31 protein-coding genes are annotated in these 46530 nt (G+C 48.0%); 14 read left to right on the top strand and 17 right to left on the bottom strand.

What is annotated here, in order from left to right; translation table 11 throughout:
- Positions 1-114: 114 nt before the first annotated feature.
- The 7 genes from Q4A89_RS03830 to Q4A89_RS03800 form a co-directional block, all read right to left on the bottom strand.
- Positions 115-1875 (bottom strand): RagB/SusD family nutrient uptake outer membrane protein, encoded by a 1761-nt coding sequence (locus Q4A89_RS03830; protein WP_303183913.1) that lies wholly within the window; start codon positions 1873-1875, stop codon positions 115-117.
- 12 nt (positions 1876-1887) lie between these two features.
- Positions 1888-5196 carry a TonB-dependent receptor gene (locus Q4A89_RS03825; protein WP_303183912.1) on the bottom strand — a complete coding sequence of 1103 codons (3309 nt, stop codon included), beginning with the start codon at positions 5194-5196 and terminating at the stop codon, positions 1888-1890.
- Positions 5197-5610: 414 nt separating this feature from the next.
- On the bottom strand, positions 5611-6249 hold the full coding sequence (locus Q4A89_RS03820) for a TatD family hydrolase (protein ID WP_303183910.1): 639 nt from the start codon (positions 6247-6249) through the stop codon (positions 5611-5613).
- A 19-nt stretch (positions 6250-6268) separates the two neighbouring features.
- Positions 6269-6490 (bottom strand): membrane protein insertion efficiency factor YidD, encoded by a 222-nt coding sequence (gene yidD / locus Q4A89_RS03815; protein WP_303183919.1) that lies wholly within the window; start codon positions 6488-6490, stop codon positions 6269-6271.
- The gene (rnpA, locus tag Q4A89_RS03810; protein WP_303183908.1) at positions 6490-6888 is read right to left on the bottom strand and encodes a ribonuclease P protein component; all 399 of its coding nucleotides are present in this window, start codon (positions 6886-6888) and stop codon (positions 6490-6492) included. The genes yidD and rnpA overlap by 1 nt, the downstream gene beginning before the upstream one ends.
- Positions 6875-7645, bottom strand: coding sequence for a uroporphyrinogen-III synthase (locus Q4A89_RS03805; protein ID WP_303183917.1), 771 nt, complete (start codon positions 7643-7645; stop codon positions 6875-6877). The genes rnpA and Q4A89_RS03805 overlap by 14 nt, the downstream gene beginning before the upstream one ends.
- A complete protein-coding gene (locus tag Q4A89_RS03800; protein WP_303183906.1) occupies positions 7642-8373 on the bottom strand; it encodes a DUF4271 domain-containing protein in 732 nt (243 codons plus the stop codon). The genes Q4A89_RS03805 and Q4A89_RS03800 overlap by 4 nt, the downstream gene beginning before the upstream one ends.
- Before the next feature lie 218 nt (positions 8374-8591).
- Here Q4A89_RS03800 and nadB point away from each other — a divergent pair, with 218 nt between their 5' ends.
- The 7 genes from nadB (at position 8592) to Q4A89_RS11695 (ending at position 19279) form a co-directional block, all read left to right on the top strand.
- A complete protein-coding gene (gene nadB / locus Q4A89_RS03795; protein ID WP_303183915.1) occupies positions 8592-10160 on the top strand; it encodes an L-aspartate oxidase in 1569 nt (522 codons plus the stop codon).
- A 28-nt stretch (positions 10161-10188) separates the two neighbouring features.
- Positions 10189-10782, top strand: coding sequence for an RNA polymerase sigma-70 factor (locus tag Q4A89_RS03790; RefSeq protein ID WP_303183904.1), 594 nt, complete (start codon positions 10189-10191; stop codon positions 10780-10782).
- Positions 10783-10854: 72 nt separating this feature from the next.
- Entirely contained in the window at positions 10855-11853 is a 999-nt protein-coding gene (locus Q4A89_RS03785; protein WP_303183903.1) for a FecR family protein, read from the top strand.
- Between the two features lie 197 nt (positions 11854-12050).
- On the top strand, positions 12051-15371 hold the full coding sequence (locus Q4A89_RS03780; RefSeq protein ID WP_303183901.1) for a TonB-dependent receptor: 3321 nt from the start codon (positions 12051-12053) through the stop codon (positions 15369-15371).
- 25 nt (positions 15372-15396) lie between these two features.
- Entirely contained in the window at positions 15397-17109 is a 1713-nt protein-coding gene (locus Q4A89_RS03775; RefSeq protein ID WP_303183899.1) for a RagB/SusD family nutrient uptake outer membrane protein, read from the top strand.
- Positions 17110-17189: 80 nt separating this feature from the next.
- Positions 17190-18905 carry an FAD-dependent oxidoreductase gene (locus tag Q4A89_RS03770; protein ID WP_303183898.1) on the top strand — a complete coding sequence of 572 codons (1716 nt, stop codon included), beginning with the start codon at positions 17190-17192 and terminating at the stop codon, positions 18903-18905.
- Positions 18902-19279, top strand: coding sequence for an FAD-dependent oxidoreductase (locus Q4A89_RS11695; RefSeq protein WP_368389493.1), 378 nt, complete (start codon positions 18902-18904; stop codon positions 19277-19279). The genes Q4A89_RS03770 and Q4A89_RS11695 overlap by 4 nt, the downstream gene beginning before the upstream one ends.
- Positions 19280-19489: 210 nt before the next feature.
- Here Q4A89_RS11695 and Q4A89_RS03765 read toward each other — a convergent pair whose 3' ends face one another.
- Complete coding sequence (locus Q4A89_RS03765) at positions 19490-21121, bottom strand: RagB/SusD family nutrient uptake outer membrane protein (protein WP_303183896.1); 1632 nt, start codon at positions 21119-21121, stop codon at positions 19490-19492.
- A gap of 41 nt (positions 21122-21162) precedes the next feature.
- Entirely contained in the window at positions 21163-23805 is a 2643-nt protein-coding gene (locus Q4A89_RS03760; RefSeq protein ID WP_303183895.1) for a SusC/RagA family TonB-linked outer membrane protein, read from the bottom strand.
- A gap of 314 nt (positions 23806-24119) precedes the next feature.
- On the opposite strand from Q4A89_RS03760, the gene Q4A89_RS03755 reads away from it, so the two are divergent.
- From Q4A89_RS03755 to Q4A89_RS03745, 3 genes are all read left to right on the top strand, one after another.
- Entirely contained in the window at positions 24120-25820 is a 1701-nt protein-coding gene (locus tag Q4A89_RS03755) for a SulP family inorganic anion transporter (protein ID WP_303183893.1), read from the top strand.
- 94 nt (positions 25821-25914) lie between these two features.
- Positions 25915-27034 (top strand): peptide chain release factor 2 gene (gene prfB / locus Q4A89_RS03750; RefSeq protein WP_303183892.1). Its coding sequence is split into 2 segments (ribosomal slippage): positions 25915-25977 and positions 25979-27034, totalling 1119 coding nucleotides; the frame shifts between segments, so codons are not numbered across the junction.
- Between the two features lie 26 nt (positions 27035-27060).
- Positions 27061-28161 (top strand): glycosyltransferase family protein, encoded by a 1101-nt coding sequence (locus Q4A89_RS03745; protein WP_303183890.1) that lies wholly within the window; start codon positions 27061-27063, stop codon positions 28159-28161.
- Here the strand turns inward: Q4A89_RS03745 and Q4A89_RS03740 are convergent, their stop codons facing one another.
- Positions 28162-30495, bottom strand: a complete 2334-nt coding sequence (locus Q4A89_RS03740) for a TonB-dependent receptor (RefSeq protein ID WP_303183889.1) — start codon at positions 30493-30495, stop codon at positions 28162-28164. It lies immediately after the preceding gene.
- 261 nt (positions 30496-30756) lie between these two features.
- Positions 30757-31995 carry a pitrilysin family protein gene (locus Q4A89_RS03735; protein WP_303183888.1) on the bottom strand — a complete coding sequence of 413 codons (1239 nt, stop codon included), beginning with the start codon at positions 31993-31995 and terminating at the stop codon, positions 30757-30759.
- Positions 31996-32118: 123 nt separating this feature from the next.
- Between Q4A89_RS03735 and Q4A89_RS03730 the strand changes: the two genes are divergently transcribed.
- Positions 32119-32862, top strand: a complete 744-nt coding sequence (locus Q4A89_RS03730) for a NigD-like protein (protein WP_303183886.1) — start codon at positions 32119-32121, stop codon at positions 32860-32862.
- Between the two features lie 100 nt (positions 32863-32962).
- On the opposite strand, the gene Q4A89_RS03725 is transcribed toward Q4A89_RS03730, so the two are convergent.
- The 6 genes from Q4A89_RS03725 to Q4A89_RS03700 form a co-directional block, all read right to left on the bottom strand.
- Complete coding sequence (locus Q4A89_RS03725; protein ID WP_303183884.1) at positions 32963-33844, bottom strand: DUF1080 domain-containing protein; 882 nt, start codon at positions 33842-33844, stop codon at positions 32963-32965.
- Between the two features lie 117 nt (positions 33845-33961).
- Positions 33962-35443, bottom strand: a complete 1482-nt coding sequence (locus Q4A89_RS03720) for a Gfo/Idh/MocA family protein (protein WP_303183883.1) — start codon at positions 35441-35443, stop codon at positions 33962-33964.
- A gap of 157 nt (positions 35444-35600) precedes the next feature.
- A complete protein-coding gene (locus tag Q4A89_RS03715) occupies positions 35601-37496 on the bottom strand; it encodes a RagB/SusD family nutrient uptake outer membrane protein (RefSeq protein WP_303183882.1) in 1896 nt (631 codons plus the stop codon).
- 17 nt (positions 37497-37513) lie between these two features.
- On the bottom strand, positions 37514-41053 hold the full coding sequence (locus Q4A89_RS03710) for a TonB-dependent receptor (RefSeq protein ID WP_303183880.1): 3540 nt from the start codon (positions 41051-41053) through the stop codon (positions 37514-37516).
- 16 nt (positions 41054-41069) lie between these two features.
- Entirely contained in the window at positions 41070-42191 is a 1122-nt protein-coding gene (locus tag Q4A89_RS03705) for a FecR family protein (protein WP_303183878.1), read from the bottom strand.
- Between the two features lie 172 nt (positions 42192-42363).
- Positions 42364-42954, bottom strand: a complete 591-nt coding sequence (locus Q4A89_RS03700; protein WP_303183876.1) for an RNA polymerase sigma-70 factor — start codon at positions 42952-42954, stop codon at positions 42364-42366.
- A gap of 132 nt (positions 42955-43086) precedes the next feature.
- Between Q4A89_RS03700 and Q4A89_RS03695 the strand changes: the two genes are divergently transcribed.
- The 3 genes from Q4A89_RS03695 to Q4A89_RS03685 are packed head-to-tail and all read left to right on the top strand — an operon-like array spanning position 43087 to position 46073.
- Positions 43087-43323 carry a DUF4492 domain-containing protein gene (locus tag Q4A89_RS03695; protein WP_303183875.1) on the top strand — a complete coding sequence of 79 codons (237 nt, stop codon included), beginning with the start codon at positions 43087-43089 and terminating at the stop codon, positions 43321-43323.
- 18 nt (positions 43324-43341) lie between these two features.
- A complete protein-coding gene (locus Q4A89_RS03690; RefSeq protein WP_303183873.1) occupies positions 43342-44892 on the top strand; it encodes a cytochrome ubiquinol oxidase subunit I in 1551 nt (516 codons plus the stop codon).
- Positions 44893-44918: 26 nt separating this feature from the next.
- The gene (locus Q4A89_RS03685) at positions 44919-46073 is read left to right on the top strand and encodes a cytochrome d ubiquinol oxidase subunit II (protein WP_303183872.1); all 1155 of its coding nucleotides are present in this window, start codon (positions 44919-44921) and stop codon (positions 46071-46073) included.
- The last annotated feature ends 457 nt before the right edge of the window (positions 46074-46530 follow it).

Raw genomic sequence — 46530 nt, 5'->3', positions numbered from 1 at the left:
AAAAACAGCTGTTTGAATGCCGGATACTCAGTTTCCAGGGCAAAAACAGCTGTTTGAACGCCGGATACTCAGTTTCCGCCCTTTGCACCCATCGCGGGTGGGGGCCGGGAAAGATTACCAGCCCGGGTTCTGCTTCAGGTTCGGATTCATCACCAGATCGTTGGCAGGGATGGGATAGAAATAGAGTTTATCGTTCCATGTGCGTTTCTGATCTTTCATGAAGACGAGCGTATGTCCGTCGTCGGCAAGCTGCGTGTTGTTGTTGGCTCCGTTTTCGAGCGTTTTCCCGACGTAGAGGTAATATACGCCGGGCACTTTCTGGGGCTTGCGGTCGAGCGTGAAGCATACGTCGAGTTTGCCGTCGCCATTCATGTCGTAAGGCACATCGAGCTCCGGGATATAAATGCCGTCCCACACTTTCGTGGCGGCCTCGCCGGCCTTCCAGCGGCAAATGTCGGCCCACGAGAAGCCTTCGAACGAAAGCTCGATGGCGCGTTCGCGGCGTATCTCGAGTATCTCCGGATTCGAGACGGAGGGAAAGAAGCGACTTTGCAGGTACGGATCGGGCACGGTCGGTTTCTTGTCGAGTCCTCCGGTGATACCGGCACGGGCGCGCAACGCCCCGACGGTCGTTTTCCAATCCTCGTCAGTGAGCGTTCCCAGCTCGGCTTTGGCTTCGGCATAGTTGAGCAATACCTCGGCATAGCGGAACAGGGGCACGTTGTTGTCGCAGATATCGACATTGTCGTACTGCGTATCGTCGAGCGTAAACTTGCACGTATGGTATCCGGTGATGGCATAGGCATAGTCGGGCGCGGTCGGCACCGCCTCGCCTCCGCTGATGCGCGTGAACCCGGGCGTGCGAATCGTCTGTGCCAAACGGGTATCGCGATCCTTACACTCTTCGACGAAAGACGTCGTTCGGTAATCGGCTCTGGCCGTGAAAGGCGTCCCGTCGCGCATCAGATACGTGTGGACGAAAGCGCGCGTCAGGCTGGGGCATACGCCGAAGGTCACCGACGTCCAAACACGGTTGCCGGAATGTGCGACACCCAGTTTACCATCGAAGGTAACGGCATAGAGCACCTCGTCGGACACGGGTTTTTGCGTCACAAAGAGCTTGCGGTAGGAGCGCTCTACGCCGTCGGCCGTATAGACACGATACCCGGCCTTCATCACGAGGCGCGCCGCTTCTTCGGCTTCCTTGAGCCACGCCCCGGCCGATGCCGTCAAACCCGCCTCGGTATGATACTTGCGGAAGGTACCCTCCCACAGACAGACGCGCGACTTGAACGCCGCGGCGACCGTTCGCGTGATGGTGGAACACGTCTCGTCACGCTCCTTGAGGATGTGGGCGATAGCAAAATCGAGATCGGCCTTGATGGAGTCGACTATCAGCGTACGGCTGTCGCGGCCGGCGTATAAACGCTCGTCGTTCACTTCGAGCGGCCGGTTGATCCACGGCAGATCGCCGAAGCGCTGCATCATTCCGAAGTAGAAATATGCCCGGAAGAAACGCGCGATGCCGAGGTAATGATTGCGGGTGCGTACCGGCACAGCGGGACTGTTGCAGTTGACAATAAAGTAGTTGATGTTGCGCAACGTACCCCAATGCCATCCGGAGCTCTCTTCGGCACTAAATCCGTTTTCGGTCAGATATTTGACAACTTCGTTCGTAGCAATGTAGTACGAAGTGGTGTTACGCGCCGTATACGCGGGTAATTCATGATAGAACGAGTTCGTGTACATTTTCAAACCCGTTTCCGTCCGAAACACCGGCTCTTTCGAAACGGTCGCCTTCGGAAGTTCTTCCATATCGCACGCCCACAAGAAGGCGAGCGAACACATGATCGTATATATTGTTATTTTTTTCATCGTTCGTTTATTTTAAAAGGTGACAGATAAACCTACACTTACGCTTTTGAGTACCGGATAGCTGTATGACTTGCCGCCCCCCTGAATGATGGAGTTTGTGCCTCCACCCGTATCGACCATACTCTTTGCCTCGGTATCTTCGCCGTAAATCGTAGCCACGTCGAAGTTTTTCGTGTGTTTGTAAAGGGGCGACCAGGTCCAGAGATTCTCGGCCGAGAGATAAATCCTTGCCTGTTGCATCCTGACTTTCTCGGTCAGACGTTTGGGGAAGTTATATCCCACTTGCACATTCTTCAGGCGCAGATAAGCGACATTCTGCAAATAACGCGTCTGTACGACGGACAACTCACGCGTGCCCTGCAACGCTGTATATCCGCGATAACGCGGGAAATACGTGTTCGGATTCTCTTCGGACCAGATTTCGCCGATCATCGAACGGGGGATGTTGTTGTACGGACGGTTGTATTGTCCCCAGAACAGGGCATTGTCGGTGCCGGGCCACCAGTCCTGCTTGCCTACGCCCTGAAAGAAGGCGGAAACGAAAACTCCGTTCCAGTCGGCACCGAGGTTGATGCTGTACGTATAACGCGGCGTCGTGTTACCGATCACCTTGCGGTCGCCGGGATCATCGACTTTGTTCGTGCCGTAATTAATGACCCCGTCCTCGTTCAAATCCTTAAACTTGATATCACCGGGTAACCATTTCTTCGAGTTCGACGCATAGTAAAGCGACTGGTCGGCATGCGACTTGACATCCGCTTCCGACGTAAAGAACCCTTCCGTGACGTAGCCCCACACCTCGCCGACGGTCATACCTTCATAATAATCCGAAAGATGCTTCTGTTGATTGTTGTACCGGTCGATGGTCGAGGAATAATCGGCGAGCGTCAGACGCACATCGTACGAGAACGGTTTGCCGGCAAGCGTCAGGCGGTCGTTCCAGTTGAGGGTCAGCTCCCATCCACGGGTCGTCATATCGGCGTAGTTGCCTTTCGGCGTAGCGGCGCCGAACACGGCGGGAAGCGTGGTACCGACGGTGTACATATCTTTCGTCTTGCGCACATAGTAATCGCCCGAGAAGCGCATCCGGCCGTCGAGCAGACTGAAGTCCAGCCCGGCGTTGGCCGTCGTAGCCGTTTCCCATGTCAACTCGTTCGGGATGATGGACGGATGCGAAGTGGCCTGATTGAGCTTCCCTTCGATCAGGCGCGACATACGGTAGATATGGAACAGCTCGCGATACGCATACGAGCGGATATTACCGTTGCCCAGCGAGCCGTACGAAACGCGCAGCTTCACATCGGAAAGGGCTTTTTTATTCACCTTCCAGAACGACTCTTCCGAGAGCCTCCACCCGGCCGAGACGGAGGGGAAGAAGCCCCATTGCTGGTCGGTGGGAAACTTCGACGAACCGTCGAGCCGTCCGTTCACCTCGAGGAGGTAACGGTCTCTGAAAGCATAGTTGAAACGGAAGAACCCGCCTGCGATGCGCCATTTCTCGTAGTCGCTGGAGAGTGTGATACCCTCGCCGTTAGCCATGTTCATATTGTCGGCATCTTCGAAGATCAGCCCGTTTCGTCTTGTGTACAATGAATTGTAAACAGATTGCTCGTAATTGTAACCGAGCATGCCTTTCAGGTAATGAACGTCGTACCACTTCTTCTCGTATTCGGCATAAATGTTGGCCGCGAGATACTTCTTCGTCGAATGCACTTTTTGATAGTCGTTCGTCGACGAGCCGAGGTACGAAATAACGCCCTGCTTCGAGCTGTAGGGTACGGGCACACGCTTCGTCTTGCTGGTGTTATCGGTGTTTCGGTACGTCAGATCGCCCTTGACACGTAGCGCGTTATCGAAGAAAGAAGCCGTAAACGAAGTGGTGTTACGCAAGATGCGGTTGTCGTAATCCGTCGCGTTCTTACCGTAATAAAAATCGCCGACGCTATAGGCCGCCGCCATCGTCAGGGTTCCATCCGGATTGAGTAGCGGGCTCATCGGCTCCGCTTCGCTCTCCAGACCGTACCAGACGTTTCCGTCAGCCACCGTCAGCGGATTATGGTACGCCATCTGCGAAAATTCCATGTTGTTCTCGACCTTCAGCCACTTGAATATCTGGGCCGATCCTTTCGCCCGGACGTTCATGATGCTGTAATCGTCGCTGTTGTAACGGAACAGTCCGTCCTGTCCGTAGTAATGCCCCGACACCATAAAATCCGCTTTGTCGTTTCCGCCCTGTACCGTCACGTTGTGATCCTGTGCATAGAACTGCTTTTTATACAAGAGGTCATACCAGTCCGTATTCGCATAGTACAGATAATTCCCGGCAGCATCCGTTTCTACTTCGGGCGCGCCCGATCCGGGACGGCGCTTGGCCATCTCTTTATACCAATCGTCCGTATATTTCACGGCTTTGTGGAATTTCGAAGGCATCCGGGCATAGTCATACCATGCCGAATAGGCTTCGACAAATCGCGTGGCATACTCGTAGGTATCGGTCACCATATCAGGCACCACAGTCGGCGACTTGACGGAGAAGTTGCCCGAATAAGTAACGGATGTACGTTCCCTGTTCGGATTCTTCGTCGTGATAAGCACCACGCCGAAAGCGCCGCGCGCCCCATAAATGGCTGCCGAAGCCGCATCTTTCAAGACGGAAACGCTGGCGATATCGTTCGGATTAAGCATCGCCGGATCGCCCTCAACGCCATCGATCAGCACGAGCGCCGCGCCTCCCTGCCCGATCGAAGTCGTACCGCGCACATTAAAACTCGAGCTACGCATCGGCTTACCGTCGGCCAGCGTGATGTTCAGGTTCGGAACGGCACCCTGCAAGCCTTGCGTCACATTCGTCATCGGACGATTGTCAAAGACTTCGCTTGTCACCTGCTCCACGGCACCGGTAAGGTTGATGCGTCGTTGCGTGCCATAGCCAACCACCACGACTTCTTCCAATCCCTGCGCGTCTTCCTTCAACACGATATTCAGCAAAGTCCGCCCCTTTACGGCAACGGTTTGCGACACATACCCGATAAACGAGACTTCCAACACGGCATCGGAGGGTATCCGGATCGAGAAACGCCCCTCCACATCGGTGCTCGTACCGTTCGTAGTACCCTGTTCCACCACATTAGCCCCGATCACCGGCTCGCCGGTCTCATCACGTACCGTCCCGGAGACCGTTATCGCCGCCTGCTGCATCACCGCCTCATTACTCCGGGAGGATGCAAGAGACGCAGCATAAAAATCAACAGAGGGGATCATCATCGCCCCTGCAATACATAAACTTGAAATAAAATGTTTGTACTTTGTATAATTTTCCATGATACATCATAAAATGATTAATAAAAACGCATTTTTCATGTTGGAGAATCGGTCTCTCCCTGTTTCACTTTTCTTTTTTCATTGGCATTCCATTTTTAAAATTATTCATAAAACACGGCGAAGATATATTTTTTTCATGCAAACCCATCGCATTTCGCATGATTATTTTTATTTTTTATTTGAATAAAAGACATTAAAAACATATCCGATCCTTTTTATTGTTGTTTTCGCACCGCAAAATTGCACGAAGCGTATTATACAAAGATGAAAGGGATGTTACATTCATATGATAACGGGCCAGAGGGAAAGATGCCCCGAACTCGAAACGCTTCGTCAGGCACCTATCCAAATGTATATAAGAAAGATGTAAAATCCGTTATGACACATGGCCATACCTATACAAGCCGACCCATGTTACGGCACTCCGGGGCTTGTCAAAGCACCGAAAAGACCTTCGATCGTTTGAGAAAGCATCTCTTCCGTGATTTCGAGTTCTTCGGCGACGCTCCGGTAGAGGCTGCCGATGTCGATGGGGCTGTCGTCCGTTTCGAGCAGAAGCCGCCGGGCATTCCACGCCGTGTGGAGCGCCTCGGCATTGTAACGCATTCCGAAAGAGAGGTAAAGACCGGCATCCAAGAGCTGTTCGGCTAATTGCTTTCTGCCACGGAACCCATGGATAATCCACGGCATAACAGGACGTGTGATGCGACGGATGCGCAGCAACTCGTCCCATGCCTTGACACAATGAATGATAAGAGGCTTGCCTGCCTCTTCCGCCAATTCTATCTGCCGGACGAAAAGTTCTTCCTGGATATCGGGAGATGTGAGGGTGAGCCGATCTAACCCCGCTTCGCCAACGAGAACAATCCGGGGATGCGCTATCCACTCCTTCAAGACCTCCCACTGCCTGTAATCGGCATACCAGGGATGGATACCGGCTGCGTAGAACCGATCAGGTTGCAGCTCGAATGGAGCCCGTAAATCAAGGCTGACAACAGCCTCCACGCCCGACTCTTGAGCCATTCGATGCGTATGGATGTCGAAATATTTCATCACGAAAATATCTGGGCGACTAAGGTACCGGGTCGTATCCGCTTCCTCCCCAAGGGTGACAACGGGAAATACGCTTCAGTGTCAGCCACAGCCCTTTGAACGGTCCGTATTTTTTAAGCACCTGCACGGCATACTCGGAGCAGGTAGGCGTGTAGCGGCAACTGCTCGGTGTCAGCGGCGAGATGCAATACCGGTAAAAATAGACCGGAAGAAGCAGCAGATGCGTTAACAGGCGTCGGATCACGTTTCTTTTTGACGGAGATGATGGAGCGCTTTCTTTACGCCTTTTTCCACATCCGCATACGTACATACCTCGTTGCCGATATACATAAACGCGACGTGTACGTATTTTCCGGATTGCCTGCAAACGTGAGGAAGATCGCCTTTGTTCAGACGGTATGCTTCGCGTATCAGGCGTTTTATGCGGTTGCGCGCCGTGGCGTGCCGGATGCGCTTTTTAGGCACACCCACCAAAACAGACATGCCGGACACGGCAGCATCCTGCGCTATGCCCGACACGTATACGATCCTCAAGGGATATGCCATAAACGTCTGTCCTTTCTCAAAGAGACGCTCGATGTCGTTTCGCAGCGTCAGACGTTCGTTTTTCAGGAATCGCTTTTTTTCAGCGACTTGCATTCTTCTTGCCGTTACCCAGTTCCTTCTTCAGATATTGTTCGAGTGCGGCAGTCATGGAAGGAGCTTCGGGGGTCGGCGCTTCAACATCGAGTCGAAGTCCGGCATCAACAGCGGCTTTGGCAGTCGTCGGCCCAAAACACCCGATACGGATATTCTTCTGTTTGAACTTCGGGAAATTCTTCATCAGCGACGTAATCCCCGAAGGACTGAAGAACACGAGCATATCGTAATCGAACTTTTCATCTTTGTCGAATTCGTTGCTGACGGTTCGATACATAACAGCCGTTTTATAAGCAATCTTCTTCGTATCGAGCACAGCCGTCAAATCGTCTTTATGAATATCGGAGACGGGCAACAAATATTTTTCTTTGGAGTGCTTGCCGATGATGGTTATTAAATCGTCCATCTTACCGCTTTGGCCATAGAAGACCTTGCGTTTGCGATAAATAATGTATTTTTGCAGATAAACGGCAATCGTTTCGGTCATGCAAAAATATTTCATCGTTTCCGGAACCGTGATTCTCATCTCTTTGCAGAGACGGAAGAAATGATCGATGGCTGTACGTGCCGTAAAAATCACTGCGCTGTAATCGAGTATCGCGACTCGTTGTTGTCTGAACTCTTTTGCTGTCAATGGCTCTACTTTGATAAACGGGCGAAAATCAATGTCGACTCCATATTTTTCAGCAATGTCGAAGTAAGGCGATTTTTCCGACGTGGGTTTAGGTTGCGAGACCAGAAGTTTCTTAATACTCAATGCCATAAAGTACTTGTATCAATATTGTTATGCAAATAATTCAATCCTTCGTAAACGAATAACAAGGGTATAATTTCTTGGGCGCAAAGGTACGAACTTAAAAATAAAAACCCTGTATTTTTATTATAAAAGATACGAATAGTTGTGTAAGCAAAAACAATACGATAGAGGACATAAAGCGCCAGGTAAAGCATCAAAATATAAGGAGTATGTTGCCGGTCAAAGAGCAACCAGAACGTGGGGAAATAAAGCAACGTGCCCCATATATAAGACAGCGAGTGATAGCCGTTTCGCCAAAGACTATACTTCTCTTCTTTGCTAAACACCTGTCCATAGAGCGCATAGATGCCCTGTTTAATCAGGTAGTATGCATAGACCGCCACGAGAAGACTTCCCATCAGCAGGAGGGCCGGTCCGAAATCGTTGAGTTGTACGTACCCGCCCCTCAAAATGAGCAAATAGAAGAAAATCGTGCACAAAAACAACATCTGAAACTTCATGAAAGCCTTGAAAAAAAGATTTTTTTTCATAGAGGTCTCAAACAAGTTCTGCCGTTCTCTGACAGACAGCAGACTCCGGATCATCTTTCGGATAAGCGGATAGAATATGCGAAAAATGACCGAGAAGATCGAAATAAGCACGAGCATCATCACGAATAGGATGTCGTGTATATGTCGGCCATAATCGAAACCTACGCCGATATATCCTTCAAAAAGCTCGTTCTCCATCTGTTTTCACCTTCTTCCTCTTGTCTCTGTGCGGACAAAGGTAGTAATTCCGTTCTTAATAACGTCTCCCTCGCCTGTCCCGAAATCGACACCGCGCTATTTTTAAACACGTCCATCGAAAGAAACCATCTTGAGAAACTTCCCTTGAAAGGATGAAAAACAAACGGTAAAAATCGAAACAGTTTCTTACCTTTGTCGGTCGAAAACCTTATGTAATGATGGTAAAGAAACATGATTTTTTGGTGATCGGCGCCGGAATAGCCGGTATGAGCTTTGCGCTGAAAGTAGCTCCGAGAGGCAAGGTGGCTCTGGTATGTAAGTCCGGTCTGGAAGAGACGAATACGTTTTTCGCTCAGGGCGGGGTGGCGTCGGTGACGAACCTGCTGGTCGATAATTTTGAGAAACACATCGAAGATACGATGATTGCAGGCGATTTCATGAGCGACCGTTCGGCCGTCGAAAAGGTGGTACGTGAGGCGCCCGCACAAATCGAAGAGCTGATCAGTTGGGGTGTGGATTTCGACAAAGATGAAAAAGGAAATTTCGATCTGCACAAAGAGGGAGGCCATTCGGAGTCGCGCATTCTCCACCATAAAGACAGTACCGGAGCGGAGATTCAAGCCAGCCTGATCCGCGCAGTCAAACGTCATCCGAACATTACGGTCTACGAACATCATTTCGCGATCGAGATTCTGACACAGCACCATCTGGGCGCGACGGTGACACGCCAGACGCCGGACATCGCCTGTTACGGCGCCTATATCATGGATATGGCTACGGGACGGATCGACACCTTCCTGTCGAAAGTGACGCTGATGGCTACGGGAGGCATCGGCGCGGTCTATCAGACCACGACGAACCCGCTCGTAGCCACGGGCGACGGCATCGCGATGGTCTACCGTGCGAAAGGCACGGTCAAGGATATGGAGTTCGTACAGTTCCACCCGACGGCCTTCTATCATCCGGGCGATCGCCCGTCATTCCTGATCACGGAGGCCATGCGCGGCTACGGTGCCGTCCTGCGTACCCTCGACGGAAAAGAATTTATGGAACGTTACGACGCGCGTCTGTCGCTCGCCCCGCGCGACATCGTAGCGCGCGCGATCGACAACGAAATGAAAAACCGTGGCGACGAGCATGTCTATCTTGATGTGACCCACAAGGACGCGGAAGCCACGAAAAAGCATTTTCCGAACATCTACGAACGATGTAAAGGACTGGGCATCGACATCACCCAAGAATATATTCCGGTAGCTCCGGCAGCCCATTACCTCTGCGGCGGTATTCAGGTAGATCAGAATGCCTGTTCTTCCATCGCACGGTTGTATGCGGTAGGAGAGTGCGCCTGCACCGGCCTGCACGGAGGCAATCGTCTCGCATCCAACTCTCTGATCGAGGCCGTCGTCTATGCCGACGCGGCGGCGAAACATTCCGTCGAACGGATCGCATCGCTCGATTATCAGGAAAATATCCCGGACTGGAATGACGAGGGCGTCCGCTCGCCTGAAGAGATGGTCTTGATTACACAGAACCTGAAGGAAGTGGGGCAGATCATGTCGACCTATGTCGGGATTGTCCGCTCCAACCTGCGCTTGAAGAGAGCATGGACACGACTCGATATTCTTTACGAAGAGACGGAAAGCCTTTTCAAACGCTCCGTTGCCTCACGCGACATCTGCGAACTGCGAAACATGATCAATGTAGGGTATCTCATTATGCGCCAAGCGATGGAACGCCAGGAGAGCCGGGGGTTACACTACAACATCGACTATCCTCCAAAGAAATAGACCGAAAGATAGGCTTCTATGATATACCATGAAAACACAAAGGCCGAAAATCGATATCGAAAAAGTACGGCAGGGAGACCCCGATGCCTTCCGCGATTTTTTCGCCTTTCTCTACCCGAAACTCAAGGCGCTGGCATGCCGGTTTGTTGACGAAGAAACGGCCGAAGACCTGACACAGGATGTTTTCACTTCGTATTGGGAACGAAAGCATCTGATACAAGCGGACAACATTTATTCATTTCTGTTCAAGTGGTTGCAAAATGACTGTCTGAACTGGCTGCGTCATCAGACGGTCGTCGAAGCATACGAAGAACAGATGCGCTTGGCCGAAGCACGTAAAACCTACTGGGAGCGTCAGCTGGAGACGAATGACCTGCTGCGTCGGTTAATAAACGAGGATTTGCTCGAAACGATTGATCTGGCTGTAAAAAAACTGCCCCCCAAACGCGCCGAAGCTTTTCGGTTATGTTATTACCGAAATATGAGTCATAAAGAAGTAGCTGCCATGATGAAAATCTCTCCACGTACAGTCGAAGGCCATATCCACGCGGCGCTGACTTTTCTCCGTAGCAAACTGCGACATGTACTGACTACACTGTATATGTTTTACAACATGTTTTGATTTTTTTGGCGTTTTGGAGCACGTAGTCCGGAGTCGTTCGATTGTCTTCTTTTTACAAGCCTAAAAAAACAAATGATGAACGAACAACTGTTGGTGCGGTTTCTGATGAAGCAATGCTCGGCCGAAGAGCTCAAGAGCATTGACCGGTGGGTTGCGGCTGATCCCGCTCATGCCGACTGGCTATATGAAATGGAGCACTTGTGGAGTCTGAAGGATGAGCTGCGTTTTTCGGACGAACAGGAGATTAAACGATCGTATCGCCGTTTCCTATCGGGGATAAACCGGAGTCCGTCACCCAACACCAAAGAGAAACGATGGAAGATTTCCACTTTCGTGAGGTATGCAGCCGCGATTCTGCTTGCGGCATTATTGGCCGTAAACGGATATGATTTGTTACGGAGCAGGACGCTCCCCCTCGCTATGAACACCATCGAAGTGCCTGTCGGACAGCGTGTCTCACTACTCCTTTCAGATGGAACAAAAGTCTGGCTGAATGCGGGAAGTACGTTGTCCTACCCGTCGACATTTGGCAAAGAGAGCCGACCGGTATCGCTGATCGGAGAAGCCTTCTTCGAGGTCGCCCATGATGCCGACAAGCCCTTTGTGGTACAATCCGATCGGATGTACGTTGAAGTGAAAGGGACGAAATTCTGTATGAAAACTTATCCGGAAGAGAGGGCCGTAGTTACGCTGGCGGAAGGAAGCGTACAAGTCTCGTCGGTTGAGGCGGACTATCGGGTGATGTTGAAGCCCAACGAGCAAGTCTCGTATTCCGAGCAAGAAGGATGGGTGCTGACCGAACATGTAGATGCGGAACTGACCCGCTCATGGATACACGGCGAACTGTATTTCGTAGAACAACCGCTGTCAGAGATCGCTAAAAGTCTGGAGCGTCGTTTCGGCGTGCGGATACGGATATGCAATCCATTGTCGGCCGATGACACATACACCTGCCATTTCCGTGAAACGGATTCGCTGGAGCGAGTCTTGTCTCTCCTGAAAGAAACGCGACAGTTAGATTACAAGAAACGGAACGATGGAGTCATCGAAATGATAACCATAAAAAAATGAAATGCCTATGAGAAAAACGAAAGCGTAAAAAGAAACCGGAAATGCGGCAACATCTCCGGTTCCGATTCATTCAATAACATTGTTGACAAGCAAAATATTATTCATTAATCAATTACAAATGTATGAACTTTTATACGAAAAACAACACGGGCGATGAACCAATAACAACTTCATGGCCCGGAAAAAGTCTGATAATCATGAGATGTATAGTACTTTTTTGGCTACTCGGCACATTACAGACCATGGCGAATCTTTCGTATTCGCAGTCGGTACGGCTATCGTTAGAGATGAAAGACGCAACCGTACGAGAGGTCCTTTCCGTAATCGAACGGAAAAGCGATTTTTATTTCACGTATAACTCGACCCAGATCGAAGCCGCAAGGAAAATCTCCGTCCATGTCAAAAATCGTCTGATAACCGATGTGCTTGATGAGATGTTTGCCGGACAAAACGTGAATTATACGATTAACGACAAACATATCGTATTGTACAAAGACAACACGCCGCCTTCCGATGCCGTTGCGGCTCCACAACCCGCAAAACGCATCACGGGAAAAGTATCGGACATACAGGGCGAGCCAATTATTGGAGCCAATATCATCGAGAAAGCAAACCCCGCGAACGGCACGATCACCGACGCGGAAGGTAAATTCGCGTTAGAGGTTGCTGAAAAAACCGTATTGGTTGTATCTTTTATCGGCTATCATACGCGCGAAATCCCGATAAACGGTCAGTCGGTGTTTCATATCACCCTTTCGGAAGATATGCAAACCCTCGAAGAAGTCGTGGTGGTAGGATACGGAACACAAAAGAAAGTAAACTTGACCGGAGCCGTATCGAGTGTATCATTAGCAGAAATGGATAAACGTACCGTAGCTCAAACATCTTTGGCCTTACAAGGATTAGTTCCGGGATTAACTGTAATTCAACGCAGCGGGAAGCCTGGGGGAGACGGGGGGATTATCCGCCTTCGTGGTAACACGACTATTGGAAATAATGACCCTTTGGTGCTGATCGACGGTGTAGAATCGAGCATCAACTCTATCAATCCAGAGAGTATCGAGTCGATATCCATTCTTAAAGACGCAGCATCTTCAGCCATTTATGGTAATCGTGCAGCCAATGGCGTCATTCTTATCACAACGAAACGCGCCGAAAAAGGAAAGGTGTATGTTTCTTATAACGGCTATGTAGCCAAAGGTACTCCTACGAATGTGCCCAAATATGTAGGAGCGGTAGATTTTATGAAGTATATCTCTATTGCCAAGCGTGCTGTGGGCATGACTCCGGAGTATTCTGAAGAATACATCAAAGAATACGAAGCAGGAGTTGCCAGACGAGACCCGAATTATCCGGATGTGGATTGGTTCGATGCTACTGCGACCAATAATGGTTTAATGACGAGCCATATCATCACAGTCAGTCTGGGCACCCCGCTTCTCAGATCTCTTACACAAGCCGGTTATTTATCACAGAATGGGATTACGGAGCACACAAACTTCAAACGATATTCGCTGAGGTCGAACAACGACTATCAGATATCACCGAAATTGACCCTCAGTTCTGACATCTCGTTTCTTTATGCAGAGGCAGCTGAGCCATCGAAGCTGAGTTCGGGTTTTAACTTTGTCGGACGAATCCCGGCGAATCAGGCGGCATACTTGGCTGATGGGCGTTATGGTCCCGGATGGTCGGGTATTAATCCGGTTGCTTATTACAAAGATGGAGGAGTCATTTCTCGAACAGACCCATCGGCAGTGATGAACTTTTCCGCACTGTTTAAGCCTTTAGAGAACGTTGAACTGCAAGCACAATATGCACTAAACTACTGGGAAGACCATACCAAAGATTGGAACAAGCGGGTACAATTATATCTCAACGACGGCACTCCGGATCCTCAGAGTCAATCGAAATCTACGCTGACCGAAATCACAGGCCGCAGCCTGCGTAATCTCTTGAGCGGACGTGCCACCTATACGCAAACGTTATTTAATGACCACCATATTAAATTAATGGCCGGATACCAGCAGGAGTCTTTTTGGAATAAATGGCACTCCGGCTACCGAGAAGTATTTCCGTTTCCGGATTATCCGGTCTTAAATGCGGGCGGGGCAGAAAATCAAAAATCGAGAGGCTCGGCTTCCGATTACGCTCTACAGGCTTTCTTCGGAAGAATCAATTACGACTTCAAAGGGAAATATCTGTTTGAAGCTAATTTGCGATATGATGGTTCTTCCCGTTTTGCAGAAGGATACAGGTGGGGTATGTTTCCATCCGTTTCGGGAGGATGGCGGATCAGTGAAGAACGATTTTGGGATAGTCTAAGGGATATTGCCCCCAACGTCAAACTTCGCGCATCTTGGGGACAGCTGGGCAACCAAAATACGCTGAACGGATTCTATCCGGCACAGTCGATTGTCGGCTTAGGAACAAACTATATTTTTGATAAAAACATCGTTTCAGGGGCTTCCATCACGACAATGGCTAATTCTCAAATAAGCTGGGAAACAACGACGATGAGTAATATTGCCGTAGAGTTTAATTTATTTAAAAAATTAGATGTTACGGCAGAGTATTATTACAGGGAAACTAAAGACATCCTGTTAACTCTTGATATTCCGTTAATTATTGGACTATCCGCCCCTTCTCAAAATGCAGGGAGGCTTGAAAATAGAGGATGGGAAATCGGCGCAACTTATAAAGACCATTGGGGGGATTTCCACTTCAGAGCAGCCTTCAATCTTTCAGATGTCAAAAATAAGATTCTTGATTTAAAGGGAATCAATGAAACATGGCTTACCGTGAATCGCGAAGGCTATCCCATGGGATCAATTTACGGATATGAAGCCATCGGTTACATTGTTCCCGAAGACTATGATGCCGCAGGGAAGTATAAAGGAGCAACACAAATGGGCAATTTCGGACCGGGAGATATCAAGTATAAAGATCAATTAACGGTTGATACGAATAACGACGGAGTTCCGGATGCGGCTGACGGAGTGATCAACACCTCAGATCTTGTCATTCTTGGCAGTACGATTCCTCGTTATACGTTCGGCTTGAACTTATACGGAGAGTATAAAGGTATCGATCTTAATATTATGTTTCAAGGTGTTGGCAAAGCCGACGGTTATGTCTGGGGCCATTCGATCGGTTCATTCTACGAAGGGGGATCGATGCCTGAAATCGGTAAAGATTACTGGACACCCGAAAATAGAAATGCCCAATTTCCCAGATTAGCATTCAATAACAGCAACAACCAACAAAATTCTTCTTTTTGGTTGAAAGATGCGTCTTATCTGCGTTTGAAAAATATCCAGTTAGGCTACACAATCCCCAGACAATACGCGTCCAAAATAGGACTATCGGATTTAAGACTTTATATAAGTACCGATAATGTATTTACTATTTCTAAATTCTGGAAATATTTTGATGTCGAATCGCCGATACTGCACGGTTATGGGAACTTCTATCCCATTATGCGTACAACTACATTCGGAATCGATGTAAAGTTTTAAGTTTTAATTTTTAATCATTTATGCAATGAAAAAGATTTTATATTTCATAATAACAATAGGGTTATGTTTGTCGTGCAGTGACTTTCTGGATAAGGCACCGTTAGATTCTCCTTCGGATAAAACCTTTCTGGCAAACAAAAAAGAAATTGAGATGGCCATAGCAGGATGCTATACCAATCTGTGGACAGGATGGGAAGGGATGGCCTTCTTCCTGGCTTTTGAAGAGTTATCAGACAATGGATGGGATCGTAATACAAATGATGTACAGAAGTTATCACAAGGCGCCAACGATGCTCAAAGCTCATTTGTCAGAACAGTATGGAGTACTTGTTATAGTGGGATAAGCCGATGTAATTATCTGATCAATAAAACGAATCAGACCAAAGGAGTGGATCCTGATTTTATCGCGCAGGCACAAGCACAGGCTAAATTTCTGCGAGCTTACTATTATTCTTACTTGATCGATCTTTACGGCGATGTACCGTTAATTCTGGAAACACTCTCACTGAACGAAGCTCAAGTATCCCGTTCACCGAAAGAAGAAGTATTAAATCAAATTTTTAAAGACTTCGACGATGCCGCAGCAATCCTTACAACACGTAATAAACCGACTTCGGGCCGTCCTTCTCGTCAGGCAGCTCTTGCCCTGAAAGCAAGGATCGCCCTTTATAATGGGAAGTGGGATGTAGCCATTGCCGCAGCAGCAGAGGTAATGAAATTAGAAGGAACGGAAGTGATACTTGAGCCGAATTTCCCCAAACTGTTCACTTATGAAGGACAAGATTCGAAAGAAATTCTTTTTTCTATCCAATACCTGGTGGGCTATCAGGTACATCCTATTTTCAGACTTTTCGGCAGCCGAAACGGAGGCGGGCATGCCAATAAAGTCCCTTCATATCAACTCGTAGACTCGTACGAGTGTAGGGATGGACTTCCGATCGATCAGTCTCCGTTGTATAATCCGGCCAAACCTTGGGACAATCGTGACCCGCGTCTGGCATGGACGTTTGCCCTTCCGTCTTCGGGTTATTCGAACTGGAAGAATGAGCCAGGTTGTATTTTCCAAGGTTTTCAATACGAAACGCACCGTGACAGTATTAAATGCTGGAACTACCATACCTCTCCACATTCTTACGTCGATAATCAGGATGCCCTGAATGCCTATGCGTCTTTTACCGGTATCAACTGGCGCAAATACGTGAATGACGCCAACTATGGCGATGTCAACAACTGTGATAATAATGTTATCGTTATTCGCTATGCAGAAGTTTTATTAACGTATGCCGAGGCCAAAGTGAAAGCCGGTCAAGTTGACCCGTCCGTCTACGAAGCGTTGAATAAAATCAGGAAGCGTGTCGGTATGCCGGTTATAACCCAAATGAAAGCCGACGAGCTTTTTTATGCAATCGCAAGAGAACGAAGGCATGAATTAGCCGGCGAAGGACAAAGACTTTCCGACATCAGGCGGTGGAGAATCGCTGAAAACGTAATGAATGGATTCGTATTGGGCAGAATGCAGAAATCTTATCCGCTTAAAGCGCCTGCCATTGATCAGTGGGGAACTCCGAATTATCAGGTAGTCGGAATTCCGATCGCCTCCGATGTAAATCATCCGAACACCTCCATGCGGACCGTTGACAAGCGTGTGTTTAAAGCAGATAAAGATTATCTCTGGCCTATCCCTTATATCGAAAGAAAGACGAATCCGAATCTGACACAAAACCCGAACTGGGAATGATCGTTTTCCATACAGGCACAGGTTGCGAAGAATTCATTTCTCCGTAATCTGCCTGTATGAACCTGATAAAAATAAGCATCATGATATTTAAAGAAAAAATAGCGTATTTACTAGCCTGCCTGACCTTTATAAATCCAAATTTATCATCGATTTCCGGGAAGGACAGAACTTACGATGTAGTTATTTACGGTGGGACCTCTGCCGGGATTGCTTCGGCTATTCAGGTATCGAGAATGGGAAAATCCGTCATACTCATCGAGCCGACACGCCGCATCGGCGGATTAACCACAGGAGGACTGGGACAGACTGATATCGGGAATAAACAAGTAGTAGGAGGCATTGCCCGAGAATTTTACCGAAATATCCGTCAATACTACGATCATCCCGATAACTGGAAATGGCAGAAAAAAGAAGAATATATGGATTCCGGACAAACGAGAACCGAAAGGGATGAAGAGGCCATGTGGACGTTTGAACCTTCCGCAGCACTGAGCGTGTATCAAAAGATGCTGAACGATGAAAAGATAACCCTTGTTCACAGCCAGAGACTGAATCGGAAAACAGGGGTAAAAAAACAGAACGACCGGATTCTTTCGATTGAAATGGAGGACGGGTCAAAATATACCGGCAAAATGTTTATCGATGCTACATACGAAGGGGACTTGATGGCTACTGCCGGAGTTTCTTACAGCATCGGACGGGAAGCGAACGAGACGTACGGAGAAACGCTAAATGGCGTGCAAGCCAACCGGATCAACAACACGTTGAGTTGGACTGTTTCAACAAACGGATATAATCATAACTTTTCCGATGGGGTTGATCCGTATATCGTGAAAGGTGATCCGACCAGCGGCCTGCTCCCGTATATCACCGAAGGAGGGCGTCCGGGAATCGATGGGCACGGCGATCGCAAGATACAAGCGTATTGTTTCCGCATGACACTTACAGACCATCCGGAGAACAAAATTCCTTTTCAAAAACCGGACAACTACAACGAGCTAAATTACGAGCTGTTATTCCGAAATTATGAGGTGGCTGGCGGATCAGAAGCGAATCAGATACCCTGGATTAATTCACCGATGCCGAACAGAAAAACAGACACCAATAACCGGAGAGGTTTTTCAACCGATTTTATCGGACAAAACTATGCTTATCCCAAAGCCGATTATGAGGAGCGCGAAAAGATTATACAAGCTCACCGTGATTACCAGCAGGGATTGATGTGGACATTAGCTTTTCATCCACGCATCCCGCCGCATATAAGGAACGAAGTTTCGAAATGGGGCACCTGCAAAGATGAATACGAGAAAGACAGTAACGGATGGCAGCAACAACTCTATATCAGAGAGGCAAGGCGCATGAAAAGCGATTATGTAATGACGCAGAAAAACTGTGAACGCATCGAAATCGTTGACGACCCGGTCGGGATGGGAGCATACGGGATGGATTCGCATCATGTGCAGCGATATGTGGATGCCAATGGATTCGTGCAGAATGAAGGGAATGTGGAAGCGCCTGTTTCCGCTCCTTATCCGATCAGCTACCGCTCTATTGTGCCTAAACGGAGCGAATGCCGGAATTTACTTGTTCCCGTATGCGTAAGTTCTACACACATTGCGTTTGGTTCGATTCGCATGGAGCCCGTATTCATGGTTCTCGGACAATCGGCTGCAACAGCAGCCTGTCAGGCCATTGATTCGGGAAAAGCTGTTCAGGATATAGATTATGCTTTATTAAGGGAGCAACTGCTGAAAGACAAACAAGTTTTGGAAGTAACCATACAAGAAAAACGGTGAGACAAATCGGAGCTATATGCAGTCTACTGGTGGAGACGGCTTTAGATTTATACGCAGAATCATTAACGCATATAACACATCAGTCCGACGTAATCATTTATGGAGGTACATCGGCTGCTGTAAATGCCGGCGTAGAAGTAGCACGGTCGGGAAAGAAAGCAATCATTGTCTCACCCGACATACATTTGGGAGGACTCTCATCCGGAGGCTTGGGGTTTACCGATCCAATAGATTTAGCGAAAATCTTAAAAAAGCATTTTACAGTTCATCACGCTTACATCATTAATAATATGATAATTCGAGCTATGAATATACTGGATTTGCCCATCAATTCCCCCAATGAAGAGTCCTGTCGAAGAAAAACAAAGAATTAATAGAGCAAATGGGTGTGACTTATTACGACCTCCTATACAAGAAAATATCCGCATTGATGCTTAGCATTTACCTCCTATCCGATTATGGTGCGGCCGAAAGCCCCCAGCGCTTCTCGGTACGATGTCCTAAGTATAGCGCGACTGCAATAGGACGGCGAAAGTATTATTTCTTCCGGTAAAATCTCGAACGACAATCAAAAAATTTGCTTCTCAATATCCCGGATTTTGAAGCAAATTTTTATTGAGTGACCGAATTTTTTCCGGGATTGGAAAGACCGTGGTGTATCCGTTGGCTTCCTTTTCAAGGGGTGGTCGATAGCTATAGGCGCGTGTAAACAGGCCGAAGCGCACCAGATCCTGTCTCCGCCATCCTTCCCACACAAGCTCCAACAACCTCTCATCCAGAATATGTTGCAAGGTTGCCGTCCGATGGGGTGCTTTCACCCGTTCCCGCACCCGATTCAGCTCCGTATCACCGTTTTGTCCGTTGCGAACAAGCGCCTCGCTCTTCATCAGCAAGACATCAGCATACCGAAACAAAACGATATCGTTTTCCATCAGTTTGCCATCCTTAGTTGCAGTCTTATCCACTGCATATTTTTTCATCCGCGCTCCGGCGTTTTTTTCGTAGGGCGTATCGGTTACGTCCAACGCCACCTTATCGGGATAATAGACCAACGTTTCGCCGTTATCGAGACGAACCGGGCGTCCGCTCAAATCATAGACCGTATCCGCATAGAAACAGTAGTCGAAACGAGGATCCGCCTCCGCCGTACCATAACCGAACGTATGGAGTGTTTCGAGCGTGGCGCAGGCACCGTTTTCACCGCCCAATCCGTAGGCGGCCGCATGGTTGTAGTGCCGCGAGCGGAACAGATAGATCATCTGATTAGTATAGAGATATTTGTTCATTGGTATCACAAAAATATTTTCAGAGGAGTTTTCATTGAAAACGGCAAAATTTTCCGCATAATCGTCCGACAAGGTATATCCCATTGCGGTAAGGGAGTCGCACCAGGCAATCGTTGCTTCCCATGCATTCAATTGTTTTCCTCCCCAATTAAAATAGATTGCTTTCCCTTCGGGACGAGTCTTATCCGTCCAATCATCATCGCTATATATCTCCGCGTTGAGTGCCAGTTTGGCCAGCAGAAAAAATACAACAGGACGGGTAATGCGTCCATAATAGGAACCATGTCGGTTGCTGGGAACTTCCGGCAACAGCGGCAGGGCAGAGAGCAACTCATCGACGATAAACGCATAACTCTTACTGCGCGGTTGCTGCACGATCTCTTTCGTTGAGGGAGCGGGAGAAAGTACCAACGGCATACGGCCAAACAGATCCATCAGATGGTAATAGAACAGAGCTCGCAACGCCCTCACTTCGGCGCGATAGGCAGCCAGGTCGGCATCGGGATGCGCTTGTTGAAACGCGTCCATTTTCGCCAGCGAGAGATTGGCCAGGCCGACCACCTTATACAGATATTCCCAGGTTGCCCGGATGGCATCGTTGTCCGTACCCCATTTGTGGAGATACAATCCCTGCCAGAACCCACCATCGAACCAGTCGCCGCCGCGGGTGGGCATCATCGCTTCGTCGGTCGTGAAAGTATTCAAGTCATACACTCCTCGACCGGTACCCTGAAGTCCCTGACTGTCGGAATAACCGCCCATGTAATTATAGAGCGAAGCGACGCCGTTCAGGTAAAGCTCCTGCATATCATTAAACGTTCCGGTATCGGGAAGCCTGTCTTTGGGTTGCTCCTGCAGAAAATCGGCACACGCGGTAAGCAGTAGTATCCCTGCTGAAAATAAAAACCAAGTAATATATTTGCAATTCATCTGTTTAACTTTAATGTTTTACTTTCTATTTTACGAAACCGTTAAAACGTCACGTTGAATCCTACAGAAAAAGTGCGGGCAGGCGGATATCCACGTTTATCATCCAGACCGAGGGTGGATGAAACGACCGAATGATTGATCATTGGCGTCAATCCAGAGTATCCGGTAAAGGTGAAAACATTATCGACCATGACGGAAAGGCGCAATGAGTTCACATAAGTACCGGTAAGAGGCACATTCCATCCGAAAGCAATATAATCCACATTCAGATAATCCCCCCGCTCTAACCAGTAGTCGGTAGCCGTCTGATCTTTGATGCAGCGCGAAGGCGCCTCATTCATCACATTATAACCGGGGAAAGCATTCATATTCATATAAGTCAAGGCTGTTCCGTTATATATCTTGTGTCCGAAAGCACCGTTGAGTTGTATTGAAAGATCGCACCTGCGGAAGCGGAACCCTACATTCGATCCGATCAGTAGCTTGGGCATTGCCTGTCCGGCGATGTAACGGTCTTCTCCATCTTCAAGACTGACCCCGCCACCGTTCAGATCAGCCACACCATATGTATACCCTCCTTTGCCATCCGACACCAGCCCCGTAGATTTGGGCAAGTAAAAAACGCCCAGCGGTTGTCCGACAACCTGATATACCACATGGTTATAACCCCCGTGAAATCCCGCACCGTTCAATGAAGCGATGCTGCGATATTTGGGAGCGGAGATGATCTCGCCGTTGTAATAGCCGCTCAACGACAGCAGCTTGTTCTGCTGAAAGGTAGCATTGAGATTGACGGAGAGTTGCGACTCCGCAGTCCGGAGAGGAATCACTCCGAGCGATATTTCGGTTCCACTGTTGCGCATCGACCCGATATTGGCGAGCAAAGTATGATGGATAAAGGGAGGAACAGCGACATGATACAAATAGAGCATATCTGATATCGTGGACCGGTAATATCCTGCCGAGAAATAGAGGCGGTTTTCGAAGAGGGCAATATCCACTCCGGCATCGAACGTTCGTTTCACCTCCCATTTCAAATCAGGATTGATGTTCTTCATTGTGGAAAGGGTTACCGAAGACAAATCTCCTATAGGAGCGACCCCATCGGGCGACAACATAGTACGGGTAGCATACGAAGAGATACCACTCTGGTTTCCGGCGAGACCATATCCTGCGCGCAGCTTCAAGTCATTGACAACAGGAAAATTCCGCATAAAAGCCTCCTTTCCGGCCATCCATGCTACCGATACCGATGGGAACACTCCCCATCGATGACGTGCACCAAACTTGGAAGATCCATCTGCGCGAATCGTTGCCGTGATGGAATAGCGATGGTCGAAGGCATAGTCCATCTTTCCCATAAACGATGCGAGCGACGGCCGATCGTAAAACGATGTCGTTCCCTCCCACAGTCGCGTAGCTCCTCCTTGTAGGTTGTGGTAACCGAAATCGTTCGTATTGAAATCGGTAACGGTAACCTCATACCCCGATTCCGTCTCCCGTTGCAGCTCGGCAAGTGCCAGCAGATTGACGGAATGTTTCCCTACGCTTTCCTTATAGTTGCAGGTGATATTCCCCACGAGAGCTTCGCTTTTTCGGGTAGAGCGATACGCTTGTCCGTGCGCCCATACATAAGTAGGAAAAAACTGCCCGTGTTCGATCACGTTGTGGGAATAAGAACCGAACATTTTCACCGTAAACCGGTTATCGGGAGTAAACTCCAACAAGGCATGCGTACTGATATGAGAGTTCGACTCATCGTCGTTCACCTCTATCCATGCCAGCGGGTGAGTAATCTGGTTCGCAGTAGTTGTCTGTTCCCACGAACCGGTATTGGGATTGCGATGATTCGGAAAGGTGGGATTAAAAGAGGCTGCAGAGTAGAACAATTTCTGTTCGTCCGGTATCACACTATTATTGCGAATGGAGGCGAACATTCCAAGGTAGGTGATCACCTTGTCGCCGAACACTTTCTGCGACATATTCATATTGGAAAAGAAGTTCTTCAATCGTTCCCCCTTAATCACTCCCTCGCGGTCGATATACCCCAGAGCAATCCGGTAGTTGGAACCGGTTGACCCACCGTTAAAAGCCACATGGTGGTTTTGTCGGAATCCGACTTGTTCGATCTCCTTCTGAAAATCGGTATCGAATCCTTTATCAAGGGCGTCGATACCGAGGGCATTCACCGTTTCCCGATATCGGCCGGCGGAAAGCATTCCGAGCCTCTTATAGGCAAAAGTCATGCCACAACTCCCCGAATAGCTCACGTGCATCTTACTGCCGACACCTTTCTTGGTGGTAATCTGTATCACCCCCGAAGCTCCCCGCGAACCGTACTGTGCCGTTTCAGACGCATCTTTCAAAATGGTGAAGCTCTCAATATCGGAAGGATAGACCGAATTGAGCATCTGCAAATCGCCAAAAACACCATCTACAATAATCAAAGGGTCGTTTCCGGTAATCAGCGAGGTGGTGCCGCGCAATCGTACGGCTTGCAACGAAGCTCGTGCGTTGTCGCCCTTTTGGACGGCCAGACCGGCAACGCGGCCGCTAATGGCCTCAATGGGGTTGGCCATCGGAGTTTTGTTCATATCTTGTTCGGTAATCCGGTCGGTCAAACCGGACAAACGATCTTGTGATTCTGTAGGGGATTCCACTTTCAAGACCGTATCGGGAGGCATCCATCAGGTCTGCCCTTGCGACTGCGCTTTCGCAGAAGATAAGAACAAGCTGAAACAAAGTGATATTACAAATGTTTTTGAGGTACATGGTATCATACGCATTATTTGATGAGGTAGATTCAACTTACATATGCAACTATTTTGCTTGCAAATTTATAAAAAATTTCAATCCATCCTTTTGAAATTTATTTCTTTTTAATCTCCTGCTTAACCCATATCATATCCACCTGATTCCTTTTCGTTTTATTAATTCCGTATATCGGAGATTTATGATACCTTTGTTCCGTTTTTTTTATGGAAAGGAGAAACGAAAAATGAAACTTATGCCCGAGTTCAAACCGAGACTGTTCGATTCACTGAAATCGTACACAAAGCACAAGTTTTTGAACGATCTGATGTCCGGCATCATCGTCGGTATTGTGGCATTGCCGCTGGCTATTGCTTTCGGTATCGCTTCGGGCGTGAGTCCCGAAAAAGGGATTATTACAGCGATTATCGGCGGGTTTGTCGTGTCGTTTCTCGGTGGCAGTTCGGTGCAAATCGGCGGACCGACCGGCGCGTTTATCGTAATCGTCTACGGGATTATTCAGAACTTCGGTATCGAAGGGTTGACCGTCGCCACGCTGCTGGCCGGCATTTTTCTGGTATTGATGGGTGTACTGCGGCTCGGCACCGTCATCAAGTTTATCCCCTATCCGATCATCGTCGGTTTCACGAGCGGCATTGCGCTGACAATCTTCACGACACAGGTAAAAGACCTGTTCGGTATGACGATCGACAAGATGCCGGGCGACTTTCTAAGCAAGTGGGTCGTATACGCCCAACATATCGGCAGTGTGTCGTGGATTTCCCTCCTTGTAGGACTTCTGAGCATCGCAATGATTGTGCTGACACCACGTTTTTCAAAGAAAATACCGGGCTCACTCGTCGCCATTCTGGTGATGACGGTCGCGGCCTATCTGCTACGTGAATATTGCGGCATTACAGGACTCGAAACCATCGGCGACCGCTTCGAAATCAATGCGGCACTTCCGGCTCCGGCTCGCATATCGCTCAATCTGGAAACCGTACATTTGCTGCTGCCTTCGGCCTTTACCATCGCGATGCTCGGCGCCATCGAGTCGTTATTATCGGCTACCGTGGCTGACGGTGTGACAGGTGACAAGCACAACTCAAACACGGAGCTTATAGCACAGGGGGCAGCTAACATCGTCGTTCCCATCTTCGGCGGGATTCCCGTCACCGGCGCCATCGCCCGTACGATGACGAACATCAACAACGGAGGAAGCACGCCTGTGGCCGGACTCATCCATGCCGCCGTGCTCCTGCTTATCCTGCTCTTCCTTGGCCCCCTGACGAAACATATTCCCATGGCTTGTCTGGCCGGCGTACTCGTGGTCGTCGCGTACAACATGAGCGAATGGCGTACCTTCCGTTCCTTGATGAAAAATCCGAGAAGCGATGTGGCTGTGTTACTGGTAACGTTTTTCCTGACGGTGATTTTCGACCTGACCATCGCTATTGAAGTAGGCTTGTTACTGGCCATGGTGCTTTTTATGCGCAGGGCTGCCGAAGTAACACAAATATCCGTTGCCACAGACCGGATAGACTTGTCGGCCGACAGTGAAATCCGCCACGACGACGAAATACTCGAAATCCCCGCCGGCGTCGAAGTATACGAAATCGACGGGCCGTTCTTTTTCGGCGTAGCCAACAAGTTCGACGAATGCATGAAACAGCTTGCCGCCAAGCCTCGCGTACGCATCATTCGCATGCGCAAAGTGCCCTTTATCGACTCCACCGGACTGCACAACCTCGAAAGCCTCTGCCGCCTCTCGCAACGAGAACATATCCACATCATTCTTTCCGGTGTCAACGAGCAGGTGCGCACCATGCTGATGAAAAGCCGGATGGACGAACGCATCGGGCGAGAGAACATTTGCCGCGACATCCACGAGGCGCTGGCGCGTGCCGCCGACACACTTCAACACAGTCAAGATACGGCAGAACGATAAATTTGCGTACCTTTGCCCTCGAAAAGACTGCGGAAGCCCCCGCGTTTTCGCCGTCCGACAATATAAACCAGCAAATAATAAACCGTAAATAAAAATGATAACGACAGACCAACTGAAAGATATGTTGGAACGCGAGCAGGCGTTGAGGAGGTATCTTTGACGTCGATGCAAAGATCGTTCAATTAGAAGAAGAAGAACTGCGCACGCAAGATCCTGCATTTTGGGAAGATGCCAAACGCGCCGAAGCGCAGATGAAGGTTGTCAAAGACCTAAAAAAATGGATCGAACTCTATCGCGAAGTACACGATGCGGCCGAGGAGCTGTCGCTCGCTTTCGAGTACGTAAAAGAAGGCATCACGTCCGAAGAAGAGGTCGATGCGGCCTACAACCGGACAAAGGAGCTGATTGAAAATCTCGAGTTCCGAAATATGCTTCGTGAAGAAGCCGACCAGATGTGCTGCGTACTCAAGATTAACTCGGGCGCGGGCGGTACGGAGAGTCAGGACTGGGCGTCGATGCTGATGCGTATGTATATGCGCTGGGGCGAATCGAACGACTACAAGGTAACCATCAGCAACTTGCAGGATGGCGACGAGGCCGGCATCAAAACCGTTACGATGAATATTGAAGGTGATTACGCCTACGGTTATCTGAAAGGCGAAAACGGGGTGCACCGGCTCGTGCGCGTATCTCCCTACAACGCCCAGGGCAAACGGATGACTTCGTTTGCGTCCGTCTTTGTGACGCCTCTCGTCGACGATACGATCGAAGTGCAGATCGATCCTTCCTGCATCTCGTGGGATACGTTCCGTTCGGGCGGAGCCGGCGGGCAGAATGTGAACAAGGTAGAATCGGGCGTACGCCTGCGCTACCAGTATAAAGACCCGTACACGGGCGAAGAGGAGGAAATCCTGATCGAAAACACCGAGACGCGTGATCAGCCGAAAAACCGCGAAAACGCGATGCGACAGCTCCGTTCCATCCTCTACGACAAGGAGATGCAACGACGCATGGCAGAAAGAGTCAAAGTCGAAGCAGGTAAGAAAAAAATCGAATGGGGTTCGCAAATCCGCAGTTACGTATTCGACGACCGTCGCGTGAAAGATCACCGCACCAACCACCAGACGTCCGACGTGAACGGGGTAATGGACGGAAAAATCGACGACTTTATCAAAGCGTATCTGATGGAGTTTGCGGGTGCGGATTCGGAGTAAAGAAAACGTACAACCGGTTGAGCAAGATGGAGAAGAAGCTGCGGTTCATGTTTATCGTACAGGGCGAAGGGCGAGGGCATCTGACACAGGCCATCTCGCTGGCCGCCATGTTGCGCCGGCACGGTCATGAGGTGGCCGAAACACTTGTCGGGAAAAGTCACGCCCGCGAAGTGCCCGACTTCTTCCGGGCAAAGATCGGCGCGCCGGTGCGCTCTTACGACGCCCCTTCGTTTATTTTCAAGAAAGACCGCAAACGTCTCGACAAGTTCAAGACCGTGCTCTATAACTTCAGTCCGCGTAAACTGAAACGCTATGGCGAAAGCATCGAGACCATTCACCGGCGCATCAAAAAGGTATGTCCCGACGTGATCGTCAACTTCTACGAACTACTGCCCGCGCTTGCGCAGTTACGCTTCCGCATCGATATACCGTTCGTAAATATCGGGCATCAGTACCTCCTGCGCCATCCCGATTACGGGTATGGGAAAGGAGACGCGCAAAGCCTGATGGTGCTGCGCCTGCACACGTTGCTTACCGGCATCGGCGCCTCGAAGCTTCTGGCGCTCTCGTTCTACCCGATGAAGAATTTTCCGCGCGAAAAGATTGTCGTCGTGCCCCCACTCCTGCGGCGCGAAGTGCTCGAACTACAACCCTCGGAAGGCGATTATATCCTGGGTTACATGCTCAATCAGGGTTTTGAGAACGAAGTGCGCCAATGGCACAACGCGCATCCCGAAACGAAGTTGCACTTCTTCTGGGATAAACGCGACGCGCCGGCCGACCTCGTCGTAGACGAACATTTCACGCTCCATCGCATCGACGACGAGAAGTTCCTGCATTACATGGCCGGCTGTCGCGGATACATCACTACCGCCGGATTCGAATCAGTCTGTGAGGCGTTTTATCTGAATAAACCGGTGATGCTTATTCCCGCACACATCGAACAGGAAATCAATGCGGCCGATGCGGCATCGCTCCGGGGCGCCGTCGTAGGGGAGAGCTTCGACCTGAGCAAGCTGCTCGATTATATGAACACCTCGCGGACATTCGACCACGAGGCGTTCAGGCAATGGCTGCTGTCGGCCGAGGAGATTTTTATCCGCGAACTGACCTCGGTTGTCGGATAACTATTTGCCCGTACTCATCACGCCCGAATCCGTATCGCTGTTATTCAGCCGTTTACCAGAAGCGGAATAAGTACGTCCAAATGAAAAATGGTAGCTTACATTGACGGTAAACAAACGCGAACTTTCCTTGATATAAGTCGACCTTTTATACGACGCAAAACGGTTCCGGTTTTCTTTATCCAGTTTAAAATTGTCGATAAACGGATTGAACACGCCGACACCGGCAGACAAATTTTTATGTTTGTAGTCGAGCCGCACCATCTGAATATTTTCTCCTCCGTTCATCGTTTCACCAAAGAAGCGGTTCCAGTTCGTCTTCAACATATACATCAGCTTCCATTTCTTATATGCGGCAGACACTTGAGCTTCGCAAAACCAGTTCGTATAACGGTGCGCATACGTGTTCCCGTTGCTAAGGAAATGGTTCACGCCTCCGGAAAAAGCGAACTGAACGATCTCTTTGATCGGGCCTATGCGCAACGTCAGAATGCTTGTCAGATATTGCCAGTTACGTTGATTGTTCCATGTCTGTACGATTTTTCCGCTCTCCCAGAACTTTTCTTCCATGATGACTTGCGGAGCATACTCGTACGCCCCCCACAAATTACCGTAGAATAACCCTTTCTTCACCTCATACATCAAGTCGACACTATACTTCCGGTAAGGCTTCAGATCGGGATTGCCGCGCTGCACTTGTAAGGAATCGATCATCATTTCCACCTTTCCAAGGTTCGCAAGCGAAGGCGAATGGGTACTGATATTAGCTCTCAGCCGCACCAGCGATTCATCCGGAAAATGGTACTGGAGCGATATCCTCGGACGAAGATGATAATATTCGTACGTATGATCTGTTTCTTCCTGATGAGAGTCGTAACGCGAGAGGGCGATACCGAGCGTATAATCGAACTTTCGAATCGCTCCTTTCCATTCGGCATATAAATACGTATCGGCCTGACGCATACGTGTCGTATGACTGCGCCCGTTCCGGTAATCGTTATCCGAAAACGACTGATCATGCCTGACACCCAGTCCCAGGCGGTTCTCACCGAGTTTTTTCTCGTAAACACCTTCGGCAATCACGGAATATTTCTTGCCGTCTATGCGATTGTTCACATCGGTAAGTATGCGATCCCCACGCTTCTCCTGATATATGCGCCGGCTATCCGTCCGGTTCAACGTACCGACCATGTTGAAAACGAGTGTCTGATCCTTCGGCATATTCCGCTGATAATAGAAGTCTACCGAAGGACGCTGATAAAAAGACGGATTACGATCAATCATCGCAACCTTATCCGACGGAATCTCCCTGTTATATAAGGTTCCCTGATAATCCCAGTGTTTGTTATTTTCTTCATTATAACAGAGTGAAGCATTAAATAGCTGTTTTACATCCTGAAAACTGTACGTAAGATGGGTATGATGCATATACACTTCCACGTGGTCCGGCGTTCCCTGTTCAATGCGATGTAATGTCGTGCCGTTCGCAAAACGAAACGTTTCTTCATTGTCGCGCCACATCTCGTAAAAATCACGTGGGCCAAAGTGATACCCTGTGCTGAACTCCGACTTTTTATGGTTCATTTTGGCATTCACGTTATGCTCGCCCCACATCGCATTGACGCCTTGCCGCGAGTCGAACCCGAAGCTCCCGCCCGTCTGAGGACGATGTACGATATAATCGAGTACGACTTCGGCATTCCCGTAACGCAATCCAGGGTTATCATGAAACTCGACACGCAGAATGTCGGCCGGCCGCAATGCTTTGATTTCATTGATCTCGACCTTCACGCCGTTGATGCGCAACTGCACCTCGCCACCACCCGGCACCGTGATGGCGTTCGTCATCTGGTTGACAGTGATTTTAGGTAACATCAATTGCTGCAACAAATCGACGCCATCGGTCGAGATACGGACGATACGCTCGGTCGGGAAAATCACTTTACGGTCCGGTTTCGTGACCGAAGCTGAGGCCGTTACCGTCACATCGCCGAGCGTTACGGACGACTCCGCAAGTACGATATCGTTCAGTTGCAAGTTTCCGCTATACCCTTTCAGATCAATGGCCTGTGTCTCGTAGCCGATGCTCGAAACGACCAGCCGATAATCGTCGGTACGGACCTTAGGCAATGCGAAACGGCCATCTTTCCCGGTCGTCGTACCACTGACGAATACGGAGTCCGACGTTTGCAGCACAATATGGGCAAACTCAATCGCCTGACGACTCTCCCCGATAATGCGCCCTTTGATATCGATTTCGGACGCAAAAGCAGCGACTGCCGCAAAGATACAGACAGCATTCAATCCAATTACCCTACACAGTTTATTCTTTTTCATACTACTTATTGCTATAAAGTACCTTGTAATACATAACAAATAGCGCGCAATCATCCGTTATGTTGATTTACTTTCTAATAAGTAGACGCACGTTCTCAGGAAACGTTACAGTCGTTATCGTTTATTTTTTGATCCCACGTTGTAATTAATTAATAAACAATGGGAAAACACTTTTTTTTTTCCTATCTTGCTTCTCTCTTTTGCTTTCGCCCATTGTTTCTGGCTTAAATAAGGCGTTGTCTTTCGCGCTTCGCGCGTTTTTTACTCGTAGATCAAGGAGTAGAGTCGTTCGGGAGCAAAGATTTCGTTGGCTGTTTCAAGGATTTGCAAGGCCGTCACGGCTTCGATTCGGCGGATGATTTCCGCCAGAGAGTCGTACCGATCGAAATGAAGAAACGATTTCCCGAATCCGAGAAAGAGGCTTTCCCGGTTATCGCCGGCCACGGAAAGCTGTCCGACGGCCTGTTTCTTCGCAGCAGCAAGTTGCGTGGTCGTAAGCTGCGTATGGCATAACACGGTCAGCTCGCGCCGGATAAGTTCAAGCACTTTCTCCCGGTTCTTCGGGTCGGAACCGAAATAGATGGCACACAAACCGGTATCGGTGTATCCCGTAAGGTTCGATTCCACCTCATAAACCAATCCCCTTTTTTCGCGTAGAGCCACATTGAGGCGGCTGTTCATTCCGGAACCGCCGAGTATATTATTAAGCAGAAAAAGCGAAATGCGGCGTTTGTCATACATATCGTACGCCCGTCCTCCGATAATGGCATGCGACTGGTGCGTTTTCTTTTTCTTACGCAGTTCCTGCGGTGTGGTTGACCATGGCCGCTCGCGCCTGTGCACGGCCGGATGCCCAGGAACTTCCGATAAGTAAGTCTCGGCCATGCGTACGATTCGCCGGAAGTCCGTACGTCCCATCGAGAAGAAAATCATGTTTCCGGCCGTGTAGAAACGTTCTAAAAACGAACGCCCGGCGTTGGTGTCGAACGTGGGTATCGAGCGCTTATTACCGAGAATATGACGGCCTAACGGATGACCGTCAAACAGCAGATTTTCGTACTCGTCGTAAATCAGCTCCGACGGCATATCTTCATACGAACTGATCTCGTCGAGAATCACTTCCCGCTCTTTCTCGATCTCGTGCGCCGGAAACTGCGAACGAATGACGATGTCGGCCAGCAATTCGATGGCCCGCCGATAATGCTCTTCCATAAAAACGGAATAGATAAACGTCTCTTCCTTCGTCGTATAAGCATTCAACTCGCCGCCAACAGCTTCCATGCGGTTCAAAATATGCCACGTCTTACGCCGCACCGTACCTTTGAACAGCATGTGTTCGACGAAATGCGCCAGCCCCGACTCGTTCGACGCCTCATCGCGCGTACCGGCATGCACCACAATACCGCAATAGGATATCGCTGCATCCGTCGGTAAATGCACGACACGCAAGCCGTTAGGCAACGTATGTGAAAGATAATGCGACATATCCGTATGATTCATCCTCATTGTATGAGGCCGCAAAAATAGCACTTTTTTTGTTTTTAATATTATTTAAGAGGAAACAATGCAACGTGGAAACCTCGATATGCATCATGCTTATGAATTTTATAATGAAAAAATGATATGAAGACGATGAGATTATTTTTCAACTTTGTAGGAGGGGTGATGATCGCCCTGTTATTAAATTCGTGTCTGGATAATGACGGCTATTCGTTAGGCGACATATGGTATTCGTTAGCTACCGTCAATCCTTCAGACAATGGGAGAACTTATTCGCTCACACTCGACGATGGAAAAACATTATGGCCGGCAGCAACACAAGTCCCCCACTACAAACCGAAAGCCAATCAACGGGCATTAGTATATTATACGATTCTTTCCGATTCGTTTCAAGGATATAACCATGCTGTGCAGGTACGTGATATCCAAAACATTCTGACGAAGCCCTTTGTCGATCGATTCAACCCCGACAGTCTGGATGTGAAATACGGAAAAGACCCTCTGAAAATCATGGACATGTGGATGGGTGACGGATACTTGAATGTACAGTTCGGATTCAACTTCGGCGGAACAAAGAGACATTATATCAACCTCATACATCGTCCGGATAAAAGCAATGCTTATACTTTCGAACTCCGCCATCATGCGTATGGGGATCCGCAGCGCTACGGGCGCAAAGGGATTGTTGCTTTCGATTTGTCGAAACTGAAGCTCGATGGAAAAGAGCCTACGCTGATCATTAAGGTGAAAACATTCAAAGGAGATAAGGAATATACGATCAAATATAAAAAGCATCCGTCGAATGCCGTACCCTATTCGATAAAGGAAAAAGATTTAAGCGATCTGGATTTCGTAGCGACGAAATGACGATCTGTTAATAATGTTGTTTGTTGTTCTGAAAAAGAGGGTGTTCCGTTGCGGTACACCCTCTTTGTTGTGGTAAAAAATTATAAATAAAAGGAGAAATCTACTCTAAAATTTTAATTCGGATGTTTCGGTACCATACCGTATCGCCATGATCCTGTAATCCGAAGAACCCTTCTCTATTCTCTCCGCCGCAATTGTTGAGCAATTCGAATGCCAACGGCCATTTTTCCTGGCTGAACTTACTCTTTTGAAGCATTTCCGTCCATTGCGGAGTCCATAAATGATATTCCACCACGGCCTCATCGTTCTGATAGTGAACGACCGTACCCTTGTAGCACATGATTTTCGCCTTGTTCCATTCTCCGAATGTTTTCGAGTTCTGGGGATTGGCCGGAATCATGTCATACAACGATGCCGACTGACGATTACCGTCTTTGCCTAACTTGGCATCCGGATGATTCGCGTTGTCGAGGATCTGATACTCGGGAGCCGAGATATACGAGGGCTGGGTCTTCCAGTTGCCTTGTTCATCGGGCGATTCTACCTCCTGAATCATATAAAAGATACCGGAGTTAGAGCCTTTGTCAACCTTCCATTCCAGTTCGAGTTCGAAGTTCGTAAACTTGTAAGCGAAGATAATGTCTCCGCCATCTTCCGCACCGGCTTCTCCCTTACCCGATCCGGTCATCTTAATGCAACCGTTTTCGATCGTCCAGCGAGCCGGCATGTCTTCGCGTCCGTAACCGCGCCATCCGTCGAAAGTCTTGCCATCGAACAGCGTAATCCATCCGTCTTTATCTTTGGCGAATTTTGCCAAATCGACGGTCGGCAGGTTCAACGTCCGGTACTCGGGTGCAGCCTGAGCCGTAGGAACAGAATCGGTTGCTGCCGCATCGGCAGAACCTTCGGCTTTTTTTCCTCCGCCGCAGGAGGCAAGCGCTATCATACCAACAGCGCTTGCTACTAATACACTTTTCTTCATTGTTTATCGGTTTGTTGTAAATGATAATTGTTTTTTGTAATAAGCAAAGACGGAGCGCACGATCCGCAACTCTCACGGAGGGCTCTCCGTCTTCGTCTATGTATTCATTTTTTTCGCTTACGGCATATCCGGCAACTTCCAGCCCGCGCGATACGTATGTTTCACCAATTCCTCGGCAAACTGTTTCGCATTCATCGGCTCGGTGAATTTCTTGTCGAACTTGGGATCGCCGTCCACCACTTTGAAATCATCACTGATCTGGATTTTGAGCATCTCGTCATCCTTGATGTTCGTAAACTTCATGTTCTGTCCGTCCCAATCGAGCACTTTGTTCAGTCCCTGCAAACGAACCGCCAATACGCCCATCACGACCATTTCGTTGAACGGGCCGGCTTCGGAGAAGTCGGATTTCGGTTTCACGCGGTTTGCGGGGCTTTCCTTACATGCGCGCACCCAGTCTTGTTCGTGACCGCTCTCAGCTTCGGGCACCCGACGTTCTACCTTCGGCGTATTCGGCACCCGTCCCGAAAGCAGGAACGGATCACGTCCGTAGCATCCGCAGATCAACGTATCTTTCGTACCATGGAAAATACATAATCCGCCGCCAGCCTGCATCAGCTGCATGCCTTGCGGGAATCCTTCCGGACGGTCGGGCATCATACCGCCATCGTACCAGTGTACTTCGACTTCGGGAAGGGCCAATTTCGGCATATTTTCACGCGCCGGGAAGATCAGCTTCACGTGCTGTGCCTGCGGAGCGCAGTCGGTCAGCAGCAACGTCGAAGAGGCTTCGGCATGAATCGGGAAGCCCAATTTCAACGCTTTGAATGCCGGATGCATGATATGGCAAGCCATGTCGCCCAAAGCTCCCGTACCGTACTCCCACCAGCCGCGCCAGTTCCACGGATGATAAATGTTGTTGAACGGTCTGAGTTTACCCGGTCCGGTAAACAAATCCCAATTCAGCGTCGAAGGAATTTTATCGACTTTCGTCGGAGCGTTCAATCCTTGCGGCCAAATCGGACGGTCGGTCGCGCAATCCACGCGTTTCACCTCGCCAATCTCACCGTTCCATATCCATTCGCAGACCTGATTGACTCCTTCGCCCGAAGCTCCCTGATTACCCATCTGGCTGGCGATCTGATATTTTTCAGCCAGTTTCGTAAGCAGACGTGATTCGTAAACCGAATGCGTCAACGGTTTTTGTACGTAAACGTGTTTGCCGAGCGTAATGGCATCGGCCGTAACAATCGCGTGGGTATGGTCGGCCGTAGCCACAATCACCCCGTCGATCGATTTACCCATTTCGTCGTACATCTTCCGGTAGTCCCAGTACTTCTTGGCTTTGGGATGCGCATCGAATACTTTCTTGGCATACTTCCAATCCACATCGCAAAGCGCGACGATGTTTTCCGTCGGCGACACTTTTTTGATGTTAGCATTTCCCATCCCGCCGATACCTACGGCGGCAATGTTCAGCTTATCCGTCGGCGCGGTATAGCCATGACTTTTACCTAATACACTACTCGGAACGAACGACAATGCTGCGGCTGCAGCGGCTCCTTGTTGGAGAAAACTTCTTCTTGAAATGTTTGACATAGTAGTTAAGTTTGATATTATAATTATAATCGTGAAAATACATGAAAAACCATGCAAATGTAAATAGAAAAGAAATAAAATAAAAATATTCGCGTCCCTTTTTGCTGTATTTTCATACCGACCTACCATTCTACATCTTCATTTTAGCACAGATGCCCTACCATCCCGGATTCTGTTTCAATGAAGGTGTACGTTTTAACTCATCGGCCATAATGGGAAACCAGTAGTGTCGGGGCGTTTCAAAGATACGGCCGTCCTTAACCTCAAAACGCTGCATCTTGTACTTCTTGCCATCAACTTCTATCTTACCGTTTGCATCTTCAACGGGCCTCATACCATGCGACCAGCGCTGTGTTTTAGGATAAGGCCAATTGTCTGCATTAACATATGCTTTTTCGAGAGCAATCTCTTCAGAGTCATCCGGTTCAAGATATAATCTGCAATGCCATATACGATGGTTTTCGTAGAAGAGCTCGACACGTCTTTCTCGCTGTATATATTCATTCATCAGCTTCTTGTCTGTTTTTGCAGCAGGAGGAATCGGGGCCATGAACGAACGAGCACGTATTTCGTTGAGTAGAGCATATATTTCTTCATTGGGTCCTGTCGTTTCATTGACAGCCTCACAGTAGATATACATTATTTCAGGAAGTCTCCATATGGCCGGTGCACTAATAGAATGCCATCCGGATCCTTTATTCCAACCATCTTTATAAAACTTACGCAAATAATATCCCGTGTGAGAAGCATTATCCAGATAGCTTCCGCTTACGGCATCATTCTTTTCGGCCGTATTGAGTATACTACTACGATAGGAAGAGCCATGATACCGAATATCACGATAGAAACGCGGATCGCGCTTTACGCTTTCATATGGATTTGAGTCGTCATATCCATCTGTTATTGCCTGTGAACCATACACCGGATACCCATATCCGTCAGATGCAATATATTCGTATTCATCAACCTGTTCCTGTAACGGACGCTGACGTGCATGTCCACCTTGTGAAGGAGGCAATACATCCCCAGACCATCCCGTATCTTTATCTCTTGTTACAAACCAAACCCATTCCTGCCGTATGGCATCCATTTCGTAGAACATCGTCCACAGCCTTTTATATACCTTACCATTACTTGTGTTTTTATTATTGATATCTCCAAAGTCCTTTTCATCGTATTTTTTATACAGCGTATAACGTAAATTGCCATTGTTGTCCTTACATTCCAGCACTGCTTTGGCTGCCTGCTTCGCCAACTCCCAGCGTTTAGCCACATATCCGTATTCGTTTTTATGTATACGCGCATCGTTAGATAAATGTCCGCCGTTATACATCGGAGTAGCCGCCATCCACCGCGCCATGGCTTTCAGTCCGAGACAAGCACCTTGATCTACACGCCCAAAATCTTGTCCGCCGTTAAAAGCCGGGACTCTGTGATATGCCGAATCAGCATCCGCACATATTCGCTCGACAATCTCATGTGCTGACAATTGCTTAAACTCCATCTTGTCATTTGGCATGATGACACGGTCAATGTATGGCACCTCTCCATAAGCGCGCAATAAAAGGAAATGAAGATAGCCTCGCAGGAAATATGTTTCACCGACACGTTTGATGATGTCTCCTTCACGCCCCATCTGCGGATTGTCCGGAGTATCATATTTTTTCACTCCTTCCAGTATACTATTGGCCTTACGCACTTTTTCATATAAATGTCCCCAATATTGGCCACAGCTACTGCGAGAAGGCATCCCTTGTGACGGACCATAATTACCGATATGAAATTGATGAGGAATCGCGGCTTCATGACTGCTGGCGCTGCATTCGTCGGTAACGGAAGCCGTCCCGAAATGGTTAAAATAAAGCAGAGGCCTGTTGGCCGTTTTACACCCTTCGTATAAGTCTGTCACTAATCTTTCCACCTTATCATACGAAGTAAACACCTCTCTTTCGTTCACTTTATCATCCGGTGTTTTATCCAAGTAGTCGTCACATCCCATAAAGATTATTGACAAACACACTAAAAAGCCTGTTAAAAATTTTATCTTGTTCATGTTCTTAAGTTTTAACGTTAATACGTAATATTGATGCCAAAATTAAAAATACGCTGTACGGGATACCAAGAACCGTCTCCACTCTTTGTTTCCGGATCGACATCCACATCTTCCAGATTATCAAACGTTAAAAGGTTCATTCCTTGGGCATATATCCTGAAGTTTTGCAATCCCGCAAAACGAATCGCACTTTTAGGAAGTGAATATCCGATTTCCAGGTTCTTCAGACGCAGGTAAGAAGCGTCATATAAAAATAGACTGCTATGATTATTTTTATTATTGTTATTCGCTCCGTAAGTCAGCCTCGGGTACTTTGCCACGTCTTTTCTTTCTTCCGTCCATCGATCAAGGTGCATCGGCTTTACTTTCCCGATTTGATCCTGTTCATACGCAGGAAAATCCCACACGGCAGCACCGTCAAGCAACACACTGCTATGAGCTGATCCTTGAAAAAGCATGCTAAAATCGAACCCTTTATATTGTATACCGATCGGAATACCGAACTGTATTTCGGGCGTTCTCGGGTATCCCATAGGCATACGGTCCCCTTCGTTATCAATTTTACCATCGCCATTGAGATCTCTATAGACGACATCCCCCGGATAAAGTTTTCCCCATGGCTGGAAACCACTGCCATCGTTCATCGCATTTAAACGATCTGCTTCCTCCTGATCCCGAACAAAATGGTCTACAACGTACACAAAATGCTCGTTGATACGTTTGCCGGTATTCCTACGATAGTCGTTATCGTAATTTATTTCGTTCATAAACTTGATTTTATTTCGGGCGAATGTAAAATTAGGCTTTATATAATAACGAAAATTTTTCCCAACACGTCCATTCCAGCCTATTTCGAAATCGACACCATAATTATCAACAATACCGGAATTGATGAATGGCGCGTCTTTGCCTACAATATCCGGAAAACCAAGCTTATTACTACCACTCAAGCTGGTAATAATATCATAGCGATGTTCGCGGAAATAATCGAACGAGAGCGTAAGACGTTCGTCAAAGAGCGAAGCATCGAGTCCGACATTCAGTTTTTCAGCTTTCTCCCAGGTCAAATCCGGATTCGCAAAATTTCCTTCGTGTAGTCCGGCATAACGACTACCGAACTCATTTACGCCGAAGTTGTAGCCGCTACCCTCCTTATAAAATTGAAGGTAGGCAAAACGATCGTCGTCTGAATCGGAAATCTTATCGCTTCCGACTAACCCGAAAGAACCTCTTATTTTTAACATATCCAACCATGCACTAGCTCTCTCCATAAATGATTCGCGCGATATGACCCATCCGACAGAGGCGGCTGGAAAAGTACCGTAGCGTTTACCCGGCGCAAAGTTCTCCGAACCATTATAACCGATATTAAACTCAGCCAGATACTTATTCTCATAGCCATACGTAACTCGTCCGCTAACTCCCTGATAACGATAATCTACACGATTATCATATGTTCGTGTCGAGCGGTTGAACAATACGAGACCTGAGACATCGTGTGCCCCAAACCGACGCAAATAATCGATTTTCAACTGATAATATGTTTTACTTTGCGCCGGATTATGCTCCAATTTGTTGCTGATCGTTTCATCCGTATCATACCAGGGATTGCCCAGTTTATATTTTCCATCATACGAAGTGTGATTCATGTAATAAGAACCATTATTTCCTTCTTCCGGTTGAAACGTCGCATACCTTCCATAATTCGCGTATCCGTCGGCACGTGTTTCGAGAAGACGCCGGATCCATCGCCCTTCTTCCGCATCATACGAAAAGATACCTTCTATTTTCAACCCCTTAGTGATAAAATCAAGACGATGCCCGATAGCAAAAGAACCGTTTAAATAAGTCTTTTTTTCATTCAGATAACCTGTGCGTGATAATTCGCCCAATATATTGTAGCGATGCTGGTAGTCTCCATACAGCAATCCGTATGGATTCTTTAGCACATATTTCTGATTGTCGGCATGGCCGTTATCGGGGAGCGTGATGGGCAGATAGGGAGGCTGTGTGTTGGAGATGGCAACAATCCGGGAAGCTGTCGTTCCGGGAGCATTCCGATCCGTTATACGCGCACCCAAATCGACTTTGACGTAGAAATTCTTCGTGATATCGACATCCACATTCGCGCGGAAATTATATCGTTTAAAAACGGCTTGCGTATCGTACTGTGTGAGATTGGTATGTTTGTAGTTGCCACTTTGCTGATAATAGTTGGCCATTACATAATAACGCGCCCGATCAGATCCTCCTCGTACCGAGAGGCTGTAATCCTGCTGTGTTCCGGTTTGAAACGCATAGTCGAAATAATCGTTATCATATCCCAGTCCATCCGAATTATCCCCTCTTGCTCTGCGATAATTGGCAATAGCCTCTTCCGAGAAAAGGGTTAAGTTCGACCGATCAACATTCGGATTGCTATTGATCACCGCTTCATTATGAAGCATGGCATAATCGGCCGAACCTAAGTATTTCGGGAATTTGACCGGGTTATTCGTACCGGCCGATGCCTTGAAATTAACGGTAGCCTTTTCTTGTGCTTTTCCACGCTTGGTTGTTACAATGATGACCCCGTTCGCTCCGCGTACGCCATAAGGAGCCGTTGCCGAAGCATCTTTCAGAATCGTGAACGTTTCTATTTCTTCCGGGGCAAGATAACTCATGTCGCGTTCTACCCCATCGACAATAATGATCGGAGATTGATCGCCATACGTACCCATACCACGAACTTTCAGAGTAGCCGCATCCACACCCGGTTCTCCCCCGCTGAACTGATTGACCATTAATCCCGGCATACGTCCTGCAAGCGCATTGTTTAGATTCGCCGTAGGACTTTGTTGCAAATCTTTCGTTGTAATGGTCGCAATGGAGCCCGTAATCGTCGCCTTCCTTTGCGTCGTGTATCCTATAACAACAACCTCTTCCATGGCCTTGCTGTCTTCAACCAATCGAACAGCGATCCGGTCTCTGCCATTAAGCGCGACTTCCTCGGGCTGAAACCCGACATACGAAAAAACCAATACGGCATCGGCATAAGGAACTTCAATCGAAAAAACGCCTTCTGCATCCGTAATAGTTCCGATACCCAAACCTTTAACCTGTATATTTACTCCGGGTAAAGGGTCATCAAGCTGGTCGACTACGGTTCCCGTAACTTTTACTTTTCGCTGATCGGGAGCAGGAAGTTGTTCTTCGTTTTTCTCTGAAGAAGGCAACAATACGACTTGTCCGTTTCTCTCCCTGATGGCAATATTTTTCCCCTTTAAGGCCATTTTCAGCGTCTCTTCCAACGTTGAATTTTTGACTTGAATCGAAATGGTTTCATTGTCATTCACAACTTCATTGGAATAAATAATACTTACACCTACTTGTCTGTGAATCTCATCAAATACTTGTTGCAGTGTAACATTTTTCATCGTCAGGCTAATCTGGGATTTTAGCACGTTTGCACTCATCGTCATTCCTACAATACATAAGACACAGACGATAAGCAATCTTCGGCATCCGAAAACAGACCCGAGCTCCTTCCTTTTGTGTAAGTCATTTATCTTTCTCATGTTATTAAAAATTGGATTAATGATTATGTTTAATGGTATAATAACCTCGTTTGTGAAGCAACTCCCCCGGAACTACGGTTTCCAGAAGTATCCTGACAGTTTCTTCGGCTGAATCCCTGAGATTAAGTTGCCCCGAAACCTGATAATTGAGATATTGATCATCCACCAGTTCGATCCGTATGTTGTATGCCTTTTCCAGTTTTCGTATTGCTTTGTACAGTGTCTCTTTCTTGAACAGAAGTTTATTTTCTGTCCATGCAATATAATAAGCCACATCAACAGACTGAATATGTTCAATCTTCGTTTCGTTTGAGAAACTGTAATACTGATTCGGTACTAATGTTTCATCCGTCTCATCTCCTTTGATCATCACCGATCCGTTGACCAGTACCGTTTCAAATGATTGAAGTTCCCGATCAACAGCCACGTTAAATTGAGTCCCTAAAACTTCTACCGATCGATATAACGTTTTGACAACAAATACCTGATCTTCATCTTTGGAAACATCAAAATAAGCTTCGCCGTCAAGATAAACTTCTCTTCGATTGACCGTAAAACAAGGTGGATATACAAGCGTAGAACCGGAGTTTAGATAGATGATTGTGCCGTCGGATAGCCGAAGCTCCGCACGCTTTCCGTAGGGTACGTATAAAACATTCGGTTCTGGCCCTTTTCGATCAACGGTTTCGATCGTGTCGTTAATAATTACTTTCCGATGATCATGCAAGACGTTGACCGTCGATTCAGTGCATTGCATTTCCTCTTTTCCTCCGATTTTCAATGTGATCTTATTACCGCATGAAACATTCTGGATGGCTGCCTCATAATCAAATGGTTTATCCGATATATTCCATATGGAAAGCCCAATCGCAATGATGGCAACTATGCAAGCAGCCGCAATGTAATATCTGTACAATGAAGTGATTCTTTTCTCCCGGCGTATGCGCCCCATAATCTTTTGAATCGCCTGTTCATTCGTTCTGTACATGCCACAGACAGAGGTTGCCGTCCACAAAATCTGCAACTCGGCAAAATGTGTTCGGTTTGCTTCGGTTTGTTCTATCCAATACAAAACTTGACGTGCCTCTTCAATCGTCACGTCTTGTTCAATAAATTTTATCAATAACAAATCATCCATATTTTAAGGCATCCATGTTCATCATGAAGAACAGTATCTTCTGAATCACACCCTAAAATATAGTTGTTAAACTGTGGAGAATCATAATAGCAGATTTCTCAAATTCTTCTTTTTTCGCTGATTGCAAGCCAGATATTTATTCTATTACTGCGAAAACGTGATGGAGTTCCGGCTAATGCCGATAAGATGAGAACAGGAAGAAGAGTAAAAACAAATATTCTTTCGGCATTTTTTTTCTTAAATATTGCAGAGCTTTCGTGATATGAAACTCGATCGCCTTCACAGACAACCCATATTGATCTGCAATTTCTTTATTTTTTAAGCCTTGGATACGACTCATTTCAAAAATCGCACGTGTTTTTTCGGGCAATGTCTCCATCGCCTTTCTTATCACAAGGAGTAGATCTTCCTCTTCCAGAAGTTTGGAAGCATCATTTTCTAACGTATATAAATGGGCTTTCACATATATTGCTCCGATATCCATTTCGTCAATCGATACAAACTTATGCCGGAAAGACCTCAAATAATTGATGCATTTATTGCGAAGGATAACCATCAGATAAGGAGTCAATCGAGTATTTTCATCCAAAGAATGACGGTTCTTCCATAATGACAAAAATGTGTCAGACACGATTTCTTCGGATACAGCACGATTCTGTGTGTATATCATCGCAAATCGGTTCAACCGGCATTCGTAAGACCGAACGATTTGTCTGAAAACACGCTCATTCCCTTCCTTCAGAAGTCTGAGATCAACATCCATGCATACAAGATTTATCTTATTCGACAATGATTGTTCCTTTGTGCAAATTTATAAAAAAGCTGCGGATGTTGCATGTTTCGGAAAAAGAAACTACATTTGCATGAACATTAATTTTGTAACCAATACAATGTCATGAAATATAGCAATCTGCCGATGCGTATCTTCCGATTCTATGTCGAGGGCTTCAGGTCTATGACTTGGGGAAGGACGCTTTGGATACTGATTTTGATTAAGCTATTCATTATGTTTATCGTTTTAAAAATTTTCTTTTTCCCACGCTACCTGAACCGCTTCGACACGGCGGAAGAAAAAGAACACTACGTCTCGGAAGAGCTGGTTGAAAGAGCATTACATCCATCAAATAATTAATGACTAAACTAAAACACGATGATTGAAAATTTAGATTCTTCTTTGGTTGATTGGTCGCGGGCGCAGTTTGCTCTGACGGCCATCTATCATTGGCTATTCGTTCCGCTCACCCTCGGGCTGGGAATCGTGATGGCCGTGATGGAAACGATCTATTACCGTACCGGAAAAGAGTTTTGGAAAGAAACGGCCAAATTCTGGATGAAACTCTTTGGTATCAATTTTGCCATTGGAGTGGCCACCGGACTGATTCTGGAGTTCGAATTCGGGACGAACTGGTCGAACTACAGCTGGTTCGTAGGCGATATTTTCGGCGCTCCATTAGCGATCGAAGGTATTCTGGCGTTCTTTATGGAAGCCACGTTTATCGCCGTCATGTTCTTTGGCTGGAACAAGGTCAGCAGAGGCGCGCATCTGGCTTCTACCTGGCTGACGATTACGGGAGCCACCCTTTCGGCCTTCTGGATTCTGGTGGCCAACGCGTGGATGCAGTACCCGGTCGGCATGCAGTTTAATCCCGACACGGTACGGAACGAGATGTTCGACTTTTGGGCCGTTGCTTTCTCGCCGGTAGCGATCAACAAGTTCTTCCATACGGTACTCTCCGCGTGGGTGCTTGGCGCGGTATTCGTCGTAGGGGTCAGCTCGTGGTTTCTGCTGCGGAACCGTCAGCGGCAATTCGCGATGGAAAGCATAAAGATCGGCTCGATATTCGGCCTCGTATCGTCCGTATTACTGATGTGGACGGGCGACGGATCGGCTTACTGCGTGGGACAATATCAGCCGATGAAACTGGCGGCCATGGAGGGCTTGTATAAAGGCTCGAACGGAGTAGAGCTGGTGGCTGTCGGAGTATTGAATCCGTCGAAGAAAGCGTATAACGATAACGAAGAGCCGTTCATCGGAAAGATCGGCATTCCCAAATTGTTGTCGTTGCTGACGGAACGCGATCCCAACGCGTTTGTGCCGGGTATCGGCGACCTTATCGACGGAGGGTATCCTTCGGGCGACGGCTTAGCGATATCGGCGCAGGAGAAGATGGCGCGCGGAAGAGTGGCGATTCAGGCATTGGCCGATTACCGGAAGGCCGTCAAAGCCGGCGACGAGGCGGCGATGCAAACGAGCCGTTCTACGCTCGAAGAGAACTTCCGCTATTTCGGCTACGGTTACATCAAAGACCCGGCCGAACTGATCCCGCCGGTGGCGCTGACATTTTACTCGTTCCGCGTGATGGTAGGACTGGGACTTTTCTTTATGCTGATTTTCGTGCTGGTGCTGATGCTCGGACGAAAAGGACAGATCACGAAACATCGCTGGTTGCAAAAGGTATGCCTCTGGTCTATCCCGTTGGCTTACATAGCCAGTCAGGCGGGATGGATCGTGGCCGAAGTAGGGCGTCAGCCGTGGGTGATCCAGGACCTGATGCCGACGGGCGCAGCCGTATCGAAACTGCAAACCAGCTCGGTGCAACTGACGTTCTTCCTGTTCCTCGTACTATTCACGATCCTGCTCATTGCCGAAATCGGCATCATGACGAAGGCTATCAAGAAAGGCCCTGAAATTTCCGAATAATGACAACCGATTAAAAATCAAACGCTATGAATCAAATAAGTTATCAATTTCTTCAGGAATATTGGTGGTTTCTGGTCTCGTTGCTGGGAGCGCTGTTGGTATTTTTGATGTTTGTACAGGGCGGTCAGTCGCTGCTGTTTACGATAGGAAAGACGGAGAGACAGCAGAAATTGCTGATCAATTCGATCGGTCGCAAGTGGGAATTTACTTTCACGACGCTGGTCACCTTCGGAGGGGCTTTCTTCGCGTCGTTCCCTCTGTTTTATTCGACGAGCTTCGGAGGGGCCTACTGGGTATGGACGCTGATTCTGCTCTGCTTCGTGCTGCAAGCCGTCTCCTACGAATTTCAGGCTAAGAAAGGCAACCTCTTAGGCAAAAAGACCTACCAGATTTTTCTGATCATCAACGGAGTGCTGGGTCCGCTGTTGCTCGGCACGGCTGTGGGCACGTTTTTTACGGGCGCCGAGTTCGTGGTCGATAAGGCACAGCTGACGGAGCTGGGCATGCCGGTGATCTCGCGTTGGGCCACGCCATGGCACGGATTGGAGGCGGTAACGGTAATCTGGAACCTGTGTCTCGGAGCGGCCGTATTCTTTCTGGCAAGGGTATTGGCCATCCTTTACTTCGTGAATAACATCGAAGACGACGAAGTGGATAAGCATTGCCGTAAACGTCTGCCGATTGAAGTTGGCGGATTTCTCGTTTTTTTCCTCCTGTTTGTCGGTCGTCTGATGACGATGGATGGGTATGCGGTACATCCGGAGACGGAAGAGATCTTCATGCAACCGTACAAGTATCTGAACAATCTGCTGGAGATGCCGCTCGTATTGGTGCTTTTCCTTGCTGGAGTCGTATTGGTGCTCTACGGTATCATCGACACGATGCTCTCGAAATATCATGTCAAAGGCATCTGGTTCGCCGGAACGGGAACGGTACTGACGGTGCTGGCGTTATTGCTTTGCGCAGGATGGAATCATACGGCGTACTATCCGTCGACGGTCGATCTGCAAAGTTCCTTAACGATTCGAAACAGCTCATCGAGCCATTTCACATTGCAGACGATGATGTACGTTTCGTTCCTGATTCCGTTCGTGCTGGCCTATATCTTTTACGCGTGGCGGGCATTGGACTTGCACAAGATCAACGACCGGGAGATGCGCGAAGGAGAGCATACATATTAATATTTGTGTGCTAGCGGTCAGTGGTCAGCTTTCAGCGGTCAGTTTTTGACCACAAGTTGCACAAGTTTTTATTTTTCCTGTCATTCAGAGCGTCAGCGATGAATCTTTCCTTTACAGAGCGAGGTTCCTCACTACGTTCGGAATGACAGATTAATGCTTATTTGTCAGCTATTAATGGTTATGCAGGGTACATGATTGGGTCTATACCACGCATAGCTATTAACAATTAATCTTTCATTCATTTAATTCAGGCTTACAGCCCTCCGTCGAGGGGTATCCTTGTTTCCCAACGCTGCGCATTGGGCTGAATTAACACGCCCTCTCAGGGCTGTTTTTCAATTATTAATGGTCAATTGTTAATTGTTATTCAACTTTCAGTTCTTCGGACGTTTAGTTGTTTAGCGTTCTGTTTTCAGTGTTCAGCCATCAGCCCAAACAACTCAACACCTCAACATCT

The sequence above is a fragment of the Tannerella sp. genome, assembly GCF_030528505.1.
GTDB lineage: Bacteria > Bacteroidota > Bacteroidia > Bacteroidales > Tannerellaceae > Tannerella.
Note: the sequence above shows the minus strand (reverse complement) of the source record. Positions and strands in the feature narration are given on the sequence as shown.

Coding starts and splice junctions, on each gene's coding strand:
- Q4A89_RS03695 (WP_303183875.1), top strand. CDS start 43,087: ATGAAATATAGCAATCTGCCGATGCGTATCTTCCGATTCTATGTCGAG.
- Q4A89_RS03725 (WP_303183884.1), bottom strand. CDS start 33,844: ATGAAGAAAAGTGTATTAGTAGCAAGCGCTGTTGGTATGATAGCGCTT.
- Q4A89_RS03705 (WP_303183878.1), bottom strand. CDS start 42,191: ATGGATGATTTGTTATTGATAAAATTTATTGAACAAGACGTGACGATT.
- rnpA (WP_303183908.1), bottom strand. CDS start 6,888: ATGCAAGTCGCTGAAAAAAAGCGATTCCTGAAAAACGAACGTCTGACG.
- Q4A89_RS03730 (WP_303183886.1), top strand. CDS start 32,119: ATGAAGACGATGAGATTATTTTTCAACTTTGTAGGAGGGGTGATGATC.
- Q4A89_RS03710 (WP_303183880.1), bottom strand. CDS start 41,053: ATGAGAAAGATAAATGACTTACACAAAAGGAAGGAGCTCGGGTCTGTT.
- Q4A89_RS03775 (WP_303183899.1), top strand. CDS start 15,397: ATGAAAAAGATTTTATATTTCATAATAACAATAGGGTTATGTTTGTCG.
- Q4A89_RS03770 (WP_303183898.1), top strand. CDS start 17,190: ATGATATTTAAAGAAAAAATAGCGTATTTACTAGCCTGCCTGACCTTT.
- Q4A89_RS03685 (WP_303183872.1), top strand. CDS start 44,919: ATGAATCAAATAAGTTATCAATTTCTTCAGGAATATTGGTGGTTTCTG.
- Q4A89_RS03735 (WP_303183888.1), bottom strand. CDS start 31,995: ATGAATCATACGGATATGTCGCATTATCTTTCACATACGTTGCCTAAC.
- Q4A89_RS03740 (WP_303183889.1), bottom strand. CDS start 30,495: ATGAAAAAGAATAAACTGTGTAGGGTAATTGGATTGAATGCTGTCTGT.
- Q4A89_RS03830 (WP_303183913.1), bottom strand. CDS start 1,875: ATGAAAAAAATAACAATATATACGATCATGTGTTCGCTCGCCTTCTTG.
- Q4A89_RS03745 (WP_303183890.1), top strand. CDS start 27,061: ATGGAGAAGAAGCTGCGGTTCATGTTTATCGTACAGGGCGAAGGGCGA.
- Q4A89_RS03715 (WP_303183882.1), bottom strand. CDS start 37,496: ATGAACAAGATAAAATTTTTAACAGGCTTTTTAGTGTGTTTGTCAATA.
- Q4A89_RS03690 (WP_303183873.1), top strand. CDS start 43,342: ATGATTGAAAATTTAGATTCTTCTTTGGTTGATTGGTCGCGGGCGCAG.
- nadB (WP_303183915.1), top strand. CDS start 8,592: ATGGTAAAGAAACATGATTTTTTGGTGATCGGCGCCGGAATAGCCGGT.
- Q4A89_RS03780 (WP_303183901.1), top strand. CDS start 12,051: ATGAGATGTATAGTACTTTTTTGGCTACTCGGCACATTACAGACCATG.
- Q4A89_RS03720 (WP_303183883.1), bottom strand. CDS start 35,443: ATGTCAAACATTTCAAGAAGAAGTTTTCTCCAACAAGGAGCCGCTGCA.
- Q4A89_RS03790 (WP_303183904.1), top strand. CDS start 10,189: ATGAAAACACAAAGGCCGAAAATCGATATCGAAAAAGTACGGCAGGGA.
- Q4A89_RS03800 (WP_303183906.1), bottom strand. CDS start 8,373: ATGGAGAACGAGCTTTTTGAAGGATATATCGGCGTAGGTTTCGATTAT.
- Q4A89_RS03820 (WP_303183910.1), bottom strand. CDS start 6,249: ATGAAATATTTCGACATCCATACGCATCGAATGGCTCAAGAGTCGGGC.
- Q4A89_RS03755 (WP_303183893.1), top strand. CDS start 24,120: ATGAAACTTATGCCCGAGTTCAAACCGAGACTGTTCGATTCACTGAAA.
- Q4A89_RS03785 (WP_303183903.1), top strand. CDS start 10,855: ATGATGAACGAACAACTGTTGGTGCGGTTTCTGATGAAGCAATGCTCG.
- Q4A89_RS03760 (WP_303183895.1), bottom strand. CDS start 23,805: ATGCCTCCCGATACGGTCTTGAAAGTGGAATCCCCTACAGAATCACAA.
- Q4A89_RS03825 (WP_303183912.1), bottom strand. CDS start 5,196: ATGGAAAATTATACAAAGTACAAACATTTTATTTCAAGTTTATGTATT.
- Q4A89_RS03700 (WP_303183876.1), bottom strand. CDS start 42,954: ATGGATGTTGATCTCAGACTTCTGAAGGAAGGGAATGAGCGTGTTTTC.
- Q4A89_RS03765 (WP_303183896.1), bottom strand. CDS start 21,121: ATGAATTGCAAATATATTACTTGGTTTTTATTTTCAGCAGGGATACTA.